Source organism: Pelomonas sp. Root1444 (genome assembly GCF_001426885.1).
GTDB lineage: Bacteria > Pseudomonadota > Gammaproteobacteria > Burkholderiales > Burkholderiaceae_C > Pelomonas.
The window spans coordinates 1-53,203 of record NZ_LMFP01000025.1 but is presented as its reverse complement, the minus strand read 5'-3'; the positions used below and the strand labels follow the sequence as shown (position 1 = coordinate 53,203).

The 53,203-nt window shown below is 67.3% G+C and carries 53 protein-coding genes and 1 tRNA gene; 26 read left to right on the top strand and 28 right to left on the bottom strand.

Annotated features, from left to right (window positions below; genetic code table 11):
* Positions 1-408, top strand: a 408-nt coding sequence (locus ASD35_RS28130) for a hypothetical protein (protein WP_235538372.1), incomplete at its 5' end; no start/stop codon positions are given.
* Between the two features lie 27 nt (positions 409-435).
* Here ASD35_RS28130 and ptsP read toward each other — a convergent pair.
* Positions 436-2,214, bottom strand: coding sequence for a phosphoenolpyruvate--protein phosphotransferase (gene ptsP / locus ASD35_RS16460; RefSeq protein WP_056876045.1), 1,779 nt, complete (start codon positions 2,212-2,214; stop codon positions 436-438).
* 115 nt (positions 2,215-2,329) lie between these two features.
* On the opposite strand from ptsP, the gene ASD35_RS16455 reads away from it, so the two are divergent.
* Positions 2,330-3,133, top strand: coding sequence for a GNAT family N-acyltransferase (locus ASD35_RS16455; protein ID WP_157275615.1), 804 nt, complete (start codon positions 2,330-2,332; stop codon positions 3,131-3,133).
* Here the strand turns inward: ASD35_RS16455 and ASD35_RS16450 are convergent, their stop codons facing one another.
* From ASD35_RS16450 to ASD35_RS16440, 3 genes are read right to left on the bottom strand one after another with little or no spacing between them, the layout of a single operon-like run.
* On the bottom strand, positions 3,134-3,403 hold the full coding sequence (locus tag ASD35_RS16450; RefSeq protein WP_056876043.1) for an HPr family phosphocarrier protein: 270 nt from the start codon (positions 3,401-3,403) through the stop codon (positions 3,134-3,136).
* A complete protein-coding gene (locus ASD35_RS16445; protein ID WP_056876042.1) occupies positions 3,400-3,798 on the bottom strand; it encodes a PTS sugar transporter subunit IIA in 399 nt (132 codons plus the stop codon). The genes ASD35_RS16450 and ASD35_RS16445 overlap by 4 nt, the downstream gene beginning before the upstream one ends.
* Before the next feature lie 9 nt (positions 3,799-3,807).
* Positions 3,808-4,296 (bottom strand): hypothetical protein, encoded by a 489-nt coding sequence (locus ASD35_RS16440; RefSeq protein ID WP_157275614.1) that lies wholly within the window; start codon positions 4,294-4,296, stop codon positions 3,808-3,810.
* A gap of 38 nt (positions 4,297-4,334) precedes the next feature.
* On the opposite strand from ASD35_RS16440, the gene ASD35_RS16435 reads away from it, so the two are divergent.
* The 4 genes from ASD35_RS16435 (at position 4,335) to ASD35_RS16420 (ending at position 8,450) form a co-directional block, all read left to right on the top strand.
* The gene (locus ASD35_RS16435) at positions 4,335-5,582 is read left to right on the top strand and encodes a CaiB/BaiF CoA-transferase family protein (protein WP_235538371.1); all 1,248 of its coding nucleotides are present in this window, start codon (positions 4,335-4,337) and stop codon (positions 5,580-5,582) included.
* 140 nt (positions 5,583-5,722) lie between these two features.
* The gene (locus ASD35_RS16430; RefSeq protein WP_157275613.1) at positions 5,723-6,871 is read left to right on the top strand and encodes a hypothetical protein; all 1,149 of its coding nucleotides are present in this window, start codon (positions 5,723-5,725) and stop codon (positions 6,869-6,871) included.
* Between the two features lie 22 nt (positions 6,872-6,893).
* The gene (locus tag ASD35_RS16425; RefSeq protein WP_082580218.1) at positions 6,894-7,382 is read left to right on the top strand and encodes a TlpA disulfide reductase family protein; all 489 of its coding nucleotides are present in this window, start codon (positions 6,894-6,896) and stop codon (positions 7,380-7,382) included.
* Positions 7,383-7,460: 78 nt separating this feature from the next.
* Entirely contained in the window at positions 7,461-8,450 is a 990-nt protein-coding gene (locus ASD35_RS16420) for an N-acetylmuramoyl-L-alanine amidase-like domain-containing protein (RefSeq protein ID WP_056876039.1), read from the top strand.
* Here the strand turns inward: ASD35_RS16420 and lipA are convergent.
* Together lipA and lipB are read right to left on the bottom strand one after the other, a co-directional pair.
* Complete coding sequence (lipA, locus tag ASD35_RS16415; RefSeq protein WP_056876038.1) at positions 8,447-9,412, bottom strand: lipoyl synthase; 966 nt, start codon at positions 9,410-9,412, stop codon at positions 8,447-8,449. The genes ASD35_RS16420 and lipA overlap by 4 nt on opposite strands.
* The gene (lipB, locus tag ASD35_RS16410; protein ID WP_056876037.1) at positions 9,409-10,089 is read right to left on the bottom strand and encodes a lipoyl(octanoyl) transferase LipB; all 681 of its coding nucleotides are present in this window, start codon (positions 10,087-10,089) and stop codon (positions 9,409-9,411) included. Before lipB ends, lipA begins: the two co-directional genes overlap by 4 nt.
* 56 nt (positions 10,090-10,145) lie before the next feature.
* On the opposite strand from lipB, the gene ASD35_RS16405 reads away from it, so the two are divergent.
* Entirely contained in the window at positions 10,146-10,772 is a 627-nt protein-coding gene (locus ASD35_RS16405) for a tetratricopeptide repeat protein (RefSeq protein ID WP_056876036.1), read from the top strand.
* On the opposite strand, the gene ASD35_RS28125 is transcribed toward ASD35_RS16405, so the two are convergent.
* The 7 genes from ASD35_RS28125 to ASD35_RS16375 are packed head-to-tail and all read right to left on the bottom strand — an operon-like array spanning position 10,773 to position 15,092.
* Complete coding sequence (locus ASD35_RS28125; protein ID WP_235538370.1) at positions 10,773-11,105, bottom strand: hypothetical protein; 333 nt, start codon at positions 11,103-11,105, stop codon at positions 10,773-10,775.
* A gap of 11 nt (positions 11,106-11,116) precedes the next feature.
* A complete protein-coding gene (locus tag ASD35_RS16400; protein ID WP_056876035.1) occupies positions 11,117-11,401 on the bottom strand; it encodes a DUF493 family protein in 285 nt (94 codons plus the stop codon).
* A gap of 13 nt (positions 11,402-11,414) precedes the next feature.
* Positions 11,415-12,572: a D-alanyl-D-alanine carboxypeptidase family protein gene (locus tag ASD35_RS16395; RefSeq protein WP_056876034.1), complete on the bottom strand. Its 1,158-nt coding sequence runs from the start codon at positions 12,570-12,572 to the stop codon at positions 11,415-11,417.
* Positions 12,573-12,595: 23 nt separating this feature from the next.
* Positions 12,596-13,219: an alpha/beta hydrolase gene (locus tag ASD35_RS16390; RefSeq protein ID WP_056876033.1), complete on the bottom strand. Its 624-nt coding sequence runs from the start codon at positions 13,217-13,219 to the stop codon at positions 12,596-12,598.
* On the bottom strand, positions 13,216-13,542 hold the full coding sequence (locus tag ASD35_RS16385; protein WP_056876032.1) for a ferredoxin: 327 nt from the start codon (positions 13,540-13,542) through the stop codon (positions 13,216-13,218). Before ASD35_RS16385 ends, ASD35_RS16390 begins: the two co-directional genes overlap by 4 nt.
* A 14-nt stretch (positions 13,543-13,556) precedes the next feature.
* Complete coding sequence (locus ASD35_RS16380; protein ID WP_056876031.1) at positions 13,557-14,657, bottom strand: VanZ family protein; 1,101 nt, start codon at positions 14,655-14,657, stop codon at positions 13,557-13,559.
* A gap of 6 nt (positions 14,658-14,663) precedes the next feature.
* The gene (locus tag ASD35_RS16375; protein ID WP_056876030.1) at positions 14,664-15,092 is read right to left on the bottom strand and encodes a CopD family protein; all 429 of its coding nucleotides are present in this window, start codon (positions 15,090-15,092) and stop codon (positions 14,664-14,666) included.
* A 392-nt stretch (positions 15,093-15,484) separates the two neighbouring features.
* Here ASD35_RS16375 and hemB point away from each other — a divergent pair, with 392 nt between their 5' ends.
* Positions 15,485-16,486: a porphobilinogen synthase gene (gene hemB, locus ASD35_RS16370; protein WP_056876029.1), complete on the top strand. Its 1,002-nt coding sequence runs from the start codon at positions 15,485-15,487 to the stop codon at positions 16,484-16,486.
* A gap of 4 nt (positions 16,487-16,490) precedes the next feature.
* Positions 16,491-17,597 (top strand): magnesium transporter CorA family protein, encoded by a 1,107-nt coding sequence (locus tag ASD35_RS16365; RefSeq protein ID WP_056876028.1) that lies wholly within the window; start codon positions 16,491-16,493, stop codon positions 17,595-17,597.
* Here ASD35_RS16365 and ybeY read toward each other — a convergent pair.
* Positions 17,594-18,037 (bottom strand): rRNA maturation RNase YbeY, encoded by a 444-nt coding sequence (ybeY, locus tag ASD35_RS16360; protein WP_056876027.1) that lies wholly within the window; start codon positions 18,035-18,037, stop codon positions 17,594-17,596. The genes ASD35_RS16365 and ybeY overlap by 4 nt on opposite strands.
* Positions 18,034-18,993, bottom strand: coding sequence for a PhoH family protein (locus ASD35_RS16355; protein ID WP_056876026.1), 960 nt, complete (start codon positions 18,991-18,993; stop codon positions 18,034-18,036). The genes ybeY and ASD35_RS16355 overlap by 4 nt, the downstream gene beginning before the upstream one ends.
* Positions 18,994-19,081: 88 nt before the next feature.
* Between ASD35_RS16355 and ASD35_RS16350 the strand changes: the two genes are divergently transcribed.
* From ASD35_RS16350 to ruvB, 4 genes are read left to right on the top strand one after another with little or no spacing between them, the layout of a single operon-like run.
* Positions 19,082-20,494 carry an ATP-binding protein gene (locus ASD35_RS16350; protein WP_082580214.1) on the top strand — a complete coding sequence of 471 codons (1,413 nt, stop codon included), beginning with the start codon at positions 19,082-19,084 and terminating at the stop codon, positions 20,492-20,494.
* A gap of 24 nt (positions 20,495-20,518) precedes the next feature.
* Entirely contained in the window at positions 20,519-21,172 is a 654-nt protein-coding gene (locus ASD35_RS16345; protein WP_056876024.1) for a response regulator transcription factor, read from the top strand.
* Between the two features lie 27 nt (positions 21,173-21,199).
* A complete protein-coding gene (gene ruvA / locus ASD35_RS16340; protein WP_056876023.1) occupies positions 21,200-21,769 on the top strand; it encodes a Holliday junction branch migration protein RuvA in 570 nt (189 codons plus the stop codon).
* Positions 21,766-22,824: a Holliday junction branch migration DNA helicase RuvB gene (gene ruvB / locus ASD35_RS16335; protein WP_056876022.1), complete on the top strand. Its 1,059-nt coding sequence runs from the start codon at positions 21,766-21,768 to the stop codon at positions 22,822-22,824. Before ruvA ends, ruvB begins: the two co-directional genes overlap by 4 nt.
* An 84-nt stretch (positions 22,825-22,908) precedes the next feature.
* Here the strand turns inward: ruvB and ASD35_RS16330 are convergent, their stop codons facing one another.
* The 7 genes from ASD35_RS16330 to ASD35_RS16300 all read right to left on the bottom strand — a co-directional run bounded on the left by ASD35_RS16330 (position 22,909) and on the right by ASD35_RS16300 (position 30,238).
* Positions 22,909-23,838, bottom strand: coding sequence for a porin (locus ASD35_RS16330; protein ID WP_056876021.1), 930 nt, complete (start codon positions 23,836-23,838; stop codon positions 22,909-22,911).
* Positions 23,839-24,004: 166 nt separating this feature from the next.
* Complete coding sequence (locus ASD35_RS16325; protein WP_056876048.1) at positions 24,005-24,646, bottom strand: histidine phosphatase family protein; 642 nt, start codon at positions 24,644-24,646, stop codon at positions 24,005-24,007.
* Between the two features lie 2 nt (positions 24,647-24,648).
* Positions 24,649-24,972, bottom strand: a complete 324-nt coding sequence (locus ASD35_RS16320; protein WP_056876020.1) for a DUF1840 domain-containing protein — start codon at positions 24,970-24,972, stop codon at positions 24,649-24,651.
* 33 nt (positions 24,973-25,005) lie between these two features.
* Complete coding sequence (locus tag ASD35_RS16315) at positions 25,006-27,087, bottom strand: bifunctional diguanylate cyclase/phosphodiesterase (protein ID WP_157275611.1); 2,082 nt, start codon at positions 27,085-27,087, stop codon at positions 25,006-25,008.
* Between the two features lie 53 nt (positions 27,088-27,140).
* A complete protein-coding gene (locus ASD35_RS16310) occupies positions 27,141-28,436 on the bottom strand; it encodes an HD-GYP domain-containing protein (protein WP_056876019.1) in 1,296 nt (431 codons plus the stop codon).
* A gap of 268 nt (positions 28,437-28,704) precedes the next feature.
* On the bottom strand, positions 28,705-29,742 hold the full coding sequence (locus ASD35_RS16305) for a LacI family DNA-binding transcriptional regulator (protein WP_056876018.1): 1,038 nt from the start codon (positions 29,740-29,742) through the stop codon (positions 28,705-28,707).
* Positions 29,743-29,896: 154 nt separating this feature from the next.
* Positions 29,897-30,238: an HU family DNA-binding protein gene (locus ASD35_RS16300; RefSeq protein ID WP_056876047.1), complete on the bottom strand. Its 342-nt coding sequence runs from the start codon at positions 30,236-30,238 to the stop codon at positions 29,897-29,899.
* Between the two features lie 100 nt (positions 30,239-30,338).
* On the opposite strand from ASD35_RS16300, the gene ASD35_RS16295 reads away from it, so the two are divergent.
* Positions 30,339-32,405, top strand: coding sequence for a bifunctional diguanylate cyclase/phosphodiesterase (locus ASD35_RS16295; protein ID WP_056876017.1), 2,067 nt, complete (start codon positions 30,339-30,341; stop codon positions 32,403-32,405).
* Positions 32,406-32,571: 166 nt separating this feature from the next.
* On the opposite strand, the gene ASD35_RS16290 is transcribed toward ASD35_RS16295, so the two are convergent.
* The 3 genes from ASD35_RS16290 to ASD35_RS16280 form a co-directional block, all read right to left on the bottom strand.
* Positions 32,572-32,656 (bottom strand) — tRNA-Leu (locus ASD35_RS16290).
* 45 nt (positions 32,657-32,701) lie between these two features.
* Positions 32,702-34,213 carry an aldehyde dehydrogenase family protein gene (locus ASD35_RS16285; RefSeq protein ID WP_056876046.1) on the bottom strand — a complete coding sequence of 504 codons (1,512 nt, stop codon included), beginning with the start codon at positions 34,211-34,213 and terminating at the stop codon, positions 32,702-32,704.
* 10 nt (positions 34,214-34,223) lie between these two features.
* Complete coding sequence (locus ASD35_RS16280; RefSeq protein ID WP_056876016.1) at positions 34,224-35,318, bottom strand: saccharopine dehydrogenase family protein; 1,095 nt, start codon at positions 35,316-35,318, stop codon at positions 34,224-34,226.
* A 122-nt stretch (positions 35,319-35,440) separates the two neighbouring features.
* On the opposite strand from ASD35_RS16280, the gene ASD35_RS16275 reads away from it, so the two are divergent.
* Together ASD35_RS16275 and ASD35_RS16270 are read left to right on the top strand one after the other, a co-directional pair.
* A complete protein-coding gene (locus tag ASD35_RS16275) occupies positions 35,441-35,905 on the top strand; it encodes an Lrp/AsnC family transcriptional regulator (protein ID WP_056876015.1) in 465 nt (154 codons plus the stop codon).
* A gap of 17 nt (positions 35,906-35,922) precedes the next feature.
* The gene (locus tag ASD35_RS16270) at positions 35,923-36,495 is read left to right on the top strand and encodes an NnrU family protein (protein ID WP_056876014.1); all 573 of its coding nucleotides are present in this window, start codon (positions 35,923-35,925) and stop codon (positions 36,493-36,495) included.
* Between the two features lie 112 nt (positions 36,496-36,607).
* On the opposite strand, the gene ASD35_RS16265 is transcribed toward ASD35_RS16270, so the two are convergent.
* Entirely contained in the window at positions 36,608-37,579 is a 972-nt protein-coding gene (locus ASD35_RS16265) for a 2-dehydropantoate 2-reductase (RefSeq protein ID WP_056876013.1), read from the bottom strand.
* Positions 37,580-37,666: 87 nt separating this feature from the next.
* Between ASD35_RS16265 and ASD35_RS16260 the strand changes: the two genes are divergently transcribed.
* The 3 genes from ASD35_RS16260 (at position 37,667) to ASD35_RS16250 (ending at position 40,854) form a co-directional block, all read left to right on the top strand.
* Positions 37,667-39,898 carry a C1 family peptidase gene (locus ASD35_RS16260; protein WP_056876012.1) on the top strand — a complete coding sequence of 744 codons (2,232 nt, stop codon included), beginning with the start codon at positions 37,667-37,669 and terminating at the stop codon, positions 39,896-39,898.
* 90 nt (positions 39,899-39,988) lie between these two features.
* A complete protein-coding gene (locus ASD35_RS16255) occupies positions 39,989-40,399 on the top strand; it encodes an SRPBCC family protein (protein WP_056876011.1) in 411 nt (136 codons plus the stop codon).
* Between the two features lie 20 nt (positions 40,400-40,419).
* Positions 40,420-40,854 (top strand): hypothetical protein, encoded by a 435-nt coding sequence (locus ASD35_RS16250; RefSeq protein ID WP_056876010.1) that lies wholly within the window; start codon positions 40,420-40,422, stop codon positions 40,852-40,854.
* Between the two features lie 856 nt (positions 40,855-41,710).
* On the opposite strand, the gene ASD35_RS27300 is transcribed toward ASD35_RS16250, so the two are convergent.
* The gene (locus ASD35_RS27300) at positions 41,711-42,589 is read right to left on the bottom strand and encodes a hypothetical protein (protein ID WP_157275610.1); all 879 of its coding nucleotides are present in this window, start codon (positions 42,587-42,589) and stop codon (positions 41,711-41,713) included.
* 178 nt (positions 42,590-42,767) lie between these two features.
* Between ASD35_RS27300 and ASD35_RS16245 the strand changes: the two genes are divergently transcribed.
* The 7 genes from ASD35_RS16245 (at position 42,768) to ASD35_RS16220 (ending at position 52,298) form a co-directional block, all read left to right on the top strand.
* Positions 42,768-43,070 (top strand): helix-turn-helix domain-containing protein, encoded by a 303-nt coding sequence (locus ASD35_RS16245; protein ID WP_056876009.1) that lies wholly within the window; start codon positions 42,768-42,770, stop codon positions 43,068-43,070.
* Between the two features lie 69 nt (positions 43,071-43,139).
* A complete protein-coding gene (locus tag ASD35_RS28590) occupies positions 43,140-43,436 on the top strand; it encodes a helix-turn-helix transcriptional regulator (RefSeq protein WP_082580210.1) in 297 nt (98 codons plus the stop codon).
* Positions 43,437-44,021: 585 nt separating this feature from the next.
* Entirely contained in the window at positions 44,022-46,754 is a 2,733-nt protein-coding gene (locus tag ASD35_RS16240) for a PEP-CTERM sorting domain-containing protein (RefSeq protein ID WP_157275609.1), read from the top strand.
* 1,354 nt (positions 46,755-48,108) lie between these two features.
* A complete protein-coding gene (locus ASD35_RS16235) occupies positions 48,109-48,606 on the top strand; it encodes a DUF4112 domain-containing protein (RefSeq protein ID WP_056876007.1) in 498 nt (165 codons plus the stop codon).
* A 44-nt stretch (positions 48,607-48,650) separates the two neighbouring features.
* A complete protein-coding gene (locus tag ASD35_RS16230) occupies positions 48,651-49,052 on the top strand; it encodes a TM2 domain-containing protein (RefSeq protein ID WP_056876006.1) in 402 nt (133 codons plus the stop codon).
* Between the two features lie 443 nt (positions 49,053-49,495).
* Complete coding sequence (locus tag ASD35_RS26730; RefSeq protein WP_082580209.1) at positions 49,496-51,325, top strand: caspase family protein; 1,830 nt, start codon at positions 49,496-49,498, stop codon at positions 51,323-51,325.
* 22 nt (positions 51,326-51,347) lie between these two features.
* Positions 51,348-52,298, top strand: a complete 951-nt coding sequence (locus ASD35_RS16220) for an alpha/beta hydrolase (RefSeq protein ID WP_157275608.1) — start codon at positions 51,348-51,350, stop codon at positions 52,296-52,298.
* A 586-nt stretch (positions 52,299-52,884) separates the two neighbouring features.
* On the opposite strand, the gene tnpB is transcribed toward ASD35_RS16220, so the two are convergent.
* The coding region (tnpB, locus tag ASD35_RS16215) for an IS66 family insertion sequence element accessory protein TnpB (protein ID WP_162254476.1) at positions 52,885-53,203 on the bottom strand (319 nt) is incomplete at its 5' end.

The following is a 53,203-nucleotide window of genomic DNA, read 5'->3' as shown; positions in this document are numbered from 1 at the left end:
AGTATTTTTGAAAATTTCTTTTCTCGATACTCAGCAACTTTGCTTCTTTCTTTGTCGCCTCATGCTGTTTGCTTTCGCATTCAGTCGTCAGCAGCAAAGAGGCGAGATTTTGATCTGCTTTTGCAGCGTCGTCAAGCGCTTTTTGAAAAATTCTTTGAACTTCTCAGCGCTCGTGGACTCTCTCAAGCCCGCCTGACGAGCCTCTCAGCCCGCCTTCGCTCATCCCGCTCCGCCGCCGTTTCCGGCTGCAGCGCTGTGATCAGCGAAGCCCACGACTTTAGCACAGGTTTTTCAGCCGGCGCAAGAGGTGTGGACCGTTTTTCATCTGGCGCCGTCCAAAGAGCCTGCGCTCTCAAGGCGGTGGTCGCGCCCTGCATTTCCAGCAGGGATGCGCGTCTATCAATATAGAGAAACTGCGGACGCCGCAGATCGGGATCAATGAACGATCGCCGCGCCGCTTCTGGCGGCTGACAACTCTTTCTCAGCAGTCGCGCGTGGGTCTTCGCTTTCCAGCAGCCGCGGCAATGCGCTCGCCAAGCGCTGCGCGTCAGCGCGGAGCACGCGCTGCTTCACGGCAGGGATCTGCGATGGATGCATGGAGAAGCTGCGCAACCCCATGGCCAGCAGCAATTCCGTGAAGTCGGGATCCCCGGCCATTTCGCCGCAGACGCTCACACCTTTGCCCGCGGCGTTGGCCTGGGCGATGGATTGGCTGATGAGCTGCAACACCGCCGGATGCCAGGGGTCATACAGATGGGCCACCGCCTCGTCGGCTCGGTCGATCGCCAGCGTGTACTGGATCAAGTCGTTGGTGCCGATGGAGACAAAGTCGACGTGACGCAGCAGCAGCGGCAGCATGACGGCGGCCGCGGGAATCTCGATCATGACGCCCAGCTCCACGCGGGTGAAGGCATGGCCGGCGTCGGTCAGTTGCTGCTGCACCTTCCTGATGGTCTCCAGGATCTGGCGCACCTCGCTCAGGTGCGCCACCATCGGAATCAGCAGCCTGACCTTGCCGTAGGCGCTGGCGCGGTAGATCGCGCGCAGCTGCTGGCGGAACATGCTGGGCTCAGCGAGGCTCCAGCGGATCGCGCGCAGCCCCATGGCGGGGTTGAGTACATGCTCGTGGCGCAATTCGTTGACGGTGAGCCGGTCCAGCGGCTTGTCAGCGCCAACGTCCACCGTGCGAATGGTGACCGGCATGCCCTTCATCGATTCGACGGCCGCCTTGTAGGCGATGAACTGCTCTTCCTCGCTGGGCAGTTCACCGTCGCGGTTCATGAACAAGAATTCGCTGCGGAAGAGGCCGACGCCCGTCGCGCCAGCGGCGACTGCCGACTCGGCATCGACCGGCATCTCGATGTTGGCGTGCAGGTCGACTTGCACGCCGTCCAGCGTCACGGCGGGCGTGTGGCGCAGGCGCGCGAGGCGCGCCCGTTCCAGCTCGCTCTGGCGCTGTCGGAAGCGGTACTCCTCCAGCACGATGGGCGAGGGATTCACGATGACGGTGCCGGCATCGCCGTCGATGATCACCCAGTCGTCCTGCATGATCAGCCGCGAAGCCTCGCGGGTACCGACCACGGCCGGGATGTCCATGCTGCGCGCGACGATGGCGGTGTGCGAGGTCTTTCCGCCGATATCGGTGATGAAGCCGCGGAAGACGCTGCGCTTGAACTGGATCATGTCGGCCGGCGCGATGTCGGCAGCGACCAGCAGCAGCGGGTCCTCGCCGCCGAAGTCGCGAGGCCTGACCGGCGGCGGCGCCTTGCCCGCCTCCTGCGCGAGTGCGCCCAGCACACGCTCGACCACCTGCTCCAGGTCGGCCTTGCGCTCGCGCAGGTAGTCATCCTCCATCTCATCGAACTGGCGCGCCAGCACTTCGAGCTGCGCGGACAGCGCCCATTCCGCGTTGTAGTGCCGGTCGACGATCCATTGGCTCGCGCTGCCGGTCAGCGCCTCGTCGTGCAGCAGCATCAGGTGCACGTCCAGCAGCGCGGCGAGTTCGTGGGGCGCGTCGCCGGGCAGCTCGTCCTTCAGCGTGGCCAGCTCATGCACGACGGCGTCGCGGGCGCGCAGCAGGCGGGCGATCTCGCTCTGGATCTCATCGGGTGAGACGAAATAGTGGGCCACGTCCACACGGCTGGAGGCCACCAGCACGGCGCGACCGATGGCCACGCCGCGCGAGACCGCAATGCCGAACACCTGAAAACTCATCAGCGCACTCCGCAGATCGAGGGGCCAATGTAGCCGCTTGCAACAACCTCGCCCGTCATGGTTTTTTCATGGGACCTTCACTGCGGCGTCAGACGGGCCGACCAGCATGGCCGGCATGAACCGCAGCCAGATCCTCATGCATGCGTCGTTGCACGCAGCTTCCCTGCCGCGCCCATCGCGCGCGCCTACCGCCCGCCTGAGCATCAGCTGGGCAAACAGCGAGTCCGAGGTGCGCGAAGCCCAAGCCTTGCGCTACGAGGTCTTCGCCGTCGAGATGGGCGCACGCCTGGCGTCGCCCAAGCATGCACCGGCCGGGCTCGACATCGACCTCTTCGACGCCTACTGCGAGCACCTGCTCGTGCGCACCGAGGGCGACGACGGCGAGCCTGGCGCCGTCATCGGCACCTACCGTGTGCTGACGCCCGCAGCCGCCAAGCGGGCCGGCGGGCTGTACAGCGACACCGAGTTCGACCTGACGCGACTGCGCGCGCTGCGCCCCCGCATTGCCGAGATCGGGCGCTCCTGCGTGCATGCGGACCATCGCAGCGGCAGCGCCATCATGGCGCTGTGGGGGGCGCTCGCGGCGTTCATGGCGCGCAACGGCCTGGACACCGTCATCGGCTGCGCCAGCGTCAGCATGCGCGACGGCGGCCACTTTGCGGCCAGCCTTTGGCGGCAGATCGCCGCCCAGCACCTCGCGCCCATCGACTGCCAAGTGCGACCGCGGCTGCCGCTGCCCATCGCGCACCTGCGGCAGGACCTCGTCGTCGAAGCGCCGGCGCTGATCCGTGGCTACCTGCGCTGCGGCGCCAAGCTGATGGGCGAGCCCGCCTGGGACCCGGACTTCAACACGGCCGACCTGCCCCTGCTGCTGCGCACCGCCGACCTGCCGGCGCGCTTCAGGCGCGTCACCGGCTGATCACTGCCCTTCGCCGAACTTGTCGTTGACGAGGGCGGTGATCGCGTCCTGGGCGGCCTGCTCGTCTTCGCCGTCCGTCTCCAGTTCGACGCTGGCGCCGATGCCGGCGGCCAGCATCATGACGCCCATGATGCTCTTGGCGTTCACGCGCCGGCCGTTGCGGCTCATGTAGACCTCGCACTTGAAGCTGCCGGCCAGTTTGGTCAGCTTGGCGGAGGCGCGTGCGTGAAGACCCAGCTTGTTGCTGATGGTGAGGGTGGACTTGATCATTCGTCGGGAGGCAAGGGAGGCGTGGCGGTGACGCCGCTGACCGCGCCCTGCACGGCGCGCCGGGCCAGCTCGGTCAGGGGATTCCGGCCGGCGTAGCAGAGCGTGCGCCAAAGCATGGGCACGCTGACACCGCTGAGCACCTGCACCTGCTCGCCGGCCAGGCGCAGGGCGCCGTTGCAGGGCGTCGCGCCGAACACATCGGTCAGCACCAGCCACTCCGGCTGGCCGGCCTTCTCCATCAGCGCCCGCGCGGCCGTTTCGACGTCGTCCGCGCACATGCCGGGGTGGACGTCGAGCACGGTCAGCGTCGGGGCGCAGTCGGGGAAGGTGTGTTCGGCCACCTGCCGCAGCGCCGAGGCGAGCGGCGCGTGGGCGATCACGAGCAGATTGGGCATAGGGGCATGTTAGCGGGCGGGCTCGACGCGCAGCCCGGTGACGAAGCTATCCCACGCCGCCGGGTCGTCCTGCGGCGCCGTCATCACGGCCTGGTAGACCCGCCCGCCATGCGCGAACACGGCGATGCGGGTGACGCCCGCGGCGCCGGTGAGGCGGTGCTGCGCGGCTTCCGGCAGCGGGGTCATGCCGGGCACCTGCAGCGGCTGGGGCGGCGGCAGCGGTTGGCCCAGCTTGCCCGCCAGTGCCTGCGCCATCGCCTTCAGGGCGGCACCGGCCTGCGTCGGGTCCGGCGTGTCGGCCCAGGACAGCGCAAAACCGCTGCCGCCGGCCTCGCACTGCGCCAGACCCATGCCCTGCCGCTGCGCCACCTCCGGCTTGCAGGGGAACTGGGCCACGGCGCCGGAACCTGCCGGGCGCGACTCGCGCCAGTTCAACGCCGGCTGGCAGGCCGTGAGCAGCAGCACTAGGGCAAATCCGGCGGTGGGGGAGCGGCGCATGGGCGAATTATCGGCAGCGGTCCCCCGACAATTCCACCATGCAAGAGATGCCCTCCCCTCAAGCCCCGCAAGCGTTGGCCGGCGTGCGCGTTCTGGACCTGTCGCGCGTGCTGGCCGGCCCATGGTGCACCCAGACGCTGGCCGACCTCGGCGCCGACGTCATCAAGATCGAGCGCCCCGGCAGCGGCGACGACACGCGCGCCTGGGGCCCGCCTTACCTGAAGGATGCCGACGGCCGCGACACGACCGAGGCGGCTTATTTCCTTGGCGCCAACCGCAACAAGCGCTCGCTGGCGGTCGACCTGGCCACTTCTGAGGGCCAGGCCATCGTGCGCCGGCTGGCCGGCCAGGTGGACGTGTTGGTGGAGAACTTCAAGGTCGGCGACCTGGCGCGTTACGGCCTGGACGCGCAAAGCCTCCTGGCCGAGCATCCCGGCCTCGTCATCTGCTCCATCACCGGCTTCGGCCAGACGGGCCCCTACGCCGAGCGTGCCGGCTATGACTACGCCGTGCAGGGCATGGGCGGGTTGATGAGCGTGACCGGCGAGCGCGATGACCTGCCCGGCGGCGGCCCGCAGAAGGTGGGCGTGGCCGTCGCCGACCTGTTCACCGGCATGTACGCGACGGTCGCCATCCTGGCGGCGCTGCGCCACCGCGACGCCACCGGCCAAGGCCAGGTCATCGACATGGCGCTGCTGGACACCCAGCTCGCGATGCTGGCCAACCTGGGAAGCAACTATTTGTGCAGCGGCAAGGTGCCAGGCCGCATGGGCAATGCGCACCAGAACATCGTTCCCTACCAGGTCTTCGAGGCCAGCGACGGCCACCTGATCCTGGCCGTCGGCAACGACCGACAGTTCGCCAAATTCTGCGATGTGGCCGGCCGGCCGGCATGGGCGGCCGATGTGCGCTTCGCGACGAACTCGGAGCGAGTGCGTCACCGGGAGGTTCTCGTCCCGCTGCTGGAAGAAGTCATCCGCCAGCGGCCACGCGCTGAATGGCTAGCTGCGCTGGAGGCGGCCAAGGTGCCTTGCGGGTCGATCAACGGCATCGACGAGGCATTGAATGACCCGCAGGCCCGGTCCCGTGGCGCCGTCGTCGCCGTGGATCACCCGCTGACACCGGCGTTGCGCCTTGTTGCCAGTCCGATGAAGCTGTCCGCCACCCCGGTGCAGTACCGTCTTGCGCCACCGCTGCTCGGCCAACACAGCGACGAGTTGTTGCGCGAAGCCGGCTGTAGCGTGGAAGAAATCACGAATTGGCGTGCCGGGGGCGTCATCGCCTGAGGAGTAACCCACCCCTGAACCCAGGGTTTCCCCCCGGGCAGGGGATGGAGGCGGCGGCGTCCTGTCTTCAGCATGCGCTTTCATACCGCGGCGGGCCAACAACCTAGAACCATCCGGCGCGGGAACCGTCACCCGGGGTCATGTCCACACCGCCTTCCTCCGCGCCAGTCAGCGCCGCCAACGATGTCACGTCTGAGCCGAGCCCGGTGCAGTGGGCCGACATCGTCCAGCAGCTGGGCGCCGAGATCGCGGGGCCGCTGAGCGCGGCGCTGGAGCAGATCCAGAACCTCGCCGCCACCGGCCAGATCGACCGCCGCGGCTTGCGCCTGTTGCGCCGCAGCGTGGACGACGCCCGCACCGCCGGCATGCTGGGCCAGCAGCTCGCCCGCCTGGCCTCCGGCCGGCTGCGCCTGAACCGCGAGCGCCAGCACCTGACGCAGATGCTGCGCAGCGTGCTCGCCCAGCGCAGCCGCGAGACCCAGGCGCGTGGCGTGCAGGTGCGCCAGTCGCTCAAGCCGGTGGAGATCTGGGCCGATGGCGCCCTGTTGTTCGCGCTGCTGAACGCGCTGATGGACTGGGCGCTGGCCAACACGCATTCCTCCGTCGACCTGCGCCTGGACCTGACGCCCTGGCCCGTGAAGGCGCGGCTGAGCTGCCGCTTCGCCCATCGCTCGCTGGAGCTGCTGGGCGACGCCGCCGAGCCGGCCGGCACGTCACCGGGCCTCGACTCCCTCGCCTGGCGGCTGCTGGAGCAGACCGCCATCACCTTGGGCGTCCTGCCGCTGCGCGAGCAGGAGTCGGGCATCACGCTGCTGACGCTGGAGTTCAACCAGCTGGCACCGGACGAGGCCCCACCGCCCGACAGCACCGTCAGCCGGCTGGAGGCGGAGGTGGAGCGCATGGGCGGCAACTCGCGGCCGCTGGCCGGTTGCCAACTGCTGATCCTGGCGGCCAATCGCGACCTGCGCGCCGAGGCGCAGGCGGCCGTGCGCCACATGGGCATGCTGGTCGACGTGGTCGGCAGCGTGGCCGAGGCCGAACAGTTCTGCCGCGAAGGCCTGCCGCATGTGCTGCTGTTCGACGCGGCGCTGATGAACGAGGCGCTGCTGCAGCTGATCGCCGGCATCAGCCACGACGCGCCGGACTTCGCCTTCGTCGAAATGTTCGACGGCGAGCACCGCACCCAGCTTTCCACCGCCACCAGCGACGGCGTGGCCCGCATCTCGCGTCGCCACCTGCCCGACGCGCTGCCGTCGCTGCTGATGTTCGAGCTGGCGAAGAGGAATTGAACAGTTTCCTAGAATGGCGGCCATGCTGTCCCGCCGCACCCTCCTCCCTGCCCTCGTGCTGATCGGCGCGGCGTTGACCGGCTGCGCGCGCGACCGCGCACCGGCCGTCGACTACACGCTGCTGAACGGCCAGAAGGCCAGCTCCCAGCAGTGGGCCGGCAAGGTCATGTTGGTGAACTTCTGGGCCACCAGCTGCGCGACCTGCGTGAAGGAGATGCCGCAGATCGTCGCCACGCACCAGAAGTTCAAGGCCCGCGGCCTCGACACGCTGGCGGTGGCCATGAGCTACGACCCGCCCGCCTTCGTTTCGAAGTTTGCCGAGACGCGCGGCCTGCCGTTCGGCGTGGCCATCGACAACACCGGCAGCGTCGCCCAGGCCTTCGGCCCGGTGCAGATGACGCCGACGACCTTCCTCATCAACAAGCGCGGCGAGATCGTCAAGCGCTACGTCGGCGAGCCGGACTTCGCCGCGCTGCACGGGCTCATCGAGCAGTTGCTGGCCGAAGCCTGAACGGCCTCTTCCCGCCCGTTATGGGCGGCCGACGATGTGTCATGCCCAAGACTCCGCAGCTTGGCTGACACTGGTGCGATGCAAAAGACTCTCGGTTCCCTGGCCGTTGCGCTGCTGCTGACGGCCTGCGCCCACCAACCGCCGGCACCGCCGCAGGTGCCGGCCAGCGCTGTGCAGCTCGATGCTGCCAGCCGCGTCGGCCTTGATGCCGCCCAGTTGGGCAACCTGCTCAACAAGCCGCTCTACGAGATGCAGCCCGCCGAGCTGGGCCGTTTCCTCGCTTGGCAGCAGCTGGACCAGCCCGACCTGCGCCAGCGCATCGCGGCGCTGGCGCGCAAGAACATCGGCCAGCCCTATGAGCTGTTCCTGCTGGGCGAGTTTCCGTACGAAACCTACGACACGCAGCCGCTGTTCAACCTGGCCAAGAGCGACTGCGTGGTGTTCGTCGAGCACACCTATGCGATGGCGCTGAGCGCGTCCTGGGAGGAATTCTTCTGGATGCTGCAGCGCATCCGCTACCGCGACGGCGTCATCGGCACGGCCACACGGAACCACTACACCGAGGCCGACTGGAACATCGCCAACCGCTGGCTGGTCCAGGATGTGACCGCCACGCTCGGTGCGCCCACGCAGCCCTACCACCAGCGCATCGACCGCCAGGCCTTCCTGCTCAAGCAGTTCAAGATCCAGCGCGACATCCCGGTGCAGCCTTACGACGATGTCTATGTCGCCAAGCAGGACGTGGCCGCCATCGAGGCGCAGCTGCGGGACGGCGATTTCGTCAACGTGATCTCGGGCCGCAACGGCAACTACTACGCGTCGCATGTCGGGCTGATCGTCACCGGCGCGGACGGCTCGCGGCGCCTGCTGCACTCGGCCGAGCCGCAGGTGCGCGAGGAAACGCTGCAGGCTTTCATCGCCCGCATGGCCGAGCGCGATGCGCGCCAGGCGGGGCAGAACAAGGCGGCGCTGGCCGGCTTCAAGTTCCTGCGGCTGAACGAGTCGCCCCAGGTGCCGCCGATGGCGCCGCAGCCGCGCCCCGGCCGGCCGGCGGCGCTGGGCGGTTAAGCGACCGGGTTCAGCGCCGCGTGCGCCTGCTCGTCCGCGTGGTAGCTGGAGCGCACCATCGCACCGACGGCGGCGTGCGTGAAGCCCAGCTCGTAGGCTTCCTTCTCGAACTGCTTGAACATGTCCGGCGTCACGTAACGGCGCACCGGCAGGTGGTGACCTGACGGCGCCAGGTACTGGCCGATGGTGATCATGTCGATGTCGTGCGCGCGCATGTCGCGCATGACCTGGCGGATCTCGTCGTCGGTCTCGCCCAGGCCGACCATGATGCCGCTCTTGGTCGGCACGCCCGGCACTTCTTCCTTGAAACGGCGCAGGAGGTCCAGGCTGAACTGGTAGTCCGAGCCCGGCCGCGCTTCCTTGTACAGGCGCGGCGCGGTTTCCAGGTTGTGGTTCATCACGTCCGGCGGCGCGGCCTTCAGGATGTTGAGTGCACGGTCGGCGCGGCCGCGAAAGTCGGGCACCAGCACCTCGATCTGCGTCGTCGGCGACAGCTCGCGCGTCTTGGTGATGCACTCGGCGAAATGACCGGCGCCGCCGTCCTTCAGGTCGTCGCGGTCCACGCTGGTGATGACGACGTACTTGAGCTTGAGCGCCGCGATCGTCTTGGCCAGGTTCAGCGGCTCGTCCACGTCCAGCGGGTCCGGCCGGCCGTGGCCCACGTCGCAGAACGGGCAGCGGCGCGTGCACTTGTCGCCCATGATCATGAAGGTGGCCGTGCCCTTGCCGAAGCATTCGCCGATGTTGGGGCAGCTGGCTTCTTCGCAGACCGTATGCAGCTTGTGCTCGCGCAGGATCTGCTTGATCTCGTAGAAGCGCGTCGTCGGCGAACCGGCCTTCACGCGGATCCAGTCCGGCTTCTTCAGCACCTCGGCCGGCACGATCTTGATCGGGATGCGGGAGGTCTTGGCCTCGGCCTTTTGCTTGATCGTCGGGTCGTAGGTCGTGTCGGACATGGTCATGGCGAGAGCTGTGGCGAGAGCTGTGCCGAGAGCCGCTCGGCGAGCCGGCCGGCCGCGGTGGGCCAGTCGGTGAAAACCCCGAGTTTATCGAGGCTGGTGGTTTGAAGCCCTGCGTAACCGCAAGGATTGATGCGCTGGAAGGGTTCCAGGTCCATCGCGACATTGAGCGCGAGGCCGTGGTACGTGCAGTGCCGGCTGACCTTGATGCCCAGCGCCGCCACCTTGGCCAGGCCCTTGAAGGCGTCGTGCGGATCGACCGGCCCGCTCAGCGCTGCATGGCTGCCGGGGTCGGCCGGCCGCACGTAGATGCCTGGCGCGCTGGCCACGCGCAGACCGGTCACGCCGTAGCTGTCCAGCGTCTGGATGAGGGCCGTCTCCAGGCGGAAGACGTACTCCTTGACGAAGATGCCCAGGCGCCGCAGGTCGACCAGCGGGTAGGCCGTCACCTGGCCGGGGCCGTGGTACGTGACCTGGCCGCCGCGCTCGGTCGTCACGACGGGAATGTCGCCGGGCAGCAGCAGGTGCTCCGGCTTGCCGGCGATGCCTTGCGTGAAGGTGGGCGAGTGCTCGCAGAGCCAGAGCTCGTCCGGTGTGTCTGCATCGCGCGCCGCCGTGAAGGCGCGCATGGCCTCCAGCGTGGGCAGGTAATCGACCCGCCCGAGGGTCTTGACGATCATGCGGGCATCATAGGCAGGCGCTGTAAGCCCTCGCCCACCTGAGCCGACTGGACCCGATGAAGACTGCACTGATCTCCGCGTTGCTGGTTGCCTCGGCCGCGCACGCCGCCACGCTGTCCGACGCGCTGACCGCCTACGACAACGGCGACCTCAAGGCCGCGGCCCAGGGCTTTGCCGAGTCCGCCCGGCGCGGTGAGGCGCTCGGCCAATTCAACCTCGCGATGATGAACCTGCGCCGCGAGCTGCCGGGCGCCAGCGACGCCCAGGCCTGGCGGTGGCTGCAACGTGCGGCGGCCCAACAGCATGCGCTGGCCGAAAACGCGCTGGGCGAAATGATCGAGCAGGGTCGCCACCGCAAACCCGACCCCAAGGCGGCCTGCGGCTGGTTCGAGCGCGCCGCCGAGCATGGCAGCGGCGACGGCGCGCTGGCTATCGCCACCTGCTACTACCTCGGCCGCGGCCGCACACAGGACATGGCGCAGGCGCACCGCTGGTACCTGGAAGCCGCCAAGTCCGGCGACGTGGGCGCGCAGTACATCGTCGCGGCGATGTTCGAGACCGGCACCGGCGTGGCGGCCGACGACCGCCTGGCGCGCTACTGGTACGACATGGCCGCCAAGAACGGCGACGTGGCGGCCAAAGCCAAGCTCAAGGCGATGCAGGACGCCGACGCGGCAAGCTGATCACTCGAAACGCTGTTCAGGGTGCGTCCAGTGGGTCATGCGTCCGCTGATCCACCGCAGTTGCGCACGGGCCCATGCCGCCATGCACGGCCAAATGGCTTGGCAACGGCTCGCCACCCGGGCTGCTTCGACGAGAGCTTGCACCAGCCGCGTCTTGCCTGTGCCCGACAAACCCACGAGCCGCACCGCCTGTCCAGGCGCGCTCAACGTCCGGCGCATCGCCGCCAGAGCTTGCGGGACGGTGAGCCGATCCCCCGGTCGCTTCCCACGCGCAACTGCTGGTCGACGAGAACGCTGGATGTCCAGCGCGGTGACCTCCAGCGGCACCGTCAAGGCTCAATGCATCAAAGGACGACCTTGACCATCGGGTGCGTGGTCAACGTCCGGTAGATCTCGTCGAGCTGCTCGCGGCTTGTGGCCGTGATGGTGATCGTCAGGCCCAGGTAGTTGCCGCCCTTGCTGGGGCGCTGTTCGATGGTCGCGGCATCGAAGCCGGGGTCGAACTGCCTGGCCACGTGGGCGATGGCCTCGACGAAGCCGTCGACGTGAGCACCCATCACCTTGATCGGGAACTGGGACGGGTACTCGATCAGGGACTGCTCGGGCGGGATGTCGGGTGGCAGATTCATCACGGTGCCTCGTTCACTTGATCCACAGGCGGATGGAGTCGAAGGCGCGGCCGAAGAGGCCGGCCACCGGCACAGCCTCCTGCACGATCAGCGGCACCTCGGCCACCGGCGCACCGGCGGTCGTCGTCACGCGCAGCGTGCCGACGCGCTGGCCCTTGTTCAGAGGCGCGACCAGCGGGTCGGTGCGCTCGACCTGGGTCTGCAGCTTGGTGCCGTCACCGCGCGGCACGGCGACATAGACTGCGTCGGCAGCGCCCAGCTGGACCTCCTTGGCCTCGCCCTTCCAGACCGGCACGGTCGCGATCGCCTTGCCGGCGTCGAAGACCTTGACCGCGTCGAAGGCCGTGTAGCCCCAGTTCAGCAGCTTCTGGCTTTCGCTCGCACGGGCCTCCTTGGAACTGGTGCCCATGACGACGGACAGCAGGCGGCGCTTGCCGTTGGGGAAGTCGCGGTTGGCGCTCGCCACCAGGCAATAGCCGGCGGCCTCGGTGTAGCCGGTCTTCATGCCGTCCACGGTCGGGTCGCGGCGCAGCAGCAGGTTGCGGTTGTCCTGCCGGATCTTGTTGAAGGTGTAGTCGCGTTGCGAGTAGTAGGCGTAGTACTCGGGGAAGTCCGTGATGATGTGCGCGGCGATGGTGGCGATGTCGCGCGCGCTGGCCTTGTGGCCCGGCTCGGACATGCCGGTCACGTTGCGGAACTCGGTGTTCTTCAGGCCCCAGGCCTGCGCCTGGCGATTCATCAGCTGCACGAAACCCTCCACGCTGCCGCCGACGCTTTCAGCCAGTGCCACGGCCGCGTCGTTGCCGCTTTGGATGATGAGGCCGCGCAGCAGCTCATCGACCTTGGGCGTCATCGTCGTGTCGATGAACATCAGCGAGGGTTCGCCCTTGCGCTCGTCCCAGGCGCGCTTGGACACGGTCACGGTCTGCTCCAGCGTCAGCTTCTTGTCCCGCAGCGCGCCGAAGACGACGTAGGCCGTCATCAGCTTGGTCAGTGACGCCGGCTCCTGCGGCACGTCCGCCTCGCGCTCGGCGAGTGTCTTGTGGCTGGTCAGGTCGACCAGCACGTAGTTGCGCGCGGCGATCTCGGGGGGTTGCGGCGCCTGGGCCTGGGCGGTCAGCCCGAACGTGACGAAGATGGCAGTGAAGAAGGAAGCTAGCAGACGTTTCATCGGGATCGGTTCACGAGCGGCGGTCAGATCTTCGTCGGGTCGAAGGCGCGCACCACAAGGGACTTGAGCAGCGGCAGCTGCCCGTGGAAGAAATGGCCCACGCCGGGGACGACGGTGACGGGCAGGCTCTGAGGCCGGGCCCAGTCGAGCACCGCGGACAGGGGCACGACGTCGTCGACCTCGCCGTGGATGACCACGGTGTCGGCCGGCACGGGGGCGGTGTCAAAACGGCTCGTGGCGGGGCCGACGAGGACCAGGCGCTGCGCCGGCTCGCTGACACGCTGGGCGGCGCGCGAGGCGACATAGCCGCCGAAGGAGAAACCCGACAGGATCAGCGCCTCGCCGGGCGAGCGCAGGGCGTCGGCCACGGCCAGCGCGTCGTCCACCTCCCCGCGGCCCTCGTCCCACGCGCCTTCGGACTTGCCGATGCCGCGGAAGTTGAAACGCACGGCGCGCCAGCCAAGCTGGATGAAGGCGCGCGCCAGCGTCTGCACGACCTTGTTGTCCATCGTGCCGCCCTGGGTCGGGTTGGGGTGGCAGATCAGCGCGGTGCCGACCGGCGTGATGCCGCCGGCAGGCAGGTCGATGGCGACCTCGATCTGCCCAGCCGGGCCGGGGACGAGGCGCCTGTCGGTCTGGGCGTTCATCGGCCGACGCTGTCCGGCAGCACCAGGCGTTCGACGACCTTGCCGTCACGCAGATGGCTTTCGACGATCTCGTCCAGATCGCTCTTGTCGACCCAGGAGTACCAGACGGCCTCCGGGTAGACGACGGCCACCGGCCCGCCGGCGCAGCGGTCCAGGCAGCCGGCCTTGTTGACCCGCACGCCGCCCTTGCCGGCCAGGCCCAGCTGCTTGACGCGTGCCTTGCAGTGATCGAATCCCGCCTGCGCGTCGTGGTCGGCACAACTGGCTTCGCCGTTGGCGCGCTGGTTCAGGCAGACGAAGAGGTGGCGCTGGTAGTAACTCATCGCGGTTGATTCTCTCATCGGGGCTTCTGCACCAGCCGAGCGGCCAGCCAGACCAGCGCAATGAAGGGCCATGTCCAGGCTACCCAGCGCGTCAACCCGTACAGGTTGACGAAGCGACCATGCTCCCAGGCCTGCATGTTCAGCGTCAGATAAGGGTCGCTGGGCGCGACGCTGATGAGGCCGATCAGCGCGCACAGGCCGAACAGCCCCAGCGCGGCGGCCACGCGCGACGGCAGCAGGCAGGCCACCAGCGACAGGACGATGCCCAGGCCCACGCCGGGCCGCGTGGCGTCGCTGAGCCACGCCCAGGCATGGTCGGGGCCGAAGGCCATCGCGGTCGCCGTCGCGGTGCCCAGCAGCCCCAGCAGCACGGCGCCGCCGGCCAGCACCAGGCGGCGCAGGCCAGGCCGGGCTACCGTGATCATCAACAACACCGGTGCGACCAGGCCCAGCCCGATGGCCAGCGCCTCCAGGCCCGGCGGCAGTTCATGCTCGACGGAGACGGCGTCGCCCCAGTTCAAGGCCCAGGGCGTGCCGACCAGCGCGTCCAGCAGCGTCTCGCGCCACCAGGGCAGCCATTGGCCGAGGCCGAAGGGCAGCGGCGTCGGGTACAGCAGCGCAAGCGGCCACAGCGCCAGCAAGGCCAGCGCCGGCGCGCTGCTGGCGCCGAACCAATGGTCGCGCACGTCCTCCCAGCGCTGCAGGCCGCCCAGGCCACTGAGCACGACGCCGAGCAACGCCCCCAACGTGCTGCCGCAAGCGTTCAGCGCCCAGTCCGACAGCGACGGCACGCGGCCAGGCACGAAGAACTGCAGCGTCTCCATGGCGAAGGACAGCAGCGGCCCCGGCAGCAAGCCCAGCAGCCAGGCGGCGCGCATGCCTCGGCCCGAACGAACCGCTGCCGCGAAGCCGAGCAGGCCCAGCGGGATGTAGCCGATCAGGTTGGCTTCGACGTCGAAGGCCCAGAAGCGCGGCGGCCAGGGCAGGTTGAACAGCCAGGGCAGGCCCATGCCGGGCGGCCAGCGCCACGGCCAGAAGGGATAGAGGCTGGCGTAGACGACCAGCCCGATGTGGGCCAGCAGCAGCCAGGTGGCGGAGCTCTGCCGACGGTGCATCGCAGATCAGAAGGGCTTGACGGTCACCAGCACGACGATGGCGGCGAACAGCAGCACGGCGGTCTCGTTGTAGATGCGGAACCAGCGGTGGCTGCGGCGGTTGGACAGTTCCTCGAAGCCGCGCAGCAGGCGGCGGTTCACGTGGTGGTAGCCCACGACCCCGACGACCAGCAGCAGCTTGGCATGCAGCCAGTAGCTGCCGCTGAACCGCCCGGCGCCGAAACCCAGCCAGACCCAAAGGCCCAGCAGCAGCGCCACGCCCATCAGGATGCTGCTGAAGCGGTGCAGCTTGTGCGCCATCAGCAGCAGGCGCTCGCGCTCGGCATGGCTGTCGGCCGGCACCATGGCCAGGTTCACGAAGATGCGTGGGAGATAGAACAGGCCGGCGAACCAGGCGGCGACGAAGACGATGTGGAAGGCTTTGACCCAGAGCATGCGGCCATTATGGGCAGGGCTTCTCGTCGATGAATCGTCCGCAGCGTGAGCCCGAAGGGCTCCATCGGCGTCTCGGCACGAGGCCGCAAGGCCGCCGCGCGCCAGCGCCGGGCGGCTCGCAGCGCGAGACGCATGGCGTGTGACGATAAAAAAGGCCCCGGTCGAGACCGGGGCCGAGAAAGCCTTATCGCTGTCATCACGTTAAGGCTCCTGCTCAGGGAGGAAAAGCAGGGAATGAACACCTTGCGGCTATCATTCACGGACAAGTTTAGCGCGCTTGAGCGGCAGGCGTCACGAATAAATGACGTCGGGATGTGTTGTCCATCACGCGCCGGGCCGCAGCCCCCTCATCTGCAGTCCTGCCCGAGGATCCGACCTTGACCCGCTCACTTATGACATCCCCCGCCTACCCCGCGGCGCGCCCGCGCCGCCTGCGCCGCGACGCCTTCACGCGCGCCCTGGTCCGCGAGCATTCGCTGCAGGCCAGCGACTTGATCCTGCCGGTGTTCATCCACGAGGGCGAGAACCGCGTGGATGCCGTCGCCTCGATGCCCGGCGTGTCGCGCCAGAGCCTCGACCATCTGCTGCGCACGGCCGAGCAATGCGTCGAGCTCGGCGTGCCGGTCATCGCGCTTTTTCCCGTCATCGACGCCGCGCTGAAAACGCCGGATGGCGCCGAAGCGCTCAACCCCGACGGCCTGGTGCCGCGCGCCGTGCGGGCCTTGAAGCAGCGCTTCCCGCAGCTGGGCGTGCTGACCGACGTGGCGCTGGACCCGTTCACCAGCCACGGCCAGGACGGTGTCATCGACGAGAGCGGCTACATCATCAACGACACCACCGTCGAGATCCTCGCCAGGCAGGCCTTGACGCAATCCGAGGCGGGTGTCGACATCGTGGCGCCCAGCGACATGATGGACGGCCGCATCGGTGCCATCCGCCAGGCGCTCGAGGCCGCCGGCCACATCCACACGCGCATCATGGCCTACAGCGCCAAGTATGCGAGCAGCTTCTACGGCCCCTTCCGCGACGCGGTCGGCTCGGCGGGCAACCTCGGCAAGGCCGACAAGAAGACCTACCAGATGGACCCCGGCAACAGCGACGAGGCGCTGCGCGAGGTGGCGCTGGACCTGGCCGAAGGCGCCGACATGGTGATGGTCAAGCCCGGCCTGCCGTATCTGGACATCGTGCGCCGCGTGAAGGACGAGTTCCGCGTGCCGACCTTTGCCTACCAGGTCAGCGGCGAGTACGCGATGGTCAAGGCCGCTGCGGCCAACGGCTGGCTGGACCATGACGCCGTCATGCTGGAGTCGCTGCTGGCCTTCAAGCGCGCCGGCGCCGACGGCGTGCTGAGCTACTTCGCGCTGGACGCGGCGCGGTTGCTCAAGAAAGGCTGATCGGGTGCGCGTCTTCCACATCGAGCCGGACCGCTTCACCGAGCTGCCAGCCCTGCCCGAGACGCTGCCCGAACGCGGCTTCCTGTGGCTGGGCTACGGCCGGCGCGAGTTCGAGGTGGGAGAGACGGCCGTGCAGCAGGCGCTGGTGCGCTGGGGCTGCGGCAATATCGTCGACCTGCATGTGTCGGACCTGATCAACAACCAGCTGCCCTCGCACTTCGATTACACATCCTGGTACGACATGCTGGTGTTCCGCCGGCTGGCTGCGGCGCCGGGCAGCCAGGACCTGTTCGTCGACGACGAGCATGGCACGCTGGCCTCGGCGCAGCGCGCGCTGCGCGCCATCGACACCAGCCCGGTGGGCTTCGCCGTCTTCGATCGCGTGCTGGTCACCGTGCATCCGACCGACTGCCAGGTGCGCGAGTTCTTTGCGCAAAAGCTGGACCGCCTGACCGAGGGCCGCGACAAGTCGAACGCGCGCGGCAGCGTGCGGCTGCCGACCAGCCCCGCCGACCTGATGCTGCGCATGGTCAACCACATGGTGGACAGCTACCTGGAGCTGCGCCGGCTGCTGACGCGCCAGCTCGGCACGCTGCAGCGCGTGCTGCTGGACCAGAACAGCGAATTCAACGACTGGCCGCTGCTGCTGGAAAGCCGCGATGCGCTGCACCGGCTGGAGGACACCTGCGAGGACCAGCGCAGCGCCATCCAGGAATGGATAGACGCGCTGGATGAATGGCCGGCCCACGGCGACCCACAGGTCACGCGCGAGCGCGAGCTGCTGCGCGTGCGCTCGCGGGATGTGCTGGAGCACGTCGAGCGCGTGCTGACCCATGTGCGCCGGCTGGAGTCCTCAGCCGAGTCCGCGGTGCAGATGCATTTCAGCGCACTGGGCCACCGCACCAACAGCATCATGCGCACGCTGACCGTGCTGACGGCCATTTTCCTGCCGCTGAACCTGATCACCGGCATCTTCGGCATGAACTTCGAGTGGATGCCGCTGATCAAGAACCCCAACGGCTTCTGGGAAGCCACGATGCTGATCGTGGTCCTCGCCCTGGGCCTGTGGCTGCTGTTCCGCCGCAAGCGCTACCTGGGCACCAGCCGCTAGCGACGCCGGTAGGGATCGACGATGCCGAGCGCGGCCAGGATCTCGCTCTCGCGCGCCTCCATCGCTTCGGCCTCGTCGTCGGCCTCGTGGTCATAGCCCTGCGCGTGCAGCGTGCCGTGCACCAGCATGTGGGCGTAATGGTCGAGCAGCGGGATGCCCATTTCGGCCGCCTCGCGCTCGACGACCTCGGCGCAGATGACCAGGTCGGCGCCGACGACCGGCTCATGCGCGTAGTCGAAGGTCAGCACATTGGTCGCGTAGTCCTTGCCGCGATAGTCGCGGTTCAGCGCTCGGCCTTCCTCGGCGCCGACGATACGCACGGCGATCTCGCCCGGCAGCTCCAGCGCCGCGCGGATGAAGCGCTGCACCTTGTGGCGCGGCAGCAGCGCGCGGTGGCGCGGGTCGGCAAACTGCAGCGACAGGCTGAGGTCCGGCTTCATGCCTCGCGCGCCTCGCGCAGGGCTCGCGCCTCGTAGGCCTCGACGATGCGTGCCACCAGCGGGTGGCGCACGACGTCGGCGCTGGTGAAGCGCGTCATCGCGATGCCCTTGACCTTGGCCAGCACATGCTCGGCGTCGATGAGGCCAGACTGCGTACCGCGCGGCAGGTCGATCTGGCTGGTGTCGCCGGTGACGACGCAGCGGCTGCCGAAGCCGATGCGGGTCAGGAACATCTTCATCTGCTCGGGCGTGGTGTTCTGCGCCTCGTCGAGGATGACGAAGGCGTGGTTGAGCGTGCGGCCGCGCATGAAGGCCAGCGGCGCGACCTCCAGCTGCCCCTTCTCGAAGGCCTTGGTGACGCGGTCGAAGCCCAGCAGGTCGTAGAGCGCGTCGTAGAGCGGGCGCAGGTAGGGGTCGACCTTCTGCGTCAGGTCGCCGGGCAGGAAGCCCAGGCGCTCGCCGGCCTCCACCGCCGGGCGGGTCAGGATGATGCGCTGCACCGTCGAGCGCTCCAGCGCGTCGACCGCGCAGGCCACGGCCAGGAAGGTCTTGCCGGTGCCGGCCGGTCCGAGGCCGAAGGTGATGTCGTGCGACAGGATCTGCTGCAGGTACTGGTGCTGGCGCGGCGTGCGGGCGGACAGGTCGGCGCGGCGGGTGCGCAGCACCAGCGGCCCGTCGCCGTCGGGCGTGGACGATTCGGGCGCCTTGGCCTCGACGAGGGCGAGTTGCAGCGTCTCGGCCGGCAGCGGGCGCCTGGCGCGTTCGTACAGGTTTTCCAGCAAGGCCTTGGCGCGTTCGGCGGCGGCCTTGGGGCCGTCGACGCGGAACTCGGCGTCGCGGCGCGTGACTTTCACGCCCAGCGCGGCTTCGATCTCGCGCAGGTGGGCATCCAGGCTGCCGCAGACGCGGGCCAGGCGGGTGTTGTCGGCGGGTTCGAAGGCGAAGCGCAGGATCACGGCGGCAGGAACAGAGTGGTCGCGGATTGTCGCCGCTGGTGCATTCCCCGGCGCGCATGCCGCCCGGGCTCCCGCACAATCCCCGCCCATGACTTTCCCGACTGCGCCAGGCGCCATGACGGCCCGGCGCCCGCTCCTTGCCCTGCTGCCCGGCCTGGCGCTGCTCTGGCCCGCCGCCGCCCATGCCCAGAGCCAGGCCGGCCTGTACTGGGCCGCCACGTTGCACGGCTGGGTTGCCGCCATGCTGGCGCTGATGGCCACCGTCATCGGCCTGATCTCCAACCTGCACCATCGCGAGCGGCCAGCCAACTTCCTGGTCGGCATGATGCTGAGCTGGGTCGTGCTGCGCGCCGCCGCAGCGCCTGGCGCCGCCGGCTTGCGGCCACTGCTGATGACGCTGCTGGTGTTGTGCGGCGTGCAGTACCTGCTGCGGCAGATGAACTGGAAGCGCAGCTGGATCGACCATGCGCTGCTGATCCAATGCCTCATCGTGCCCGCGAGCCTGTTGCTGACGGGCGGCCAGGTCGGGATGCTCGGCCTGGTCTGGCATGCGGTGCTGAGCCTGGAGCTGGTGGCCGCGATGGGCTGGGCGCTGTGGCTGCGCCGGTTGCGCCTGCAGGCCACCCCCGACGATGCCCATGCCCGCGAGTACGGTCTGGTGGCGACATTGCTGGTACCGACCATGCTGGCGCTGTTGGCGGAGATGGGGCTGGCCGCCGTCAGCGAGTCGCTGTGGCTGACGGCCTCGCCCTGGCTGAGCCTGACGCTGCCGGTGCTGATGCTGGGCCTCGGGCTGCAGGTCGTGAACAGCATTGCCCATGCGCGCGTCGACGCCGAGAGGCGCGCCGCGGTGGTCGAGCAGCGTGTGGCCGAACGCATCGCCGAGGTGGAGCGCAGCCATGCGCAGTTGGCCGAGCAGAAGCTCGAACAGGTCACGGAGCGCGAGCGCAAGCGCATCGCAGCCGACCTGCACGACGACCTCGGCGCCAAGCTGCTGACCATCGTGCACACCAGCGAGTCCGACCGCATCTCGACGCTGGCGCGCGAGGCGCTGGAGGAGATGCGCCTGTCGGTGCGCGGCCTGACCGGCAAGCCCGTGCACCTCATCGACGCGCTGGGCGACTGGCGCGCGGAGGTCGTGTCGCGCCTGGGCCAGGCCAACATCCTGGCGGAATGGAAGTCGCCCGCAGAGGACATCGAGCACACCTTCCAGGCCCGCTCCTACGTGCAGACGACGCGCATCCTGCGCGAGTCGGTGAGCAACATCATCAAGCACAGCGGCGCGACGAATGCGACCATTTCCAGCGCCGTGCAGGATGGCGACTTCATCCTGACCATCCAGGACAACGGCCAGGGCATACCGTCCGAACTGGACGGCAGGCTGGACAGAGGTCACGGCATGGCGAGCATGAAGTCACGTGCCAAGCAAATGCATGGCCAGTGCCTGGTTGAATCCGGCCCGGGCTGGGGTACCGTTATCCGGCTGACCATTCCGCTGTGATTTCGCTCTGATTCCGAGGCCCCCATGAACCACATCCTGCTGCTCGAAGACATTCCCGAGATCCGCGCCTGGCTGAAGGCGCTGGTCAAGCAGGTGTTCGCCAACGCCCAGATCACCGAGTGCTCGCGGGTGCAGGACGCGCTGTCCCTGGTCAACGGCCAGCGCTTCACGCTGGCGCTGCTGGACCTGGGCTTGCCCGACGGCTCCGGCGTCGAGGTGATCGCCGCCCTGCGCGAGAAGCAGCCGGAGGTGCAGTCGGTCATCGTCACCATCCACGACGACGACGAGCACCTGTTCCCCGCGCTGCAGGCTGGCGCCTTCGGCTATCTGCTGAAGGAGCAGTCGCGCGAATTGCTGGTCGAGCAGCTGCAACGCATGAGCCAGGGCGAGCCGCCGCTGTCACCTTCGATTGCACGCAAGGTCATCGCCTACTTCGCCGCGCAAGTGAAGAAGCCGACCTCGCCGCTGTTGCACGAGGTGTCGCTGACCGATCGGGAGACCGAAGTGCTGCTGCGCGTGGCCAAGGGCTACACGCTGCCGGAGATCGGCGTGCAACTGGGATTGAGCCGCCACACGATCGCGGACTATGTGAAGCAGATCTACCGCAAGCTCAATGTGAGTTCGCGCGCCGAGGCGGCGCTCGAAGCACAGCGCCTCGGGTTGTTCGGCCGCAACTGATCGCCATCAGGCCCAGATAATGGGTCAATGATTGGAAGACTGACTGGCGTCATCGCCGAGAAATCGCCCCCGCAGGTCGTCATCGACGTGGCGGGCGTGGGCTACGAAGTGGACGTGCCGATGAGCACCTTCTTCAACCTCGGTGGCCTCGGCGAGCGGGCCGTGCTGCTGACCCACCTGACCGTGCGCGAGGATGCGCACCAGCTTTTCGGCTTCCTCACGCACGAGGAACGCGCCACCTTCCGCATGCTCATCAAGATCAGCGGCGTCGGGCCGAAGATGGCGCTGGGCCTGCTGTCCGGCCTGTCGGTGCCCGAACTGGCCCAGGCCGTGTCGCTGCAGGAAACCGGCCGGCTGACCAAGGTGCCGGGTATCGGCAAGAAGACGGCCGAGCGGCTGCTGCTGGAGCTCAAAGGCAAGCTCGGCGCAGACCTCGCCCTGCCGGCCGCTGTCACGAACGATGCGCAGGCGGACATCCTGCAGGCCCTGGTCGCGTTGGGCTACAGCGAGAAGGATGCCGCTGCGGCGTTGAAGGTATTGCCGCCTGATGTCGGCGTCAGCGATGGCATCAAGCTGGCACTGAAGAAGCTCTCATGAGTATCCAGACCGACGACTTCGCCCCTACGCCGCGGCTGATCAGCGCCGCGCCCGAGTCCCCCCGCGAAGAGGCGATGGAACGCGCGCTGCGGCCCAAGCATCTGGACGACTATGTCGGCCAGGCCAAGGCGCGCGAACAGCTGGAGATCTTCATCGGCGCTGCCAAGAAGCGCCGCGAGGCGCTGGACCACGTGTTGCTGTTCGGCCCGCCGGGCCTGGGCAAGACGACGCTGTCCCACATCATTGCGGCCGAACTCGGCGTCAACTTGCGCCAGACCTCCGGGCCGGTGCTGGAGAAGCCCAAGGACCTGGCCGCAATCCTGACCAACCTCGAGAAGAACGACGTCCTCTTCATCGACGAGATCCACCGCCTGAGCCCGGTGGTCGAGGAAATCCTCTACCCCGCGCTGGAGGATTATCAGATCGACATCATGATCGGCGAAGGCCCGGCGGCGCGTTCGATCAAGCTGGACCTGCAGCCCTTCACGCTGGTCGGTGCGACGACACGCGCCGGCATGCTGACCAACCCGCTGCGCGACCGCTTCGGCATCGTCGCGCGGCTGGAGTTCTACACGCCGGCCGAGTTGCAGCGCATCGTGACGCGCTCGGCCGGCCTGCTGGGCGCGCCCATTGACGCCGACGGCGCGCTGGAGATCGCCCGCCGGTCGCGCGGCACGCCGCGCATCGCCAACCGCCTGCTGCGCCGCGTGCGCGACTACGCCGAGGTCAAGGCCGACGGACGCATCGTCGCCGGCATCGCCGACAAGGCGCTGGCCATGCTGGACGTCGACCCGCAAGGCTTCGACCTGATGGACCGCAAGCTGCTGGAGGCTGTCGTGCACCGCTTCGACGGCGGCCCGGTCGGGCTGGAGAACGTGGCCGCGGCGATCGGCGAAGAAGCCGGCACCATCGAGGACGTCATCGAGCCCTACCTGATCCAGCAAGGCTTCCTGCAGCGCACGCCGCGCGGGCGCATCGCGACGGTGGCTGCTTACCGCCACCTTGGCTTGGCACCGCCCGGCAGCAGGGGCTCATCCGACCTGTTCGCGGAATGAGCCGGCCATGAGAAACGGCGCCAGACGGCGCCGTTCCAATAAAAAAGCGCCCCGAGGGGCGCTTTTCCGTTACCGACCCGAAGATCAGAAGTTGTGGCGAACGCCCACCGCCAGGGAGTTGAAGTCCAGCTGGCCAGTGCTGTTGTAGTCGGTCTTGGTGTAGAAGCCATAGACCTTGGTGCGCTTGCTCAGGTTGTAGTTGTAGCCCGCCGTGTACTGCTTGGCGCCGCCGAAGCGGAAGGCGCCGTCACCACCTGCCTTGGAGCCACCGACGTTCAGGTGGAATTCCGACTGGCCGACGGTGTACATGGCAGCCAGACGGCCCACGTCACGGTTCTTGAAGCCGCTGATTTCTTCGCGCTGGTAGTAGCCACCAAAGGTGAAGGCGCCCAGCTCATACAGGCCGCGGACGGCCATCTGTTTGTAGTTGCCAACCTTCTCGTAGCCCAAACCGGCGTGCAGGGGACCCATGTCGTAGTTCACGGCCACGTCGAAAGCACGCGGGCCAGCGCCTTCACCGGCAGCAGCGCCCAGTTCAGCCGAGAAGCCGGCAACGTTGGGCGTGAAGTACGAGACCTTGTTGTTGGTCGTGAAGCGGGTGCCGTACAGGTTGTCGGCAGACGTGCCCGTGTCATGGTTGTGCATGCTCACGTAGTCAGCCGTCGCGAAGTACGAGCCCGGGAACCACTTGCCCAGACGCACGCCACCGAAGGCGCCTTCCAGCTGGACCCACGAAGCGCGGTTCCAGAACTGGGTGCCGCCGGTCGCAACGCCGGTGTCGCTGTTCAGGCCATGCTCCAGGGAGAACGACGCCTTCAGGCCACCGCCCAGATCTTCCGTGCCCTTGAAACCCAGGCGCGACGAGTTGTTCTGCACCACGACCTTGCGGTCTTGCGAGCCGACCTTCTGGCTCTCCACGGTGGTGTTGATGCGGCCCCACAGGGTGACGGAGCTTTGTGCGAAAGCCGGGGCTGCGACAGCAGCCAGCGCGGCGACGAGTGCAATTTTCTTCATCGTTTGCCTTTACAGAGAGGTGACGGCTGGGTTGACTGCCCGGCCTTGAAGGACAAGTGGCGGCGAGTATAGGAGCGGGTTTTGTCACAACCGACGCAAGCGACGCGTGGATGCAACAGTAGGGCTAGGGGCCTTGGAAACTGGGGCTAGCCCTAGAAACCCCGATTCAGGCGGCCACGTCGTCGGCGGTCAGCCCGGCCAGGTGGCGGTCGTCGTTCCAGCCGACCAGCGTGAAGCCTTCGGTGGTGGCCAGCAGGCGGTTGATGGTGGCGTTGCCAAGCTGCCAGCTGCGCGGCGCCGCCAACGCCACCCGTGTGGCGGCGCGGTAGAGGCAGTCCAGCACGCCACCATGGGCGACCAGCGCGATGCTGGCGCCCGGATGCGCGGCGGCAGCGCGGCGCGCGGCGTCCAGGCAGCGGGCGCTGAAGCTGTTCAGGCTCTCGCCGCCACCGACGGCAAAGTCGGGCTCGCGGCGCCGCCAACGGGCGGCATCCTCGGGAAAGTCTTGGGCAATCTCGTCCCAGCTCAGGCCTTCGAAGCGGCCGAACGCCCGCTCGCGCAAGCCGGCGTCGAGCCGGACCGGCAGTTCGTGCACGCGCGCCAGCGCGTCGGCGGTCTGCCGGGCGCGGCTGAGGTCGCTGGCATAGATGGCGGCAAGCGGCTCGTCGGCCAACGCTTCGGCCAGGCGCTCGGCCTGGGCCAGGCCCAGCGGGCTCAGCGGGATGTCGGTATGACCCTGGATGCGCGTCGCGCGGTTCCAGGCGGTCTCGCCATGGCGGATCAGGACCAGGCGCGTGGCTTGTTCCAGCACTACACCCCCCAGACGACGTCGGCACCCTCGCGCTGGCTGCGCTGCATCAGCTCGTGCAGCGGCCAGGCGCGCTGGCGCAGCGAGACGCCCTGGCGGCGCGGCACCGGCTCGCCGGCGGCCTTGGCGTCGTCGACGGCACGCTGGAACTGCGCATCGTCGGCGGCGACGCCGGCCTCCAGCGCCTGGATCAGGCCCGGCAATGCCGCCGATTCGAGGATGCCTTGGGGGGCGGGCTCGCGGCCCATCAAGCGCAGCACGGCATCGCCGGACTCACCCAACATGACGACGTCGGCACCAGCCTTGGATTTGAAGCGGTAGAGCATGGCGGCATTCTCCGCCCGTGCGGCCGGAAATGTTCAGCCGTTGCCCGCCAGGCCCAGCCAGCCCGAGACAGCGGTGTCGACGACATGACGGCGCGGCCGCACGCGTTGCTCGAATTCCTCGGGCCGCAGCGCGGGCGCATACAGATAGCCCTGGAATTCATGGCAGCCGGCCTGGGCCAGGAAGTCGCGCTGCGCCTCGGTCTCGACGCCTTCGGCGATGACCTGCAGGCCCAGCGCGCGACCCATCTGCACGATGGCATTGGCGATGCCGCAGTCGCTGGCGTCGTTGGGCAGCCCCTTGACGAAGCTGCGGTCGATCTTCAGCCGCTGGATGGGGAAGCGCTTGAGATAGGCGAGCGAGGAATAGCCGGTGCCGAAGTCGTCGATGGACAGCGTGACGCCCAGCGCCGCCAACGCCTGCATGCGCTTGAGGCCCTCGTCGGCGTCGCCGATCAGCACGCCTTCGGTAAGTTCGAGTTCCAGCATGCTGGCAGGCAAGGCCGCGTCGCGCAGCGCGGCGGCAACGTTTTCGACGAAGCGTGCCTGCTGGAACTGCAGCGCCGACACGTTGACGGCCACCGGCATGCGCAGCCCGCGGCCCAGCCAGTAGGCGGCCTGCTCGACCGCCTCGCGCAGCACCCAGTCGCCGATGGCGACGACGAAGCCGCTCTCCTCCGCCAGCGGGATGAACTCGGCCGGCGAGATGTCGCCGCGCTGCGGGTCGCGCCAGCGGATCAGCGCCTCGGCGCCGATGACGCGGTCGCTGCCCAGCTCGACCTGCGGCTGGTAGTGCAGCCGGAAGCGCCCCTCCGCCAGCGCCTGGCGCATGTCGTGGTCCAGGCGCATGCGCGACAGCAGGTCGACCTCCTTGCGCGGCACGTGAAAGCGGAAGCCCGCGCGTCCGCTCTCCTTGACCCAGTGCATCGCGCGCTCGGCGCTGGCCATCAGGTCGTCGGGCGAGCCGCCGTCGCCGGGAAACAGGGCGATGCCGCAGCTGGCCGTGACGGTGAAGCTCAGCGTGTCGAAGGTGAACGGCTGGGCCAGCAGCTGCTGCACGCGGCGCGCGGCAGCCTCGGCCTCGAACATCTGCGCACCGTCGATGAGCAGCGCGAACTCGTCGCCGCCCAGCCGTGCGAGCGTGTCGTTGGCGCCCACCGCGCCGCGCAGCCGCTCGACGATTTCGCGCAGCACGCGGTCCCCGTAGCTGTGGCCCAGCGTGTCGTTGATCTGCTTGAAGCGGTCCAGGTCCAGGTGCAGCAGCGCAAATGAGGGTAGCGGCTCACCGGTGGCGACGGCCGACATCAGCTGCACGATGCGGTCGGCGAGCGCGCGGCGGTTGGGTGCGCCGGTCAGCGCGTCGGAGCGGCCCAGTTCCTCGATGCGCTGGTGCGCGGCCAGCTTCTCGCTCAGGTCGCGGAATGAAAAGACCCGCCCGATCGGCTCGCCCCGGCTCATCTGCGGCAGCGAGACCTGCTCCAGCACCCGGCCGTCGGCCAGGCGCAGCATGTCGCTGGAGCGCATCAGCGGCGCGTCCAGCAGCGCCTCGATGCGCAGCCGGTACTGTTCGCCGTCGCGCATGACGCGCTGCAGGCTCAGCCACAGGCCGGCATCGCCCGGCTCGTGCAGCAGGCCGCCGGGCAGGCCCCAAAGCTTGGCGAAGCGGCGGTTGAAGCTGCGCACCCGGCCAGCGAGGTCGACGACGAGGATGCCGTCGGCGGTGGATTCCAGCGTCGCGCGCAGTTCCGCCAGCAGCGTCTCGCGCTCCGCTTCGGCGCGGCGGCGGCGGGTCTGGTCGTGCAGCAGCACCAGCCAGTAGCGGCCACCGTCGGGCGTGTGAACGGGGCTGATCGAACGGCTGACCCAGCGCGGCTGGCCGTCGCTGTGGGTTAGCACGGTGTCGGAGCGGATGCGCGCAAAGGGGTCGCGGGCAGCGCCCTGCCAGAAGGCTTCGTCTTCCAACGAACCGCACAGCGATGCCGGCGGCTGGCCCAGCGCCCGCTCCGGCTTGAGGCCCAGCAAGCGCAGCGCGGCGCGGTTGACGGCGCTGACCGTGAGGCTCTCGCCGTCGACCAGCCAGGCGGGTTCGGGCAGGCCTTCGAGCAAAGCGCCGATCACGTGTGGCGCCTCGTGGACGCGAGGCAGGGTCGGGTTCGCCTCGCGGCTTGCATTCACGCCGCCAGCTCCCCTGGCCCGGTGCTCGCCGCATCGAAGAAATAGGCGATGCGCGCCCGCGGGCTCAGGTACTCCAGTGAGGCCCGCGGCAGGAATTGCGGTTTGAGGCTGCGGCGGATGCCGAGGTCGGGCATCTCTTCCAGGTTCAGGATCAGCGCCTCGTCCTTGGGCACCTTGGGGTCGTGCACCATGACGCGGGGCTTCAGCGGCCGTGCCGAATTGACCGACACGACCAGGGCATAGCGGTCGTCGGTCAGTTGCACCGTGGAGCCCGGCGGGTAGACGCCCATCATGCGGATGAAGGCGTTCAGCATGGTGGCGTCGAACCGGTTGCGGCCTTGGGCGAACATCAGCGACAGCGCCTCGTGCGGCGTCATCGCCTTGGACGGCAGCAGCGGGTTGCACAGCCCGTCGAAGCGGTTGACCAGCGCGACGATGCGCGCGCCGGTGCTCATGCGGTCCATGTTGATGCGCTGCGGGAAGCCGCTGCCGTCGGCATGCTCGTGATGCTGCGCAATGATGAGCAGCGGCCCGGGCGGCATGCCCATGGCCTGGGCGATGGCCACGCCCTTGACCACATGCTGCTGGTAGGCCTGGTTCTCGGCGGTGGTGAAGCTCTCGTCACGGTGGCGCAGCCGGGCGGCGATCTCGAGCTTGCCGACGTCGTGCAGCAGCGAGCCGACACCCAGATCCATCATCTCGTCGCGCCCCAGGCCGAAGGCGCGGCCCAGCAGCAGCGCAATGATGCAGACGTTGAGCGCGTGGGCCGTGCTGCGGTCGCCGGCGGCTTCGTTGAGCAACCGCATGTTGAGGTCACCCTCGACCAGCATCTTGTCGAGCAGCGCGGCGGTCAGCCGCTCTGCGTTGGCGCGGGCCTGGTTGGGGTCGGGCTGCACGAGGTCCATCACGGCGCGGAAGCCTTGCGCCGCCTCGCCGTACTGCGCTTCGCACAGGCGCATGGCCTCACGCTGGGCTGCCAGCGCGCGGCGATGCGCCTCGCGGGCGATGTCTTCGGGGCTGGGCTCGGCCGGGGCGGGGGGCAAGGCTTCGGCGCCGGGCTGGACGGCGGCGGCCTGCTCGGCCGGCGGCTGCAGGGGCACGTCGCTCTTGGCGGGGCTCCAGCGCACTTGCGTCAGGCCCAGGCGGCGCAGGATCAACAACTGGTCGCTGGAGGCGATCTTGAAGCTCGACAACGGAAACGGATGCGACATCCAGCCGAGGTCGAGATGAATGAACATCCCGACCGTCAACTGGCTGACATCGATCAGCGGATCGTTTGATCTATCCTGCATTCACTCGAACCCGTGAGCACGGGCGCCCTCCGCTCGGCAAAGCCTCGCCACCACTGCCGAGAAACTCAAGCCGGCTGCTGCTATACGTCAAATTGGCCGATTTGCATCCGCAGATGTAGGGGCAAAACCCCCTTGCGCCATGCAAGTCGGAGCTTAGCGCCTGATCGTGACCGAAATTCCAACCGGTTCTCGGGGCAAACGCGGAGGAATGCATGCTCCGCGGCAAAGTCGCAGCCTCTGGCAGCCGGGTTGCCGCCCCTGCGCGCGGCTAGCGGGCGCGGGTCGAATCGCGCACCACCAGTTCGTGGGGCAGCACCTTGTGCAGATCGGCCTCGTCCGGCGGCGTCGCCATGTCGGGGCGCTGCACGGACACCAGCATCTCGACGGCCACGCGCGCCATCTCGGCCACCGGCTGGCGCACGGTGGTGAGCGGCGGCCACACCAGGGCCGCGGTGGGCGAATCGTCGAAACCGGCGACCGACAGCTCGCCCGGCACGCTCAGGCCCAGCCGTTGCGCCGCAGCGAGCACGCCGAGCGCCATGTCGTCATTGCTGGCGAAGACGGCCGTCGGCCGCTGGCGGCGGCTGAGCAGCTGGTGGGCCGCGTCGCGCCCGCTGGCAAACGTGAAGGAGCCGGGCTGGATCAGTTCGGGGTCCGGCGCGATGTCATGCGCGCGCAGCGCATTGACGAAGCCCTGGTAGCGCGCCGCGCTGGCCGACTGGTCGGCCGGACCCTTGATGAAGGCGATGTGGCGATGGCCGAGGCTGAGCAGCAGGTTGGTGATCTCCTCGGCCGCATGCACGTCGTCCATGCGCACCGAGGGCACGCCTGGAATGTCGCGCTCCGGGGACATCAGCACGCAAGGCGTGCCGCTCTCGCGCAGCGCGACGAGCACCTCGGGGTTGTCGCACAGCGGCGGCGTCAGGATCATGCCGTCGGGCCGCAGTGCCAGCACCATGCGGTCGATCTGCTGGCGCAGGTCGGGGGCGTCGTTGTGCAGGGACTCGACGACGAGGTGATAGCCCAGCTCGCGGCAGCGCAGCGTCGCGCCCTGCTGCACGCTGCCGACGAAGAACGCGCTGGGGTCGTAATAGAGCAGGCCGATCAGGAAGGAGCGCCCGCCTGCGAGGCTGCGCGCCGACTGCTTGGGCCGGTAGCGCAGCGCCTCCACCACCTTGAGCACCTGGCCGCGGGTGGTCTCATGAACGCCGGGCTCATGATTGAGCACGCGTGAGACCGTCTTGATCGAAACGCCCGCCTCGCGGGCAACATCGACGATGGTCGGGCTGCTGCCACGGGGAGTCATGAGGCCCCTCGCCTACGGAATACCGGTCCGCCGAGGGAAAGGCGATGCATGCGGCATCGAGCCGCATGCACATCGCCATGGCGGGCCGGCTTGGGAGCGGCCCGGCGCTCGGCCCGGAAACCGTCCGATAGGCGCTCCATGCGGCGGGTCCGCCTTACTTCTTCTTGGCCTTGGCAGCCGGCTTGGCTGCGGGCTTGGCAGCGGCCTTCTTGGCGGCAGCCTTGGGGTCGACGGCGGCCTTGAAGCCAGCGCCGGCGGTGAACTTGGGCAGCTTGGCGGCAGCGATCTTGATCTTCGCGCCGGTGCTGGGGTTCACGCCGTTGCGGGCGGCACGGGCGTGCTGCTTGAAGGAGCCGAAGCCGGGGATCGACACGGCACCACCCTTTTTGACGGTGGTGACCACGGCGTCGAGCAGGGTCTCGAGGATGCGGCCGGCTTCGGCCTTGCTCAGCTCGTGCTTGGCGGCCAGGTGTTCGATCAGATCGGTCTTGTTCATGCGGGAGTTCTCGTCCAAAACGCGCCCGAACGGCTCGGGCGGGCGCGATTGTGGCCCATCGCGGCGGCATACAGTCCCGCAAAGCCCGTATCCATCGCCGATGTCAGCTCACGCGCACCTATCGTCCCTGCTCGACGCCCTGCCCCAGCAGGTCTGGAAAGCCGACGGCCAAGGCCGGCTGCTGTGGATGAACGCCCGCCTCGCCCAGGCGCTGAACCGCCCGGCGCTGCCGACGCCGCTGGCGCACTGGCTGCATGAGGATGACCGCGCCGTCTTCGCGGAGCGCTGGGCGGCGGCGCAGGCGACGGGGCGCTTCGAGATGGAGTACCGCCTCGGCAATGCCTGGATGCTGTCGCAGGCGCAGCGCCTGCCGGATTCGCCGCTGTGGCTGGGCGCGCACATCGACATCGCGGCGCGGCGCGCGGCCGAACGCCGCCTGCAGGAGACAGACGCCATCTGGAAGCTGGCGCTGGAATGCAGCGGCGACGGTGTCTGGGACTGGCATGTGCAGACCGGCGTCGAGTATTTCTCGGCGCGCTATCTGAACCTCTACGGCTTCGAGCCCGGCGACGTGGAGGCGACGCCCGAGGCCTTCGATGCGCGCACCCACCCCGACGACGTGGCGCAGATGACGCAGGACCGCGAGGACCATTTCGCCGGCCGCACACCCATCTACCGCAACGAGCACCGCGTGCTGGCCAAGGACGGCAGCTGGAAATGGATCCTCAGCCGCGGCATGGTCATCGCGCGCGATGCGCAGGGCAAGCCGCTGCGCATGGTCGGCACGCACACCGACATCACCGACCGCAAGCGGCAGGAGGCGCTGGTCTGGCAGCAGGCCCGCGTCGACACGCTGACCGGCCTGCCCAACCGCCGCTCGCTGCGCGAGCGCATCGAGCGCGCACTGGCGCAGCGGGCTCAGCGCGGCGGCGAGCTGGCGGTCATGTTCGTCGACCTCGACCACTTCAAGGAGGTCAACGACTCGCTGGGCCACGACGTCGGCGATGCGCTGCTCGTGCAGGTGGCCGGGCGGCTGCAGGGCTGCATGCCGGCCGGTGGCATCGTTGCGCGCATGGGCGGAGATGAGTTCACCGTGCTGCTGGCCGACGCCGATGCGGCCGGCGCCGCCCGGCGCATCGGCCACGAACTGCTAGAGGCGCTGTCCGAGGCGTTCGAGGTGGCGGGCGAGCGGGTCTATGTGTCGGCCAGCATCGGCGTCAGCCTGGCGCCTGGGGACGGCAGCGAGATCGAGGCCTTGTTCAAGCATGCCGACCTGGCGCTCTACGAGGCCAAGGGTGCCGGCCGCAACCGCATGGCGCTGTTCACGCCGGCGCTGCACGACGCCGCCCAGCGCCGCGCCCGCCTGGCCACCGAATTGCGCGAGGCCTTGCGGCTCTCGCAGTTCAGCCTGGTCTACCAGCCCATCCTGTCGCTGCGCGACCCCGCAGCGCCGCCGCGCAAGGCCGAGGCCCTGCTGCGCTGGAAGCACCCGCAGCTCGGCGACGTCAGCCCGGCGCAGTTCATCCCCATCGCCGAGACCAGCGGCCTCATCGTCGACATCGGCGACTGGGTCTTCCGCGAGGCTGCAAACCAGGTGCAGGCCTGGCGCGCGGCCGGGCATGCGGGCTTCCAGATCAGCATCAACAAGTCACCCGTGCAGTTCCTGGGCGAGCGCAGCCATCGCGTGCAGCCGGACTGGGCGACGCACCTGCGCGGCATGGGCCTCGCGGGGGACGCGCTGGCCGTCGAGATCACCGAAGGATTGCTGCTGGAGCGCGACGAGGCGGTGGCCGAGCGGCTGCGGGCCCTGCGCGAGGCGGGGCTGACCGTCTCGCTGGACGACTTCGGCACGGGGTATTCCTCGCTGAGCTACCTGCAGCACCACGAGATCGACACGGTGAAGATCGACCGCAGCTTCGTCGCCGGACTGGAGGGTGGCGGCAAGGCGCTGGCGCTGTGCCGGGCCATCGTGACGATGGCGCACGAGCTGGGGATGGAGGTCGTGGCGGAGGGGGTGGAGACCGAGGCGCAGGCTCACATGCTCAGAGACATGGGCTGCGACTGGGGACAGGGGTGGTGGTTTGGGAAGGGGATTCCAGCGGGCGAGTTTGAGGAGCGGTGGTTTGGCGCCGCCGCTGGGGGCTCGGTTTCCGCCACCACCCGCTAAAGCGCCCATTGAGGGCGCATCAGCGGGGACTCGATCACGTCCCGCGACCCCGGCAGCCGGCGTCGCGCGTGCGCGCCGCCTCGACGACGTGCCCTTCGAGTCCTCTCCCGGGCACCCAAAAGGCAAAAGGCCAGCACTTTCGCGCTGGCCTTTTGTTTTTTTGGTTTGGTGCCCAGGAGAGGACTCGAACCTCCACGGAGTTACCCGCTAGTACCTGAAACTAGTGCGTCTACCAATTCCGCCACCTGGGCTTTCAGGAGCCGCGCACTATAGCAGCCCTTTTCGACCGCGCCGACTCAGATGTCGAACTTGACACCCTGGGCCAGCGGCAGCTCGCTCGAGTAGTTCACGGTGTTGGTGGTGCGGCGCATGTAGGCCTTCCATGCGTCCGAGCCGCTCTCGCGGCCACCGCCCGTTTCCTTCTCGCCGCCGAACGCGCCGCCGATCTCCGCGCCCGACGTGCCGATGTTGACGTTGGCGATGCCGCAGTCGCTGCCGGCCGCGCTCATGAAGCGCTCGGCCTCGCGCAGGTCGGTCGTGAAGATGGCCGACGACAGGCCTTGCGGCACGCCGTTCTGCAACTCGATCGCCTCTTCCAGCGTCCGGTACTTCAGCGTGTAGAGGATGGGCGCGAAGGTCTCGTGGCACACGACCTCGGTCTGCGACGGCATGCGCACCAGCGCCGGCACGGCGTAGTAGGCCTCGGGGAAGCGGTCGGTCAGCGCACGCTCGCCGCCAGACACCAAGCCGCCCTGCTCGCGCGCGGCGCTCAGCGCGAACTGCATCGCGTCGAAGGCCTGCGCGTCGATCAGCGGGCCGATCAAGGTGCCGGGCTCCACCGGCGAGCCGATGGGCAGCTGCGCGCGCGCGCGGTCCAGGCGCTCGACGAGTGCGTCGTGGATGCTCTCGTGCGCGATGACGCGGCGGGTCGTCGTGCAGCGCTGGCCTGCCGTGCCGTAGGCGCCGAACAGGATGCCGCGCACGGCCAACTCAAGGTCGGCACTGGGCGTGACGATGATGGCGTTGTTGCCGCCCAGCTCCAGCAGGCAACGGCCGAAGCGCGCGGCGACGCGCGGGCCCACGGCGCGGCCCATGCGGGTGGAGCCGGTCGCGCTGACCAGCGCCACGCGCGCGTCGTCCACCATCGCCTCGCCCACATCGGCGCGCCCGATGATCAGCTCGGACAGGCCGTCAGGTGCCGTGTGGCCGGCGGCGCGGTAGGCCTTCACGGCCCGCTCGAACAGTGCTTGCGTGGCCAGCGCGGTCAGCGGCGTCTTCTCGCTCGGCTTCCACACGCAGGTGTCACCGGCCACCAGCGCCAGCGCCGAGTTCCAGGCCCACACGGCGACGGGGAAGTTGAACGCCGAGATGATGCCCACGACGCCCAGCGGCAGCCACTGTTCCATCATGCGGTGACCGGGGCGCTCGCTGGCGATGGTCAGGCCATGCAGCTGGCGCGACAGGCCCACGGCGAACTCGCAGATGTCGATCATTTCCTGGACTTCGCCCAGGCCTTCGCTCGTCACCTTGCCGGCTTCGATGGACACCAGCTGCGCCAATTGCGTCTTGTGCGCGCGCAGCTCTTCGCCGAACAGGCGCACGAGTTCGCCGCGCTTGGGCGCCGGCACGACGCGCCAGGCCTTGAAGGCTTCGTGCGCGCGACCGACGGCGGCCTGCATGTCGGCCGCGCTGGCGGTGGGCAGTTGCGCCAGCACGCTGCCGTCGATCGGCGAGCGCACGGTCAGGTCGCCGGCCGGCGGCAGGTGGACGCCGAGCGCGTCCAGAACGGAAAGGGTCTGTTGCTTCATGGCGGGCATCTTAGGAAATCGACTCCACCTGGCGGGATTGCTGGTACGCCGAGCCGAAGCGGTTGGCCAGGAAGTCGGGCAGCGCCACCTCTTCCTGGCGCACGAAGCCCTGCTGCGGCAGCTTGCCTTCGCGGAACAGGTCCACCGCGGCGCAGATGCCGGCGGCCGTCGTGATCTGGATCGCGCTCAAGGGCTGGGCGCCGTCGCGCGTGGCGAAGATCTTGCGCGCGAACACCTCCTGCAGCAGCACGCCGTTCTTCATGCCGGACACGGTGACGAACACCAGCACCACGTCCTGCATCGTCGCCGGCATGCTCTTGCGCATGATGTCCTTCAGGTTGCCCTGGTCGCTCTTCAGGCCCAGGTCGCCCAGCAGGAACTGCATGAGGTCGCGGTGGCCCGGGTAGCGCACGGTCTTGTAGTCCAGGTTGCGCACCTTGCCCGCCCAGGTCTCGCACAGCGTGCCCAGGCCGCCGGAGGTGTTGAAGGCCTCGTACTCGGTGCCGTCCAGGCTGAAATGCTCCAGGCCCTCCAGCGGCAGCGCGGCGATGGTCTCGCCCTCGTGGATGGCCTCGCAGGGGTGGCAGTACTCGTTGATGAGGCCGTCGACCGACCAGGTCAGGTTGTACTTCAGCGCATTGGTCGGGAAGGCCGGCAGCGCGCCGACGCGCATCTGCACGTCGCGCACCGCATCGAAGCCGCTGGCCAGGTGATGGGCGACGATGCCGATGAAGCCCGGCGCCAGGCCGCACTGCGGCATGAAGGCGGTCTTGGCGCCCTTGGCCATCTCCTTGATGGCCTTGGTGGCGGCCACGTCCTCGGTCAGGTCGAAGTAGTGGCAGCCGCACTCCAGCGCCAGCTCGGCGGCAGTGATGGCCAGGTGGTAGGGCAGCGCGTTGACGACGGCGTCCTTGCCGCGCAGCTGGGCCGCGAGCGCGCCACGGTTGTCGCTGTCGACCTCGGCCGTGTCTATGCCCTCGGCGGCCAGCGTCTTCAGATAGGCGGCGTTCTTGTCCAGCACCGTCACTTGGTAGTCGCCGGTGGCGTGCAGCAGGCGGGCGATGGTCTGGCCGATGTGGCCGGCGCCGAGCAGGGCGATCTTCATGGGGTGCTCCGTCGAGAGGGTTGTCGTTGGCCGGCACTCTAGGCAGGGCCGGTGACGAAAGAAAGCGATACATCGACGAAAGCGATTGCTGTTTCGACGAATCGTCGCGATGATTCGTCGATATGAATGAATCACGGGTAAACCCCAGCCCATCGCCCGACGACCTGGACCGCCGCCTGATCCTGCTGCTGCAGGCCAACGCGCGCGAAAGCACGGCCACGCTGGCGCGCAAGTTGGGCGTGGCGCGCACCACCGTCGTCGCGCGGCTGGCGCGGCTGGAGGCCAGTGGGCGCATCGTGGGCTACACCGCACGGCTGGGCGGGGACGAAGCGGGCCGCAGCGTGCAGGCCTTTGTCGGCATCACCGTCAGCCCCAAGGCCGGGCGCGAGGTGGTCAAGCGGCTAGCAGAACTGCCCGAGCTGCGCCAGCTCTCCTCCGTCAGTGGTGAGTTCGACTACATGGCGCTGCTGCGCGCCGACACTACGGCCCGGCTCGACGTGCTGCTCGACGAGATCGGCGAGATCGACGGCGTGCTGCGCACCAACAGTTCGGTCGTGCTGGCCTTGCGCGTCGACCGACAGACCTGAAAGAACGGAGACCTTCGATGACCTGGCTCGCTCTCGGCCTTGCCCTCTTCCTCGGCATCCACCTCACCCGCGCGCTGGCGCCCCAATGGCGCGACGCGCAGATCGCCCGCCTCGGCGAGAAACGCTGGAAGGGCCTGTACACCGTGCTGTCGCTGCTCGGCTTCGGGCTGATCCTGTGGGGCTACTCGCAGGCCCGGCTCACCCCCGTCGTGCTGTGGGCGCCCATCCGCGGCATGAACCACCTCGCGGCGTTGCTGGTGCTCGTCGCCATGATCCTGATGGCCGCGGCTTATGTGCCGCGCAACCATTTCAAGGCGAAGCTGCAGCATCCGATGACGCTGTCGGTCAAGGTCTGGGCGTTCGCCCACCTGATCGCCAACAACACGCTGGCCGACGTGATGCTGTTCGGCAGCTTCCTGGTCTGGTCCATCATCGTCTTCCGCGCCGCGCGGCGGCGGCCGGCGCCCGCAGCCGCCACCCCGACCGCGGCAGGCACCGCCGCCACCGTGGTCGTCGGCTTGGCGCTGTGGGCCTTCTTTGCCTTCTGGGCGCATGCGGCCTGGCTGGGCATCGCGCCGCTGGGGCGGTGATCCGCGCGGTCACGGCGGCCGACGAGGCGGCCTTCACGGCCGCGGCGCGTGCCAGCCGCAAGTTGCATCGCCGCTGGGTCCAGCCGCCCGCCGATGCCGAGGCCTTCGGCCGCTACGTAGACCGGCACGCGTCCATCAACCGCGTCAGCCCCAGCAGCGCATCCAGCATCGGCGTCGCCACGCCCAGCTGCTGAGCCAGCTCGCGTGGCGCACTGAGCAGTGCGTCGGTCTCGATCGGCCGGCCGGCTTCGATGTCCTGCAGCATCGACGTCTTGAACGCGCCCAGCGACCGCGTGATGGCATGGCGGTCCTGAGGTGACTGCGCGATCGGGCAGCCGACGCGGTCACCTATCACCGCCGCCTCGCGCATGAGGGCCGTCGTGAACTCGCGCACCAGGTCGTCGGCCAGGATGCGGTCGGTCGTTGCGCGGGTCAGGGCGGAGACCGGGTTGGTCGTCATGTTGCCCCACAGCTTGTAGAAGACCTCGCGCTGGATGCTGTCCACCGCCTTGGCGCCAAAGCCGGCCTGCACCAGCACCGCGGCCAGTTCATGGACCGAATCGCTCGCGCCGCCCGTCGCCTCGCCAATCAGCAAGCCGTTGCCCATCACATGCCGGATGTGGCCCGGCTTCTCCACGCAGCAGCTCGCATGCACGACGCAGCCGATGACGCGCTGCGGCGGGATCAGCGCCGCGATGCGGCCATCGGGGTCCACGCTCCGCAGCGCAAGGCCCGGCACCGGCAGCCCGGCCGGGAACCACCACGGCAGGCCGTTGAGCGCCGTGAGCACGCGGGTCTGCGGGCCGCACAGGGCCGCCACCTGGGCGGCCACGCCGGCGATGGCCGGCCCCTTGACGGCGAGGATGACGAGGTCCTGCGGCCCCAACTCGGCCGGGTCGCTGCTGACGCGCAGCGGGGCGCTGAGCGTGGACCCGCCGCTGTCCAGCGTGAGGCCGTGCTCGCGCACCGCAGCGAGCGTCTCGCCGCGCGCGAGTGCGCAGACGCTCACGCCCTCGACGCGTTGCAGGTGCGCGGCCAGCCAGCCGCCGATGGCCCCGAGGCCGACGATGCAGACCTTAAACATGGGGATCAGTCTCGCACGCGTGCTTGTCGAGGGCCCGGCACGCCGCCATGATCCGCCGTCGTCGCAGGACGCCCAGGAGACCTCAGCATGGCCCCCCAAAGAACCCCAGCCGCCGCCAAGAAGGCCGCCGCGAACGCCGTCCCCATCCCCAAACTCGATGCCCGCCCCGACCGGCTGGACCTGCGCGACCTCGTCTACCGCTCGCCGCTGCGCTCGCTGCCGCCGCGCTGGCCGCTGGATGCCGACCTGAAGCGGCTGCTGCCGGCCTATGTGAAGTCGGGCCGCATCCTCAACCAGGGCAACGAGGGCGCTTGCACCGGCTTCGGCCTGGCCTGTGTCACCAACTACCTCTACTGGCTGCGTCATCTCAACGCCACGCCGCGCGCCCGCACGGCGCCCGAGCCGGTCAGCCCGCGCATGTTCTACGAGCTCGCCAAGCTCTACGACGAATGGCCGGGCCAGGACTACGAGGGCTCGTCCTGCCGCGGTGCGCTCAAGGGCTGGCACAAGCACGGCGTGTGCTCATCCGCGCTGTGGCCCTACCCGCTCGGCAAGGACGGCGCCGGCATCTTCGAGCGCCCTGCAGCCGGCTGGGACGACGACGCCACCGGGCGGCCGCTGGGCGTGTACTACCGCGTCGACAAGAAGAGCGTCGTCGACATGCAGGCGGCCATCTACGAGATCGGCGCGGTCTACGTGTCGGCCGACGTGCACGACGGCTGGGCACTGGATGCCGCCGCCCAGCCGGGCAGCCACGACAAGCTGCCGCGCATCGCGCGCATGACGCGCAAGAGCGGCGGCCATGCCTTCGCGCTGGTGGGCTTCAACGAGCGCGGCTTTGTCGTGCAGAACAGCTGGGGCACCGGCTGGGGCGCCAGCGGCTTCGCGGTGCTGCCGTACGAGGACTGGGTCACCAACGGCACCGACGCCTGGGCCGTGGCGCTGGGCGTGCCGCAGGACCTGTCGGACCTGAAGGCGCGCCCGCCGGCCGGCGCCAAGGCAGGCAAGGCTGGCAAGGCAGCCCCGGCGGCCAGCGGCTTTCGCGTCATGGCCGGCCGCGGCCTCAGCGACGTCGGCGCCACCTTGCGCGTCGACGCCAATCCGTCCGACGACCCCTGGCCCTTCAACCACGTCTTCGCGCACAAGCCCTACCAGCCGCTGCGCACCGACGAGGCCTACACACACACGCTGGTCTCGGGCAACGACGGGCAGCTGATGTCCACCGACTTCACCCGCGCCCGCAACGACCGCGTGGGCCTGGCACGCGAGCTCGTCGTCGAGCGCCCCGCTGCCTGGTTCAAGGGCAGCAAGGACAAGACCGTCAGGCTGGCCCTTTATGCGCACGGCGGCCTGAACTCAGAGATCGGCTCGGTGCAGCGCAACCGCGTGCTGGCGCCCTACTTCCTGGCCAACGGCATCTACCCGCTGTTCTTCACCTGGAAGACCGGCCCGGGCGAGACCGTCAAATACATGCTGGAGGACCTGAAGCACCGCATCATCGACTCGGACGACCGCAGCGAGGGCTGGCTGGACCGGCTGCGCGAGGCCGCCGCCGAGGCCAAGGACCGCGCCATCGAGGCCGTGGGCCGCCAGTTCGCGCGCGGCATCTGGAGCGAGATGCGCGAGAACGCCGCGGGCGGCGCCATGGCAGACCACGCGCTGGACCTCACCGCCCGCATGCTGCGCGAGCTGCGCGATGCGCTCGCCAAGAACGGCAAGACGCTGGAAATCCACCTCGTCGGCCATTCGGCCGGCTCCATCCTGCTGGGCCACCTGCTCGACCGCTTGGCCGGCCCAGATCCGCTGCGCGCCGCCAGCTGCGAGCTCTATGCCGCCGCCTGCTCCAGCGGCTTTGCGGTCAAGCACTACGGCGGCGCCAGCCAGGCCGGCGTGCTGTCGCTGCAGGACCTGCGCCTGCACGTGCTGACCGACGCCAACGAACGCGCCGACGGCCTGCCCACGCCGGGGCGCGACATCTACGGCAAGTCGCTGCTCTACCTCGTCTCGCGCGCGCTGGACGATGTGCGCAAGCAGCCGCTGCTGGGCATGGAGCGTGCGCTCGTCAAGCCCGAGCGGGCCTGGGCCGAGGACCAATGGGCCAGCGCGGCGACCGTCGACATCGCCGCGTGGCTCAAGCTCTGGCCCGGTGGCCCGCTGCTGCACCGCGTCGAGGCCCCCAAGGTCCGCACCACCAAGACCGGCGATCAGATCGACGCCTGCCACGGCAGCTTCGACAACAACATCGACGTGCTGACCGGCACGTTGGAGCGCATCCGCGGCTCGACCCTCGTCGCGCCCATGGAGTGGCTCGATTACTGACGCGCGGGTGACGGTTGGAGATGTCCGAAAGTGGCCGGCGCGATGCCGGCCATTGCGCCAGCATGGCGCCGTCACTCCCAGGAACCCGATATGGCCTCCATCCACCGCGACATCCTCATCGACGCCCCCGCCGCCGCCCTCTGGGACGCGATGCGCGACGTCGGCGCCCTGCACACCCGCCTCGTGCCGGGCTTCGTCACGCAGTGCGAGATGGACGGTGACGCTGCCCGCAAGATCCGCTTCGCCAACGGCCTGGAAGCGCGCGAGGTCATCGTCACCGTCGACGACGCCCTGCGTCGCATCGTCTGGTCCGCTGCCGGCGGGCGGCTGACGCACCACAACGCTTCGGCCCAGGTGTTCGACGCGGGCGACGGGCGCTGTCGCGTCGTCTGGATCGCCGACCTGCTGCCCGATGCACTGGCGCCGGCCATCGCCGAGATGATCCAGGCCGGCCTGGCCGCGATGAAGGCGCAGGCCGAGCGCGTGGCGCCCGCCGGCTGACGCAGTCATACTGCGCCGCCATGCAGATGCCCTCGCCACGCCACCCCTGGCGCCTCGCCGCTGCCGCCGCCCTGCCGGTGGCCGCCGCCATCCCGCTGCTGCTGACGGCGTTCGGCAGCGAGGCCGTCTTGCCGCTGGGGCTGCCCGACCCCGCGGTGCTGGAGCGCATCCGCAGCTACGAGGACGGCACGACCCGGCGCGTGACCGACATCATGCGGCTGGAACATGCCGACGGCAGGGCCTACTACCAGTTCACCGCACCCTGCTGCGACATCCCGCACCCGCTCTACGACGCCGAGGGCCGCTACGTCTGCGCGCCCCGCGGGGGCTTCGCGGGCGAGGGCGACGGCCGCTGCCCCGCGTGGGTCAGGGGGCTGCGCCTGAGCCTGCCGCGCCACCTGCAGACCACCGCCCCGGCGCGCCCGCTGACGGCCGAAGCGCTGCAGGGCTATTGACCCGGGCGATCACCGCGGCCGGCGGCGGATCGCGACAATCCGGCCCATGAAATACCTGGAATGGTTCTGATCCCTACCAACTGTTATACGCCAATAAGTCGTTGATTTTTATGGCGTTTTTCTGACTAAGCAATTCCGCACTCGCGGTTCGTGATGTTGCAGATTCGCGACGTCGACTGGCTCAGGTCCGCGCTGCGGGCGCAGGCTGACTACAACGCAGCCCGATCTGCTTGCACCGGAATGCTCCTGCAGCGGAGCCGCTTCACCTTATAGCTTCGGCTTCCCCCTGGGCATCACCGCGAACCAGCGATTTACGAGGGTGAGCGGCTTCGGCGAGCCCGCCATTGGGCCTGCTACTGCCCTTGGCTCGGAAGCTTTGAACTCAAGCACTTGGTTTCGTGTGAGGCCGGTCCCGAAGACGCGGGCCGCCTTCTCCGCTAACTCGGTGGGGATGGTGACGAATTTGCCGGGGGCGACTCGAACTCTCTTCATGCCTGAGACTCCAAAGTCGGGGCTCTGCCAAACCCGGGCACCCTTGAAAATACTGGATCAAAGACACCCCGCTTGAGCCGCTGGTCTTCCTCCATCAGCCGCTCAAAGTCCGAACTGCCGAACTCTCGGCCTACGGCGGGCATGCGATCCCACAGCTGATCTTCTAGCTCGCAATCCAACCGCCGACGGCGCATCACCCGAAAGATGCGATTGACCCTGGCACGCTGCTTTCTGACCGACGTCATCCGAACTCCTTTAGGCTAATTGGCGGCCTCGCATCCTTTCCACTCCGGCCCCGTGGACCTTGCCTCAGGCCACTGCTGGTCGAATCAACTCAGCAGATCGCCGGCTCAGAACAATCAGTTCAAAAGGATGCCGCCCAGGCAGCATCTAGAACCCGCTGGAGTCTCCCTCGTTCCATGGCCTCCCTTGGCGTCACGCCGTCCAGCATGCCGCAAGGCGTTTCAAGGAACCCGAGGATGTCCCAACCGTGTGTTGTGCCGAGAGCTTTCGCGATATCTGGGATCGCGTCCCACATAGCCGGTTCGAATTGCCAACGAGGCAAGCGCGAGGCTTTGTGTGGCAATTCAAGCGCAATTACCCGCCCGTCGCGGATCCACGACCGGAGGGTCGCAACTCTCACCGCCACCAATCGCGCCGCCTCCGGTATAGAAAGCATGTCCGTAGCACCAGCCCGCTCGTCTCGAGCTTCTGAAGAGGCATTGAACAACGCCTTGGTGGAGATCGAGCTGGCATACCCACGGGAGCTGCTGATGCCGGCTGCTAGACAGGCGGATGATGGGGTGGCGCCAGACCTCAGCCGCAAGACGAGCTCCCTGGTTGCCGGCACTGTGTTCTCGGAACGCATGCCAAGGTCGAAGTGTTGGCCAGCTTTGTCAACAAGCAGGATCCAGCGGCCGGTATCCGAGGCGCACTGCCAGACCTCCCGGACGTCACGAGAACACCACTGACCGGTAGACGAGAGCCAAGCCGGAAGCATGCAAACAACTCCTCTCACGCGCGCGGGGTCAACGCCGCTCAACAGGCTCAGAAGGTCTTGGTCCGACGCGATGCACAGCGTCTGCAGGACGCCGAGCGCCGGCTCCTCGTCATCGACCACCTCCAACGAGAGCAGAAACCAGGGTGCGTTTAGCGCCAGTTCAACAATCCGCCATTGCCTAGCAGCCGGATGTTCAAGACCTGCCGGTAGGGCGCGCTCGTAATGCGGACGGGAAACGAACATAGATGGAAGATGGTCGGCACTGGAACACCAGCCGCTGAGGTATAGATAACCCAGGACATTCTGACGGACATCTTCCGAGTGATCCAACCGCTGTCGATCACAAGCGCGCCCGTGTGTGGAAAAAAATGCGCTTACCGAATACGGCTAGACATGCGCTAGGGTCCGGGCGGAAACAATCATGGCCAAGACTCTGCACACCCGTCACAACGAAGTCTTCCTGGAGAAGCTTCAGCTTGCACGTCTAGGCAAGCGCATGCGCCAGGCTGACCTGGCTGACCGCCTAGGGCGCGATCAAGCTCTCGTGAGCAAGGTTGAAAGCGGCGAACGCAGGCTCGATGTCATCGAGCTGCGTGAATGGCTGCTTGCGCTCGAAATCGACTTCATCAAGTTCATCAGTGAGCTGCATGCCGAGCTTGGTCCGTACGGCGCGTCTCAGCTGCGCGTACTGCGAAGAAAGGCATCTCAGCGGCCGCCATCCTGAGGCAAACGACGTTGTTCTGAGTTATCTATAACGTGGCGTAGATAGCTCGGTTCTTGGACCCTTTGGCGGATGCCCGTCCGCCCCAAGAACGCTCCCAAGCCTGGCCGCCCCAAGGGTTACAGCAGCCTCGACGAAGGCGTTGCCAGGGCTTTCGGTCGTGCGGCGAAGGCGCGTCGTCTTCAAGCTGGAATGTCTCAAGAAGCGCTGGCCCTTGAAACGGGAATTGAGCGCTCGTACATCAGCCGCCTCGAACGCGGGCTGAGCCAGCCTTCACTCCTCGCGCTCCTCAAGCTCGCGAGAGGCCTTGGCTGTGAGTCCTCGGAACTCGTCGGTCCGGTAGAGAAGATTTTCAAACGACGTCGATAGCGTCACTGTCTAGCGCCAGGTGCGCGGCGAGAGGGCCCGCGCCAAGTGCCGTCGGTTGGCCCAGCGTGCGCATTGCCCAGGAGTGGGTGCAGCTTCGGATCCGGCTGCTCGCCGTGGATGGGATGTGTATTCCAGTGGCCGTGATGAGCACGCGATCCGGTGCTCATGAGCACCGGCGGCGGCCCCGCACGAGCGCCACCTCTGCAGCGATTGCTGACGGTCGCGACCGGCGTCCTCGCGGCAGCAATGTGCCCAAAGCCGAAATTGACCCAGCTACAGCTCCAGGCTGAGTGCCGACATCCAGTTTTGGTAGTCCGATGACCGCTGCCGCCGGAAACTGTCTTTCGACGCCCCGCAGGCTGAGTGACCGCCGCACATCCAAGACCTGACGCTCGGCGGAACTCGCCCCTGTGACGCCTGAGGTCCAACGTCCCCACGCCGATCAACGGCAGGTCTGAAGAGCTTCGCCTGGCGCCGCTCGTTAACCCGCCCCCCCATTCGGTCCATCTCCGTCCACCGAAGTGTCATGCGGCACTCAGCAGAATCGTTGCGATAAGCAACGTGCGCGCGGGAGCGAACAACTATATGAAGACACTTCAAGTACACGGATTTCAGAATCCCCGCAGGCGTTCCCGTCGAGCGCTGCCCGCGGTCCTGCTCGCCTTGCTGGCGAACCAGGCATCGGCTGAGGTCTACACCTGGGTCGGTTCGCAGGGCGGCTCAGACTGGTTCTCTGCCAGCAACTGGGACCTGCGTGCCGTGCCAGGCGCCACGGACGCTGTGTGGCTCAGAAACTATCGCGACACGTTCCTGTCGGCGGACGCGCTGATCAACGAACTCCGGTTTTCCGTCGGCGCGCTGTACGGCCCCGGTGCGCTGACAGTGCGCGGCAGCACCACCTTCAATGGGACGTCGCTCTACGGCGAAGCGCCCTCCATCCTGGGCGCCCTGAACGTCGCTGGCAGCGCAACCCACCGGTATGGTTCGTTCTCCATCGCGCCAGGGGGAAGGCTCACCGTTCTCGCTGGGGCCACCTTCACGTCCAACGGGCTCGACGACGCAGGCAACAACGTCGGGAATGTCATCAATGGCGGATACGTCAGCACCTTTAACAACGCTGGCACCTATCGTCAGGAATCCGGCGCAGCCCGGACCTATGTCGGCCCAGCCTTCAATAACACGGGCTCTGTGCTGGTCAACACCGGGACGCTTGAACTAGGCGGAGGCGGCGTCTCCACAGGCAGCTTCAGTACGCTTCCTGGCACCACATTGGCGCTGGGTGGCGCCCACAACCTTGAGGGCGCCACCATCGTCAACGCTGGCACCCTAAAGATCAGCGGCGGTAACACCACGCTCTCGAACACAGCGGTGAGCGGCACCGGCGCGTTTGTGATCGACGGCGGCTTTTTAAGCGTCAATGCGGCGCTGACGCTGCCGAACCTGAGTTTCGTCGACGGTCGCCTCAGCGGCACGAGTGCTCTGACTGTGAACGGTCTGGTGTCCTTTGGAAAGGACGGTGCGCCTTGGTGGGAGTCCAGGTCGCAAACGATAAACGGCACGCTCAACCTCGCAGGTGGCGCCACCCTGAGCAGCCAGCTTTACTTGAGCTACGAGCACGACGGCACGCTCAACAATTTGGCAGGCTCCACCTTCACGTCCACAGGTTTGAGCAGCGGCTTACACGACAACAACATCACCTCGGGCACGTTCAACAACGCCGGCACCTTCGTGCAGGCTTCAGGCTCGACTGCCACCAACGTCACCGCGGTCTTCAACAACATCGGCTCCGTGCAGGTCCAGACCGGCACGCTGCGGCTCAGGGGAAACGTGAGCGGCGCTGGAGCCTTCAGCACTCAGCCAGGCGCGACGCTGGAGTTGGCCGGCACCAATAGCTTGGCCGGTGCCAGCATCGCAAACGAGGGGACGTTGAGGATTAACGATGGCACCACCACGCTGGGTGCCACAGGCGCGCGCTACAGCGGCCGCGGTGCGCTACAGATCAACAGCGGCACACTCAATCTCAACAGCGGCACCGTTTTCGCCAAGGAAACCAGCATCCAGCTGACCGGGGGCATGCTCAATGTGGACAGCCCCGTCACCGTAGCAAAGTTCGATTTTGCGCGTGGCGTTCTTGGCGGCGCCGGCGTCCTGACGGTCAGCGGCACCACCTTCTTCGGCGACATAGACGGTTGGGGCGCATACCCGGCCATCGCCGGCGGCACCCTCAACCTCGCGGGTGGCGCCATCAATCAGAGCCGCATCACCATGAACGGCGGCCGCCTCAACAACCTAGCCGGATCGACGTTCGTTTCAAACGGTGTTCCCTTTGTAGGCCAGAAGAACAGGTTTGACAGCGAGATCGGCGGTGACAGCTTCTTCGGGGCAGGGGTCTTCAGCAACGCGGGCGTCTTCGTGCAAGACTCAGGCCTAGCTGCGACAAACATCAGTGCGGCATTTGGCAACACCGGTTCAGTGCTTGTACGCACCGGCACGCTGCAACTCAACGGGGACGTCAACAACACCGGCTCGATTGACGTTGACGCGGGCAAGCTCGTGTTGGCCGGCGATGTGTCCTCCCCTGGCACGTTGGTCGCCAGTGGATCTGGTGTGATCCAGCAGGTAGGCGGCCGAGTGGCCGCCACGCAGATCGACGTCAGCAGCGGGGGAACTTTCGAGCTTCAAGCAGGCACACTGACGGTCAATCAGTTCAAGGGCGACTTTGTGCAGCGAGGCGGGCTGCTGTACGTTGATGGAGATCGACCGAATTCAAAGGTTGCCGGGAACTACGCGTTGGGCCCAAACGGTACTTTGCGGCTTGATGTAGGTGGTGCCGGGCATGACGGCGTCAACAGCCAACTGGTTGTGGACCACGCAGTGACCGTCGATGGGCTGGTCCAAGTGATCTTGCGTCCGGAGTCGTTCGCGCAGATGCACTATGTTCCCCACATCAATGACAAGTTCGACTTCGTCGTCGGCGACGCCATCAGCCTCGGCAGCGACCTGTCGTATGGCGTCTACGTGGCCAAATCGGAGGCCAGCTTTTTCGGCGGGCTAAGCTACAGCATCTACAGCGGTGGTATCGCCGGAGACACGTCCGAGCTCTACCAGATCAACGGCGATGTGTTCTCCTTCACGTTGACGAATGATGGCCGCACACTGCAAGGTACGTTGATTCGGGACCTGCATTACAGGGCGGCGGCACCGGTCCCTGAGCCTTCCGCCTATGCCACGCTGCTAGGAGGTTTGGGGATGTTCAGCCTGCTGCATCGACGGCGTCGCAAAGCACTTGACTCGGTCAAGAGCGGACTGGGCGCGTAGGAGTCCGTCTGGGAGGCAGTTGGCAGCGAGTCGCCAAGTCTGCGGCAAAAATGTAGATGACGGCCGGCTCGCGTGAAGATGCCTAAGGCCACGGCAGAAAGTCAGCTTTTCGGTGTCGGTACCACCGGACGCTCCCGGCCAGGAGCTGTCGTTAGCGATTCGCCGAATCGGTAGCCAGTAGCAAATCTAGAGCTGCCGTTCACCGTCGAAGCTGGGCCGACAGCGAGAGGTAGGCGTCATTGCCCGGACGGGAGTGAACCCAGGTACTGAAAGAACGCGTCCGCTTCAATCTCAACAGAGCCCCACAGCTCGCCATCAATGACTTGACCTGTGTGGTGATGTGCTGCCGCCAATCGAGCCGGGATTGCGTACGATGAACTTCGAAGCGAGACCGTGGGTCTGGAAGGAGCTGACTTGCCTATCACTAAGGGGATCGTGCCCATCCCCTCGGCTGTCTCAAGGAAGCCGGGCAGAACTGCGGCGCACTCCGGCAGGTATGGAACGGGACTGACCATAGGTGGAGGTGCCTTTCCAGTTGTGTGCTGAAGGACGGTCGACGTTGGGTCGAGGAAGACGAAGTACTGCGTTCCTCTCGCATGCCCACCATAGAAGCCGAACTGAATGCGTTGCCCATTCACAGCGCCTTTGAGGCTCCGGATGACGCGCGCCGTGTATCGCGCGCCGCAGCTCTGCCCGTTGGCGGACACGATGGTTTCGCTGGCCTCGACCTCGACCCATGCGACCAGTGCGCTTGAGCGCATGGAATCCGCAAAGTCGACGCGAAGGCTCAAAGCGTTCGCGCTATGGGCCCAAAGGATGGCGAGTGCGGTGGCTGCAGCAAGACGCAGTCGTGGCGCCCAAATTGATGTCGAGAGACTGCTTAGCGCAATTGCCTTCTGCATAAAGCACCCAGCCGGGGCTCCTTCAAGTGCCTGATTCATCAGTGCTACGCCCGAATGACGGTGAATTCAACACCTGAATTCTGCGTGCAATGCGGCCTCTGCCAGAGGCTTCTATGAACAGGATGCACTGAACGCAGGGTTGTCCCAGGGCTCTCTCCACGCCGTCAAACGGCAGCAAAGCACCATATATTGTTCGAGGGGGGCGACGCGTCGTGTGACAGCTCAGGGTCGGCAAGATGAGTTCGCTGACTAAGGAACCGGTCGCCCGAGCCTGGCCAGGCCGAGCGGCAGCTGTTGGTGTCGGCCGCGAACTGGAGGTCCCGGCGGCGGAGTCAACCGGTCGACGCAACACACGCGCTATCCTCTCCTGACCGGTCACAAACCGGCCACTGTCCGACTAGTGATCGGCCGCGGCCGGGCGAGCCAGCCGCCCACTTCGGACCCTCTCGACGATGCCAACGCCTAATCCGCGACCGGCGCAGCGCCAGTCCGCCGTGCGCGCGCGGCTCAAGCGCCTGGCCTGGCTACTCGACAGCGCGATTCCGCTGCCGGGCGGCTACCGCATCGGCCTGGACGGGCTGATCGGCCTGGTGCCGGGGCTGGGCGACGTGGTCTCCGCAGTGCTGTCGTCGTACATCGTGCTCGAGGCCGCACGTTTGCGCGTGCCCGGCAGCGTGTTGCTGCGCATGGGGCTGAACGTGGCGCTGGAGCTGATCATTGGAGCGGTGCCGGTCGCCGGCGACCTGTTCGACTTCGCCTTCAAGGCGAACGAGCGCAACGTGCGCCTGCTCGAAGCCAGCCTGGGCCCGCCGGAGCAGGTGCTGGCGCTGCGCCGCCGCAGCGGCTGGACCGTCGCCGCAGCGCTGGCGGTGCCGGCTCTGGTGCTGCTGCTGGCGCTGGCGCTGGTAATCGGCCTGGTCACGCTGGTCGTGGCGGGGCCATTCGGATGACACTCGAGCGCGTCCACCCCCCTCCGATTACGACAGAAACCGCGATGACCGCCAATCCCGACACCCACAGCAAGACCATCGGCTACCTGCTCTGGATCTTCGGCTTCATGGGCGCGCACCGCTTCTACTACGGGCGCCAGCTCACCGGCACGCTGTGGTTCTTCACGCTGGGTCTGCTGTTCGTCGGCTGGATCATCGACCTGTTTCTGATCCCCGGAATGGACCGCGACGCCGACCGCCGCTACGTGGTTGGCCCCAAGAGCTACAACGTGAGCTGGGTGCTGCTGACGTTCCTGGGCATCTTCGGCATCCACCGCTTCTACCTCGGCAAATGGCTCACCGGGCTGCTGTGGCTGCTCACCGGTGGGCTGCTGCTGCTGGGCGTGCTTTACGACTACTGGACGCTGAACGGGCAGGTGGACGAGGTCAACGGAGGGGCGAGCTGACTCGCTCCCGTGCCCGCCGGCGCGCTGAGGGTGGGCGCCGCCGTATCACGAGGACTGGTCAGAAATGTGCCCATAGCCGAAATTCGTCTAGCTACGGCAGTAGGCTGGCTGCTGTCGCTGAGCCTTGGCGGGCCAGCGACCGCTGCCTCCACCACCGGTTGTGTGCGCCAGCCACAGATTGACCCCTTTGCGGGAGTTCTGCCGACCACCGACTGACCCGGCGATTGCAACGTCGCTTGACATCGTTGCTCGGCAACCGACGTTGTTTGGACGGGTCAACCGAAGCTCGGCGCCCCCGGGTCAATCTGGCGTCGGCGGGAACACTCCACGGATCCCGGGGGCGGTTCAAAGCACGCGGTTGAGGCCATGCTGCGCGACCTAGCCATTACTAGGGATGCATGCGACGCTGCGATGTGCAACATTTCCTCTAAGGGGGTGCGTATATGCGGCGGCGAAGTCTCGTACTGGGTGCAGCGTCGGTCGCTGCTATCCGCGGTCATGCGCAACCTTCTCCAACTAGGGCGGCTGTCGTCATTGGTGTCGACCGCGCAGGAGACCTTCGTCCTCTGAGAGCTGCCGCTCGTGGAGCTCGTAACGTGGCCGCCTGGCTACGGGGCGAAGGCTTCGATCCGGTAGTGGAGCTTGTAGACGATCCCGAACCTGTGACCGTCGCCCAAGTGTTCGCGGCGGTTCGTCTCCTGGTTGATAGCGGCACCATCAAGCAACTGGTGATCTACTTCGCCGGCCACGGATTCATCAACGGCTACTCCGAGCATTGGATGCTCTCGGGGGCACCGGACAATCCTAACGAGGCCGTGAGTTTGATTGAAAGCATCTCACTCGCTCGCCAGTCCGGCATTCCGAACGTCGTCTTCATCTCCGACGCTTGCCGCTCGAGGTCAGACAGCCTTCGAACTGAGCGTGTTCGCGGCAGCTTGATTTTTCCGAACGCGCGCAGCGCCCCTCCTGTGCCGTCTGATGTAGACCAGTTTCTCGCAACCCTAGTCGGCGATCCCTCGTGGGAAGTTCCCGTCGAACAGAGCGCATCCGCGTACGAGGGCGTTTATACCGCGACGTTCTTAGACGCCTATCGCAACGCCAGTGCTGACATGCTGCGCCCTATGGGCGACCTGATGGTTGTGCCAAACGCGAAGCTCAAAGACTTCCTTGCACGAGAGGTGCCTTTGCGTGCGGCACAGGCGTCGATTACGTTGAAGCAGCGTCCGGAGACGCAGGTCGTTTCAGGAGAGTTGACTTATATCGGCAAGTTCCTGCCTGCAGGCCACCGCTCCAGGGGGCTTGCTGCGCAAAGCGTTGCCGACATTCAAACGTTAGCGCGAGCGCGGTTGGACATGACGGGACTCAAAGTCTTCGCAACGGGTTGGCGACCTCAGGTCGACACTGCTGGTCTCTCTCGTGTTGGGCGCGAAAGTGGATTCGACGCGGCCACTCGCAACGTCGCCAATGCGCGAGGCTTCTCGGACAAGCTCAGCGCCAGGTGCGGGTTCTCGATATTCGGCGCACATGTCCAGCGCGTAATAGCGCCGGCTGGCGTCATCGCAGAGTTTGTCAACAGCGGTGATCCTCCTAGGCCGTGCGCACTCATCGAGGTCCAGCTTTTGCACCGTCCAGCAGCCAGTGTTTGCATTCAGTTCAGCAACGGCGACGGCAGCGTTCTCGCTGCGCTTGATGGCTTCGTTGGCAGCATCACTGTCGACGAAGCTGGCGTGAACAATGTTAGCTACGTCCCCGCTCGGTCAAGTCCTCTCTATCGGTCATACGAGTCCGAGCGCAAACGGCTCGACGAACTTCACGCGGTGGTGGCTGCCAGCGCGCGCTTCGGAGCTTTTAGAATCGAAGCGCCGAAGAACAGCAGAGAGTCGATTGCCCGGAACATGGCCGACCGCATACGGATGCTCAAGGGCATCGACCCGACGCTCGGCTTGTACGCGGCATATGCCTATTTTGATGCGGGCCTGCCGGGACAGTTGCGTTCGGTCAACGATGCCATGCGGAGCAACTTGTCGGGAATCAAGCTCTTCGATACCGCCATGCTCGCTGGAGAACTGCAAGGACGAGACGCGGGCCAGGACACGTTGCCCTTTGTTCCGATGCTGTCTCAGGGCTGGAGCCTGCTCCGGGTCAAAGGCGTTCGAGTCAGTGAAGAGTTGGCTGCGATGAGAGACAACATGCGCAACGCCTTGTGGTTGACACTTCGTCGCGAAGGCGTTGAGTTTGCTGCCAGAGCGATGAGTAGCGATCAGATTCGCTAGCGCACAACCGGAGAAGGGACCTATGCGTAGACGCCTCCTCGTACAAGCCGCTGCCGCCGGGCTTGCGGCACCAAACGTTCTTGCTCAGCACGGCACGCCGAAGCGTCTGCTGTTCGTCCACGGACGTTCTCAGGGTGGCCGAATCCCGGAAGAACTGAAGGTAGAGTGGTTCGATTTGCTCACGAAAACTGCCGCATCAATCGGCAGGTCGGTGCCGGCGACGACGATTGTCGATATGCCGTTCTACGGCGACAAGTTGGACGAATTCGCCCGGGCAGCTCAGATTCCATTGTCTACCGACATTCAGAACCGCGGCTCGGAGCCTGATCGCGAGTTTCAGGAGTTCCAGGCACAGTTCGTCGATGAGTTGAGAAATAAGGCAGGTGTGACCGATGAGGAAGTGCAAGCTGAGTATGGTGAAATTCCGGCTGAGCGAGGTCCTCAGAACTGGCGGTGGGTTCAGGCAATCCTGAGAGCCCTGGACAAGAAGGTGCCTGGCATGGGTCCGGTGACGCTCGAAGCGTTCATGCGCGATGTTTTCCTGTACGTGACGAAGCCAGGAGTTCGCACCGCAATTGACCGGGTCGTCAGCGGCGGGTTTGGGGAAGACTACCCTACGATTGTCGTCTCGCACTCTTTGGGTACCGTCGTTACCTACAGCATTCTGGCGAGCGAGCGCCGCAACCTACGCGTACCGCTTCTCGTCACTCTGGGGTCGCCGCTAGCCGTCAGAGCGGTTCGCGATCCGTTTCGGCCGCTGTCGTACCCAACGGCGATTCAGAGTTGGTACAACGCCTTTGACAAGCGCGACGTGGTGGCGCTCTATCCGCTCGATCGGGAGAACTTTCCTGTCGGCAGAACCATTGCCAACAATGACGCCGTGCGGAACCAGACCGACAACCGCCACGGCATCGCCGGCTACATGAACAACGTTGAAGTTGTGACCAAGATACTTGACGCTCTCGAGAAGTAAACGTCAGACGCCAACTGGCCGATCTCCACGCCTAAGCTGATTAAGCCAGCGGTTTAGACGCCGGGTTTCACGGCCCGATCACTGCGACGAATTGCGCTGCGGACCTGGTGATCCGGGGCCCGTGTATGCGCGGCGAGCACATGCCGGTGCTCAACGGATGCGCTCAAGCACCAACTGCTTGTGTGCCATGTAACCATGTAAATGTTGGGCATGCCCAGCGCCATGCACCAAACTGCTTCCCCGACGGCCTGTCGTGCCGACAGGCTGGCGCAATCTTAATGTCCGCCGCTCCAACAGAATCGCTGAGTGGGAGCGCGCATACAGCAGGGATGGAGTTGCCGGTCTGATGCCACATCACGCCACACGCGGAGCCAACAGGGTGCCAGAACTTCCGGTTGGCCACCGGCTGAGGACCCCAGCCAGTGGAGACGGAGCCAACAAGCGTTGCTCGACGAACTGGCAGGCCCTCGCGCGGAGAACGCATGTCAGGCAGAAGGCGCAAGTCGTGATTGAGCTGAGGTCGAAGCTCCCTCTCTGCTCTGCTCTGCTCTGCTCTGCTCTGCTGCACCGGATCATGCCGTCGTCTTCAACGCGCTGCCATGGCAATCCAAGCACCAGGGCCTACAACTGCGGCTGCGTCAGCGGCATGTGCCCAAGGGACCTCGCGAGGCCACACGAAACGGCCCTGGTGCAGGCGCCGCGCGGCTAGCCATACGCCGATGCCGTCAGGCACGAGCACCTTCATGCGCGTGGCACGCCGGTCGGCGAAGTGGTACGCATGGTGCGGCTTAGCGCCGCCGAAGATCTGAACGACGCGGACGATGCGGACCAACGCAGCAGCTCGGTATGCGTCCGCCCAAGTCACCTTGATGCCCGGTAGCCGGACCTGGATGCTTGTGTCCACG

What these genes read in the sequence shown, in the direction of transcription:
- ASD35_RS16455 (WP_157275615.1), top strand. Translation starts at nt 2,330, where the DNA reads ATGAACCGCAGCCAGATCCTCATGCATGCGTCGTTGCACGCAGCTTCC.
- ASD35_RS16400 (WP_056876035.1), bottom strand. Translation starts at nt 11,401, where the DNA reads ATGAATCTGCCACCCGACATCCCGCCCGAGCAGTCCCTGATCGAGTAC.
- ASD35_RS16280 (WP_056876016.1), bottom strand. Translation starts at nt 35,318, where the DNA reads ATGAAGATCGCCCTGCTCGGCGCCGGCCACATCGGCCAGACCATCGCC.
- ASD35_RS16275 (WP_056876015.1), top strand. Translation starts at nt 35,441, where the DNA reads ATGAATGAATCACGGGTAAACCCCAGCCCATCGCCCGACGACCTGGAC.
- ASD35_RS16305 (WP_056876018.1), bottom strand. Translation starts at nt 29,742, where the DNA reads ATGACTCCCCGTGGCAGCAGCCCGACCATCGTCGATGTTGCCCGCGAG.
- ASD35_RS16385 (WP_056876032.1), bottom strand. Translation starts at nt 13,542, where the DNA reads ATGAGTTACTACCAGCGCCACCTCTTCGTCTGCCTGAACCAGCGCGCC.
- hemB (WP_056876029.1), top strand. Translation starts at nt 15,485, where the DNA reads ATGACATCCCCCGCCTACCCCGCGGCGCGCCCGCGCCGCCTGCGCCGC.
- ASD35_RS16220 (WP_157275608.1), top strand. Translation starts at nt 51,348, where the DNA reads ATGCGTAGACGCCTCCTCGTACAAGCCGCTGCCGCCGGGCTTGCGGCA.
- ASD35_RS16265 (WP_056876013.1), bottom strand. Translation starts at nt 37,579, where the DNA reads ATGTTTAAGGTCTGCATCGTCGGCCTCGGGGCCATCGGCGGCTGGCTG.
- ASD35_RS16260 (WP_056876012.1), top strand. Translation starts at nt 37,667, where the DNA reads ATGGCCCCCCAAAGAACCCCAGCCGCCGCCAAGAAGGCCGCCGCGAAC.
- ASD35_RS16430 (WP_157275613.1), top strand. Translation starts at nt 5,723, where the DNA reads ATGTCCACACCGCCTTCCTCCGCGCCAGTCAGCGCCGCCAACGATGTC.
- lipB (WP_056876037.1), bottom strand. Translation starts at nt 10,089, where the DNA reads ATGATCGTCAAGACCCTCGGGCGGGTCGATTACCTGCCCACGCTGGAG.
- ASD35_RS16310 (WP_056876019.1), bottom strand. Translation starts at nt 28,436, where the DNA reads ATGCAGGATAGATCAAACGATCCGCTGATCGATGTCAGCCAGTTGACG.
- ASD35_RS16440 (WP_157275614.1), bottom strand. Translation starts at nt 4,296, where the DNA reads ATGCGCCGCTCCCCCACCGCCGGATTTGCCCTAGTGCTGCTGCTCACG.
- ybeY (WP_056876027.1), bottom strand. Translation starts at nt 18,037, where the DNA reads ATGAAGCCGGACCTCAGCCTGTCGCTGCAGTTTGCCGACCCGCGCCAC.
- ASD35_RS16300 (WP_056876047.1), bottom strand. Translation starts at nt 30,238, where the DNA reads ATGAACAAGACCGATCTGATCGAACACCTGGCCGCCAAGCACGAGCTG.
- ASD35_RS16240 (WP_157275609.1), top strand. Translation starts at nt 44,022, where the DNA reads ATGAAGACACTTCAAGTACACGGATTTCAGAATCCCCGCAGGCGTTCC.
- ASD35_RS16425 (WP_082580218.1), top strand. Translation starts at nt 6,894, where the DNA reads ATGCTGTCCCGCCGCACCCTCCTCCCTGCCCTCGTGCTGATCGGCGCG.
- ASD35_RS16345 (WP_056876024.1), top strand. Translation starts at nt 20,519, where the DNA reads ATGAACCACATCCTGCTGCTCGAAGACATTCCCGAGATCCGCGCCTGG.
- lipA (WP_056876038.1), bottom strand. Translation starts at nt 9,412, where the DNA reads ATGACCATGTCCGACACGACCTACGACCCGACGATCAAGCAAAAGGCC.
- ASD35_RS26730 (WP_082580209.1), top strand. Translation starts at nt 49,496, where the DNA reads ATGCGGCGGCGAAGTCTCGTACTGGGTGCAGCGTCGGTCGCTGCTATC.
- ASD35_RS16255 (WP_056876011.1), top strand. Translation starts at nt 39,989, where the DNA reads ATGGCCTCCATCCACCGCGACATCCTCATCGACGCCCCCGCCGCCGCC.
- ASD35_RS16270 (WP_056876014.1), top strand. Translation starts at nt 35,923, where the DNA reads ATGACCTGGCTCGCTCTCGGCCTTGCCCTCTTCCTCGGCATCCACCTC.
- ASD35_RS16320 (WP_056876020.1), bottom strand. Translation starts at nt 24,972, where the DNA reads ATGCTCTACCGCTTCAAATCCAAGGCTGGTGCCGACGTCGTCATGTTG.
- ASD35_RS16285 (WP_056876046.1), bottom strand. Translation starts at nt 34,213, where the DNA reads ATGAAGCAACAGACCCTTTCCGTTCTGGACGCGCTCGGCGTCCACCTG.
- ASD35_RS28590 (WP_082580210.1), top strand. Translation starts at nt 43,140, where the DNA reads ATGCCCGTCCGCCCCAAGAACGCTCCCAAGCCTGGCCGCCCCAAGGGT.
- ruvB (WP_056876022.1), top strand. Translation starts at nt 21,766, where the DNA reads ATGAGTATCCAGACCGACGACTTCGCCCCTACGCCGCGGCTGATCAGC.
- ptsP (WP_056876045.1), bottom strand. Translation starts at nt 2,214, where the DNA reads ATGAGTTTTCAGGTGTTCGGCATTGCGGTCTCGCGCGGCGTGGCCATC.
- ASD35_RS16450 (WP_056876043.1), bottom strand. Translation starts at nt 3,403, where the DNA reads ATGATCAAGTCCACCCTCACCATCAGCAACAAGCTGGGTCTTCACGCA.
- ASD35_RS16445 (WP_056876042.1), bottom strand. Translation starts at nt 3,798, where the DNA reads ATGCCCAATCTGCTCGTGATCGCCCACGCGCCGCTCGCCTCGGCGCTG.
- ASD35_RS16295 (WP_056876017.1), top strand. Translation starts at nt 30,339, where the DNA reads ATGTCAGCTCACGCGCACCTATCGTCCCTGCTCGACGCCCTGCCCCAG.
- ASD35_RS16250 (WP_056876010.1), top strand. Translation starts at nt 40,420, where the DNA reads ATGCAGATGCCCTCGCCACGCCACCCCTGGCGCCTCGCCGCTGCCGCC.
- ASD35_RS16405 (WP_056876036.1), top strand. Translation starts at nt 10,146, where the DNA reads ATGAAGACTGCACTGATCTCCGCGTTGCTGGTTGCCTCGGCCGCGCAC.
- ASD35_RS16390 (WP_056876033.1), bottom strand. Translation starts at nt 13,219, where the DNA reads ATGAACGCCCAGACCGACAGGCGCCTCGTCCCCGGCCCGGCTGGGCAG.
- ASD35_RS16380 (WP_056876031.1), bottom strand. Translation starts at nt 14,657, where the DNA reads ATGCACCGTCGGCAGAGCTCCGCCACCTGGCTGCTGCTGGCCCACATC.
- ASD35_RS16350 (WP_082580214.1), top strand. Translation starts at nt 19,082, where the DNA reads ATGACTTTCCCGACTGCGCCAGGCGCCATGACGGCCCGGCGCCCGCTC.
- ASD35_RS16245 (WP_056876009.1), top strand. Translation starts at nt 42,768, where the DNA reads ATGGCCAAGACTCTGCACACCCGTCACAACGAAGTCTTCCTGGAGAAG.
- ASD35_RS16330 (WP_056876021.1), bottom strand. Translation starts at nt 23,838, where the DNA reads ATGAAGAAAATTGCACTCGTCGCCGCGCTGGCTGCTGTCGCAGCCCCG.
- ASD35_RS16435 (WP_235538371.1), top strand. Translation starts at nt 4,335, where the DNA reads ATGCAAGAGATGCCCTCCCCTCAAGCCCCGCAAGCGTTGGCCGGCGTG.
- ASD35_RS16395 (WP_056876034.1), bottom strand. Translation starts at nt 12,572, where the DNA reads ATGAAACGTCTGCTAGCTTCCTTCTTCACTGCCATCTTCGTCACGTTC.
- ASD35_RS16420 (WP_056876039.1), top strand. Translation starts at nt 7,461, where the DNA reads ATGCAAAAGACTCTCGGTTCCCTGGCCGTTGCGCTGCTGCTGACGGCC.
- ASD35_RS16235 (WP_056876007.1), top strand. Translation starts at nt 48,109, where the DNA reads ATGCCAACGCCTAATCCGCGACCGGCGCAGCGCCAGTCCGCCGTGCGC.
- ASD35_RS27300 (WP_157275610.1), bottom strand. Translation starts at nt 42,589, where the DNA reads ATGTTCGTTTCCCGTCCGCATTACGAGCGCGCCCTACCGGCAGGTCTT.
- ASD35_RS16230 (WP_056876006.1), top strand. Translation starts at nt 48,651, where the DNA reads ATGACCGCCAATCCCGACACCCACAGCAAGACCATCGGCTACCTGCTC.
- ruvA (WP_056876023.1), top strand. Translation starts at nt 21,200, where the DNA reads ATGATTGGAAGACTGACTGGCGTCATCGCCGAGAAATCGCCCCCGCAG.
- ASD35_RS16375 (WP_056876030.1), bottom strand. Translation starts at nt 15,092, where the DNA reads ATGCTCTGGGTCAAAGCCTTCCACATCGTCTTCGTCGCCGCCTGGTTC.